Origin of the sequence: Gordonia otitidis NBRC 100426 (assembly GCF_000248075.1) — a bacterium.
GTDB lineage: Bacteria > Actinomycetota > Actinomycetes > Mycobacteriales > Mycobacteriaceae > Gordonia > Gordonia otitidis.
The window spans coordinates 1-56,913 of the sequence record NZ_BAFB01000087.1; the positions used below are offsets into that span (position 1 = coordinate 1).

The following is a 56,913-nucleotide window of genomic DNA, read 5'->3' on the forward strand; positions in this document are numbered from 1 at the left end:
TCCGTCTCGCTCGTGGTGCCTCGCTGTCGGACTTCGCCGACAAGATCGATGCCAACCCGGCGTCGCTGGTCCAGGCGTTGTTCAACCTCGGCGAGATGGTCACGGCCACCGAGTCGGTCAACGACGAGACGCTGGAGCTGCTCGGCTCCGAGATGAACTACACCGTGCAGGTCGTCAGCCCCGAAGATGAGGACCGCGAGCTCCTCGAGAGCTTCGACCTCTCGTACGGCGAGGACGAAGGCGACGAGGAGGATCTCGAACAGCGTCCCCCCGTGGTCACCGTCATGGGTCACGTCGACCACGGCAAGACCCGCCTGCTCGACACGATCCGTAAGGAGAACGTGCGCGAGGGTGAGGCCGGTGGCATCACCCAGCACATCGGTGCCTACCAGGTCAACACGCACCTCAACGGTGAGGACCGCCTGATCACCTTCATCGACACCCCTGGTCACGAGGCGTTCACCGCCATGCGTGCCCGTGGTGCGAAGTCGACCGACATCGCGATCCTGGTGGTGGCTGCCGACGACGGCGTCATGCCGCAGACGGTCGAGGCGATCAACCACGCGCAGGCGGCCGACGTGCCGATCGTCGTGGCGGTCAACAAGATCGACAAGGAAGGCGCTGATCCGTCGAAGATCCGGGGCCAGCTCACCGAGTACGGACTCATCCCCGAGGAGTACGGCGGCGACACCATGTTCGTCGACATCTCGGCCAAGCAGGGCACCAACATCGAGCAGTTGCTCGAAGCGGTGCTGCTGACGGCCGACGCGTCGCTGGATCTGCGCGCCAACCCCGACATGGACGCTCAGGGTGTCGCCATCGAGGCACACCTCGACCGTGGCCGTGGCCCTGTGGCAACGGTGCTCGTCCAGCGCGGAACGCTGCGTGTCGGCGATTCGGTGGTCGCGGGCGACGCCTACGGTCGCGTGCGACGCATGGTCGACGAGCACGGAGACGACGTCAGCGAAGCGCTGCCGTCGCGTCCGGTCCAGGTCATCGGATTCACGTCGGTGCCCGGCGCAGGCGACAACCTGCTCGTCGTCGAAGAGGACCGGACCGCTCGACAGATCGCCGACCGCCGCAATGCGCGCAAGCGCAACGCGTTGGCCGCGCGGAGTCGCAAGCGGATCAGCCTCGAGGATCTCGATTCGGCGCTGAAGGAAACCAGTCAGCTCAATCTGATTCTCAAGGGCGACAACGCCGGTACCGTCGAAGCGCTCGAAGAGGCGTTGCTCGGCATCGACATGGGCGACGAGGTCTCGCTGCGCGTCATCGACCGTGGTGTCGGTGGCGTGACGGAGACCAACGTCAACCTCGCTGCGGCGTCCGACGCGATCATCATCGGGTTCAACGTCCGTGCCGAGGGCAAGGCGACCGAGCTCGCCAACCGCGAGGGCGTCGACATCCGGTACTACTCGGTGATCTACCAGGCCATCGACGAGATCGAGAGCGCGCTCAAGGGCATGCTCAAGCCGATCTACGAAGAGGTGGAACTCGGCCGCGCCGAGATCCGCGCGATCTTCAAGAGCTCGAAGGTCGGCAACATCGCCGGTTGCCTGGTGCAGTCCGGTCTGATCCGTCGTAACGCCAAGGCTCGTCTGCTGCGTGACAACGTCGTCGTCGCCGAGAATCTCACCATCGCATCGCTGCGACGGGAGAAGGACGACGTCACCGAGGTCCGCGAAGGCTACGAATGCGGTCTCACGCTGACGTACAGCGACATCAAGGTCGACGACGTCATCGAGAGCTATGAGCTGCAGGAGAAGCCGCGCGACTGACGCGCGGATCGTCGAACACGCTCCCCTTCCGGGGCCGCAGGGCACCAGTGCCCTGCCGGCCACGGAGGGGGAGTACGTTCCTCACAGCCCGCGGTTCGATTCTCGAGGAAGGACACACCATGGCTGACCCGGCACGGGCACAGCGAATGGCCAAGCGGATCTCGTCGATCGTGGCGTCGTCGATCGCCCACGACATCAAGGACCCGCGGTTGACGTATGTCACGATCACCGACACCAAGGTCACCAATGACCTGCACGACGCCACGGTGTTCTACACCGTGATGGGCGAGTCGATCGACTCCGAACCCGACTACGACGCCGCAGCCGCGGGCCTGGCGAAGGCGACGGGGATTCTGCGGTCGAAGGTCGGGGCCGGGACAGGTGTGCGGTTCACGCCGACGCTGAGCTTCGTCCTCGACACCGTTCCCGACGCCGCGCGCCACATGGAGGAGCTCGTCGCGCGTGCACGCGCCAACGACGAGCTCGTGGCACGTCAGGCGAAGCAAGCGGAGCCGGCCGGTGATGCGGATCCGTATCGGAGCAAGGACTCAGACGTCGAGGACGGTTCACAGGAGTGACCACTGCCTCGACTGCGGAGATCGCAGAGGTTCTCGGTGCGGCGTCGGCGGTCACGATTCTGTGCCACGTGCGGCCCGATGCCGACACCATCGGTAGTGGACTCGCGCTCGGGCTGGCGTTGCACGCTCGGGGTCTCGACGTCGAGGTCGCATTCCCCGGCCCGGAGAGCCTCCCGGTCGCACTCCGCGGGCTGCCGGGTGCACGTCGGCTGCTCGTCGAGCCGGAGGCAGTGAAAGGTCACGACGTCTCCGTGTCGGTCGACGCCGCCGGTCTCGATCGGCTCGGCGGACTGGCGACGGTGTTCGACGGTGCGGCGACGTCGGTCGTCATCGATCACCACGCGTCCAACCGCGGCTTCGGTGATCTCGACTTCGTCGATGCGCAGGCCGACTGCACCGCTGTACTCGTGCTGCGCATCCTCGACGAACTCGGGTCACCACTCGACGCCGACATCGCGACGTGCCTCTACGCGGGGTTGGCCACCGACACCGGCTCGTTCAAGTGGGCACGTCCCGACTCGTTCCGGATCGCGGCCCGGCTACTCGACAGCGGGGTCGACGGTCGCACGTGGAGTCGTACCCTGTTCGACACACATCCCTTCTCGTGGCTCTCGATGGTCTCGGGTGTGCTCGGGTCGGCGATGCTGGTGCGCGAAGCCGCCGACGGCGCGGGCCTGGTGTACGCCGTCGTCGACCATGATGCGATGTCGGGGATGAGCTGGGAAGAGTCCGAGAGCATCATCGACATCGTGCGTACCACCGCCGATGCCGAGATCGCGGCGGTGTTCAAGGAGATCGAACCGTCCAACTGGACGGTGTCCCTGCGCTCCAAGGAGTCGGTCGATCTGATCCCGATCGCGCGTGCCCTCGGCGGCGGCGGACACCGGCATGCCTCCGGGTACAGCGACACAGGTGCCGCGGCGGAGGTCGTCGCACGGCTGGTGGGGTCGCTCTGACGGAGTCCGCGCACGCTGCCGACTCCCAGGCCACCGTCCCGGAGACGGGAGTCCGACGCATCGCCGTGCTCTCGGTGTCGGCGCTGGCCGTGTTGACCGCGCCGCCGCTGTATCTCCTGCTCGACCTCGCCGTGGTCGGTCGCCTTGGTGGCGACGAACTGGCCGCACTCGGTGTCGGCGCGCTGGTGCTGTCGGTCATCAGCACCCAACTCACCTTCCTGTCGTACGGCACGACTGCGCGGTCGGCTCGCCGCTTCGGTGCGGGTGACCGTGCCGGTGCGGTGGCAGAGGGTGTGCAGGCGACATGGATCGCGCTCGGTGTGGGTGCGGTGATCGTCGCCGTGATCTATCCACTCGCGCCGTGGGTGATGCGGCTCATGGTCGGAAGCTCGGGTCCGGACGCGGCTCACGTGGCCGCGGATGCGGCATCGTGGCTGCGTATCGCGTGCTTCGGTGTGCCGCTCATCCTCGTGTCGATGGCGGGCAACGGGTGGATGCGTGGCGTCCAGGAGACTCGACGACCGGTCGTGTACGTCGTGGTCGGGTTGTCGATCGGGGCGGTTTTGTTGGTCGGGTTGGTCCACGGCGTGTGGTTCTTCCCGCGACTCGGCCTGGCGGGCAGCGCGGTTGCCAATGTCGTCGGACAATCGATCACCGGTCTGCTGTTCGCCGCGCGACTCCTGCGTGAGGTTTTGCCGGAGGCCGGAAGCCACGCGCTTCGCCCGCGCCGTGATTCGCGCTCAGCTCGTGATGGCGCGCGATCTCGTGACGCGCAGCCTCTCGTTCCAGGTGTGCTTTCTCTCGGCGGCTGCCGTGGCGGCCCGCTTCGGGGTGGCGGCGGTCGCGGCACACCAGCTGACACTGCAACTCTGGGAGTTCATGTCGCTCTTTCTCGACTCCGTCGCCATCGCAGCGCAGGCGCTCGTCGGGGCGGCGCTGGGTGCAGGGGCTGTTTCTGCCGCACGCACCGTCGCCCGCAGGGTGACGATGGTGTCGGTGATCGCCGCGTCGGTGATGGCGGTGGTGTTCGCGCTGGGCGCGGGCGTGGTGCCGAGACTGTTCACCAGCGACACCCGTGTACTCGACGTGATCGGCACACCCTGGTGGTTCTTCGTGGCGATGTTGCCGATCGCCGGTGTGGTGTTCGCGCTCGACGGCGTGCTGCTCGGCAGCGGCGACGCCGCCTATCTACGGACCGCGACGTTGATCGCCGCGCTCACCGGATTCCTGCCGCTGATCTGGTTGTCGCTGGTCTTCGATTGGGGACTCGCGGGGATCTGGACGGGTCTCGTGGTCTTCATGGTGATCCGCATGCTGACCGTCGTGTGGCGCATCCGCTCGGGACGGTGGCAGCGGGTCGGTCGCGAGAGCCGCTGACTCGGCATCTGGCACGATGGATCCTCGTGGCTACACTCTGGGCGATCAGCGATCTTCACGTCGCGCACCGCGGCAACGAGAGCATCGTGGACCAGATCAGACCGTCGGCATCCGACGACTGGCTGATCGTCGCCGGTGATGTGTCCGAACGCACCGACGACATCATCGACACGTTGCGCCGACTCAAGGCTCGTTTCGACACGGTGATCTGGGTACCGGGCAATCACGAGCTCTACACCACGGCCAAGGATCCGCTGCAGATCTTCGGTGTCGCCCGCTACGACTACCTGGTTCAGGCCTGCCGCGACATCGGCGTCATCACACCCGAGGACATCTACCCGGTGTTCGACGCAGGCGACGGCAGCGAACCTGTCCGTGTGGTGCCGATGTTCCTGCTCTACGACTACACATTCCGGCCGGAGGGAACGACGACGGCCCTGCAGGCGCTGGCAGTAGCCCGGGAGCGCAACGTGGTGGCCACCGACGAGTTCCTGCTCTCCGCCGAGCCGTACCCGACCCGAGACGCGTGGGGCAGAGCACGGATCGATGCCACCCGCCGTCGGCTCGAAGCACTCGACCCGTCCGAGAAGACCATCCTGATCAATCACTGGCCGCTGCGACGCGAACCGACCGACGCGCTGTTCTACCCCGAGTTCGCACTCTGGTGCGGCAGTGAGCTCACCGCCGACTGGCACACCCGTTTCAACGCGGCATGCAGCGTGTACGGGCATCTGCACATCCCGCGCACCACCTGGTACGACGACGTCCGGTTCGAGGAGGTGTCGGTGGGCTACCCGCGGGAGTGGAAACGACGGGGACTTCCCGAGCCGCTGCTCCGTCAGATCGCACCGGATCCCGGTGTCCGCGAGAGGGATCTACCCGACCACGGTGCGCGTTTCACACTGCCGCCCGACTACGCCGAGCGCGCAAGGGAATTCGCCGAACGGGTGGCGCAGCGCCGCGCAGAGCGCTCGGAGTCACAGGTACGGCGCTCGCAGACCCAGGAGGGAAATCAGTGATCGAACGACTCGTCCCGCCCGGTGTGGCCGCAGCCGAGTCCTTCGGCGACCCGCCCGGTCTCGCTCCGATGCCCGCGGAGGAATCGTTGATCGCGCGCGCGGTGGAGAAGCGGCGTCGCGAATTCATCACCGCGCGCCATTGCGCGCGACAAGCACTCGGCCAGCTCGGCATCGAGCCGACACCGATCATGCGCGGCGACAAGGGAATGCCCCTGTGGCCCAAGCAGATCGTCGGCAGCTTGACGCACTGTGACGGCTATCGTGCAGCGATCGTCGCCTACGCCATGGGGGTTCGCTCGCTGGGGATCGACGCGGAACCCCACGACGAACTGCCCGAGGGTGTCCTCGAGCACACCAGCCTGCCCGCCGAGCGTGACGTTCTCGCAACCAGGCCGGCCGGTCTCCACTGGGACCGGCTCCTGTTCTGCGCCAAGGAAGCGACGTACAAGGCGTGGTTCCCGCTGACCCAACGCTGGCTCGGCTTCGAGGACGCGCACATCACGTTCGAGCAGACGGGGGAGAACACGGGGACGTTCCGCTCCGAGATCCTGATCGACGGGTCGGTCATCGACGGCGGTACACCGATCACCGAGTTCTCGGGTCGGTGGCTGGTCGACGACGGCTACATCACCACGACGATCGTGATGAGCTGACGTGGCCGACTCCTCCATCCAGAACGCCGGATTGGTCATCGTCGACAAGAACGAGGGCATCACGAGCCACGACGTGGTGTCGCGGTGTCGAAAGCTGTTCGACACCAGGCGGGTTGGTCACGCGGGCACCCTGGATCCGATGGCGACCGGCGTGCTCGTCGTCGGCGTCGAGCGGGCGACCAAGCTACTCGGCCTGCTGTCACTGAACACCAAGTCCTACACCGCGACGATCCGACTCGGCGCCGCCACGGACACGGACGACCGCATGGGTGAGGTCATCTCGCAGTCGGACGCATCGTCGATCACCGACGAGCAGATCGCCGACACCATCGCCACTCTCACCGGCGACATCGAGCAGGTGCCCGCGAAGGTCAGCGCCATCAAGGTCGACGGTCGGCGGGCGCACGCCCTGGCCAGGACGGGTGAGGAATTCGAGCTCGCCGCACGGCCGGTCACCGTGTCCCGATTCGACGTGTTGGCTCGGCGGGACGAGGGCACGTTCGTCGACCTCGACGTCGTTGTCGACTGTTCCGCGGGGACTTATATCCGTTCGCTGGCACGCGACCTCGGAGACGCACTCGGAACCGGGGGTCACCTGACCGCACTACGTCGAACCGCCGTTGGGCCCTTCACGCTCGAGCATGCGCGGACCCTCGAACAGCTCGCGGAACATCCGGAGCGCAGTCTCACCATCGACGAAGCCGCGCTGATCTCGTTCCCGCACCGCGACATCGACGACGACGAGGCCGAATCCATCAGTCAGGGGCGGTGGCTTACCCCGATCGGCCGCAAAGGCGTCTACGTGGTGGTCGATCCTGCCGGGCAGGCCATCGCTCTCGTGCAGGAAAAAGGTCGCCGCGCGAGTTCGGTGATGGTCGTTCGGCCTGCGACGCTGAGGTAGCGCCGGCCGGGTGCCCGCCGCAGCCGTCAGTGCACGGCGACGAGGAAGATCGCCCGGGCTGCGATGTCGCCGAGCACGATCGGTTCCGCGTCGTCGACCGAGATCGAGATCGTCCCGGCGAACGGACGCTTCTCCGTGACGCGGACAACGCAGTCCAGGGCGACGCCGAGCTGGTCGAAGTACCGGAGTACCTCGGGGTCGGTGTCGGAGATGCGGGCGATCCGGCCGCCTTCGCCGGTGTCGAGGTCGGCGAGCGAAAAGGCCTCGGGTGCAGGGACGGAGCCGTCGATGCGGGGGATGGGGTCGCCGTGCGGGTCGCGGTCGGGGTGACCGAGCTTGGCGTCGAGGCGGGCCATGAACCGATCCGACATGGCGTGCTCGAGGACTTCGGCCTCGTCGTGCACCTCGTCCCAGCCGTAGCCGAGTTCGCGGACGAGGAAGGTCTCGATCAACCGGTGCCTGCGCACCATCAGGATCGCAGCCACCCGGCCTTCGTCGGTGAGCGTCACCGCGCCGTAGCGTTCGTGCGCGACCAGACCCTGGTCGGCGAGCTTGCGGATGGCCTCCGACGCCGTCGACGCCGAGACGCCCATCTTGTCGGCGAGCATCTTGGTCGTGACCTTGACCTCGGCCCACTCCTGGCTGGTCCAGATGACTTTCAGGTAATCCTGGGTGACCGTGGACAAATCGGTCACCGACGTGTCCGGGACAGGAGTTCCGGAGGCGGGAGTCGGGTGTCCGGGGTCGGAGGTCGTGGCACCGGCCGCGCGGGTCTGGGGCATGGATCGAGCTTAGCGCCGCCTACCCACACCGAGAGTGCTCGCCCGCCGTATCGCGACGGTCGTGCGTGCAGACGTCCGGCGCGGCGTATCCGCGTTGCCTCCGCGAACACCGTGATTCATCGTGTCGGTGCGCGCAATTCACCGTCTCGACCCGATCGGTTGCCGGACGGGCGCGGGCGCTGGTCCGGCAGCGTCGGTCATCGTAGGCTTGTCGGCGTGTTGCGATGGCGAGGTCTGGAGGAAGTACCCGCGGACTGGGGCAGGTGTGTGGTCACCATCGGCGTGTTCGACGGTGTCCACCGCGGGCACGCTCAGTTGATCCACGCAGCGACCTCCGCAGCGGCGGAGCGCGGAATCCCGTCCGTGTTGATGACCTTCGATCCGCACCCCGCCGAGGTCGTTCGCCCCGGAACTCACCCGCCGCAGTTGACCACCCTCACGCGACGAGCGGAGCTGGCCGAGGAACTCGGCATCGACGTGTTCTGTGTGATGCCGTTCACGCCCGAGCTCGCCTCACGCTCGCCCAAGGACTTCGCCCACAACGTGCTGGTCGAAAGCCTGCATGCTGCCGAGGTCGTCGTCGGAGCCAACTTCACGTTCGGCAAGAAGGCCGCCGGGAACGTCGAGAAGCTCACCGAACTCGGTGAGCGGTTCGGGTTCGAGGTCCAGGCGATCTCACTGTTCGGCGAGCATGCCGTGACCTATTCGTCGACCTACATCCGTTCGTGTGTGGCGGCAGGCGATGTCGAACGCGCAGCCGAGGCACTCGGGCGGCCGCACCGGGTCGAGGGAGTCGTGGTGCGTGGTGACGGCCGCGGCCGCGAATTGGGTTATCCCACAGCCAATGTCGCGCCACCGATGTACGCGGCGATACCTGCCGACGGGGTGTACGCGGCATGGTTCACGGTGCTCGGGCCCGGTCCGGTCGTCGGTCAGGTGATCCCGGGGGAGAGTTATCAGGCCGCGGTGTCCGTCGGCACCAATCCGACGTTCTCCGGTCGTACACGGACTGTCGAGGCGTTCGTCCTCGACACGGCCGCGGATCTGTACGGGCAGCACGTCGCCGTCGACTTCGTCGATCGGATCCGCGGCATGGAGAACTTCGACAGCATCGACGACCTCCTGACGGCCATGGCGGGCGACGTCGACAAGACGCGCGAGATACTGGCCGTCGGCCACACGGCGTCGTAGGCGCAGGCGAGCCGTCGCGGACCTCGTAGGCGCCGGCGAGCCGTCGCGGGAGGCTGTTCGTGATTTGGGTCCGGACCAGCGGAGTTGGTAGCCTGGTGAGTCGGTGCTGCTGCAGTCCGCGGTGGCGCACCGAACCGGTCGAACCGAATCCGGGTGGATTCGACACCGGTCACAGATGACGCGGGACTGAAACAACCAGGAGTATCTCCATGGCATTGACTGCCGAGCAGAAGAAAGAAATCCTCACCGAGTACGGCCTGCACGAGACCGACACCGGTTCGCCCGAGGCTCAGGTCGCACTGCTGACCAAGCGCATCACCGACCTCACCGAGCACCTCAAGGAGCACAAGCACGATCACCACAGCCGTCGTGGTCTGCTGCTGCTCGTCGGTCGTCGTCGTCGCCTGCTCAAGTACGTCGCCAAGGTCGACATCGCGCGTTACCGCTCGCTGATCGAGCGCCTCGGCCTGCGTCGCTGAGACCGTCCGGCACGGCCGGATACCACGACCTCACGAACCGGTCATCTCCCATGGGGGGATGACCGGTTCGGCGTTTCCTACTGCGCGGGCACGCGATGATAGGCTGATGGGCGGAACGTTGCAGATATGTGCGTCCACAAGCATGACGAAGAGTCAGATCGGTCCTCGGTAGTGGCCGCCGGAATCACCAGCTGATTCCGGCCGCTTCGATCGAAGGCCGTCTGAGCACCACGGATCACATGAGGCTGATCCGGGCATGCAGTGGCCATGTCCCGCGATGTTCTGGGCCGGTAGCGGCGCTACGCGCGCCCCGGTGCGCGGCATCCGCGTCGCGCAGATCATCGGGAGTGCGCGGCGGTATGTCGCTTCCCGGTCCCAATCCGCATATACGGGCCGCTGTCGCGGCCACCATCACGATCGCGTCGAATGCGATCGGCACGAAGGGATTCATAGCCCACATGACAGATGTCACATCCACCGAGGTCGTCGAGGAATTCGACGACGCGATCACCGAGGCGACGGCCGTCATCGACAACGGCAGCTTCGGCACCCGCACCATCCGGTTCGAGACCGGACGTCTCGCGCTGCAGGCCGCCGGTTCGGTGACCGCCTACCTCGACGACGAGACCATGCTGCTGTCGACCACAGCGGCATCGAAGCACCCCAAGGAGCACTTCGACTTCTTCCCGCTCACCGTCGACGTCGAAGAGCGCATGTACGCCGCCGGACGCATCCCCGGCTCGTTCTTCCGCCGCGAGGGTCGCCCGTCGACCGACGCGATCCTCACCTGCCGCCTTATCGACCGCCCGCTGCGCCCGTCGTTCGTCGACGGCCTGCGCAACGAGATCCAGGTCGTCGTCACGGTCCTGAGTCTCGATCCCAAGGATCTCTACGACGTCGTCGCGATCAACGCCGCCTCGGCGTCGACCCAGCTCGCGGGCCTGCCGTTCTCCGGCCCCGTCGGCGGTGTGCGTGTTGCGCTCATCCCCACGGAGGAGAACAAGGCGGGCCAGTGGGTCGCGTTCCCGACCGTCGAGCAGCTCGAAGGTGCCGTGTTCGACATGGTCGTCGCGGGCCGCGTGGTCGAGGGCGGCGACGTCGCGATCATGATGGTCGAGGCCGAGGCCACCGAGAACGTCATCGACATCGTCGCAGGCGGCGCGCAGGCACCGACCGAGACCATCGTCGCGGAGGGGCTCGAGGCCGCAAAGCCGTTCATCGCGCGTCTGTGCGAGGCGCAGAAGTCGCTCGCGGATGCTGCCGCGAAGGAGACCGCCGAGTTCCCGCTGTTCCCGCCGTACGAGTCCGACGTCTACGACGCCGTCTCCGCTGCAGCCACCGAGCGTCTCTCGCAGATCCTCACCATCCCAGGCAAGCAGGAGCGCGACGACAAGACCGACGAGCTCAAGGCCGACATCCTCGCCCAGCTCGGCGAGCAGTTCGAGGGCCGCGAGAAGGAGATCGGCGCGGCATACCGCTCGGTCACCAAGAAGCTCGTGCGCCAGCGCATCCTCACCGACCACTTCCGCATCGACGGCCGCGGCATCACCGACATCCGGTCGCTGTCGGCCGAGGTCGCCGTGATCCCGCGCGCACACGGTTCGGCTCTGTTCGAGCGTGGCGAGACCCAGATCCTCGGTGTCACCACCCTCGACATGGTCAAGATGGCCCAGCAGATCGACTCGCTGGGACCCGAGACCTCCAAGCGGTACATGCACCACTACAACTTCCCGCCGTACTCGACCGGTGAGACCGGTCGCGTGGGATCGCCCAAGCGCCGCGAGATCGGCCACGGAGCGCTCGCCGAGCGGGCTCTCGTGCCGGTCATCCCGAGCGTCGAGGACTTCCCGTACGCCATCCGTCAGGTGTCGGAAGCGTTGGGCTCCAACGGTTCCACCTCGATGGGTTCGGTCTGTGCGTCGACCATGTCGCTGCTCAACGCCGGTGTGCCGCTGCGCGCGCCGGTCGCGGGTATCGCGATGGGTCTCGTTTCCGACACCGTCGACGGCGAGACCCGCTACGTGGCGCTCACCGACATCCTCGGCGCCGAGGATGCCTTCGGCGACATGGACTTCAAGGTCGCGGGCACCAAGGACTTCGTCACCGCGCTGCAGCTCGACACCAAGCTCGACGGCATTCCGTCGAAGGTGCTTGCCGGTGCGTTGAGCCAGGCCAAGGACGCGCGCCTGACCATCCTGGACGTGATGGCCGAGGCCATCGACGAGCCCGACGAGATGAGCCCGTACGCGCCGCGGATCACCACCATCAAGATCCCGATGGACAAGATCGGCGAGCTGATCGGCCCCAAGGGCAAGACGATCAACGGCATCACCGAGGAGACCGGCGCGAACATCTCCATCGAGGACGACGGCACCGTGTTCATCGGCGCTGCGGACGGTGTGTCGGCGCAGGCTGCGATCGACAAGGTCAACGCCATCGCCAACCCGCAGCTGCCCAAGGTGGGCGAGCGCTTCCTGGGCACCGTGGTGAAGACCACTGCCTTCGGCGCGTTCGTGTCGCTGCTTCCGGGCCGCGACGGTCTGGTGCACATCAGCAAGCTCGGTAAGGGCAAGCGCATCAACAAGGTCGAGGATGTCGTGAAGGTCGGCGACAAGCTTCAGGTCGAGATCGCCGACATCGACGAGCGCGGCAAGATCAGCCTCATCCCGGTCGACGACACCAAGAGCGACGCACAGTCCGACGCTCCGGCGGACGACAAGGACAAGGCATCGGCGGACGCCTGATCTGCTGACGTAGCGGCGTGCTCGCCGCGAGAATTCGACGGCCCGTCGTTCACAATGGTGTGGACGACGGGCCGTCGTCGTGGTCGAGGCCGCTGGTGGTGGTCGATGGTCGTGAGAGGAGACGAGGAGATGTCGATGGCGGAGGTCGGTCACGGCGACGTCGTCGTCGACAAACTCACGGTCCCGCACCGTCGGGAGTCGTCGGGCACAGGGGACGCAACGGTCGACAGTCTCATCCGATCCGAGCCACTGGTGGGCACGCCGGACATGTCGGTGCGACAGGCAGCGCAACTGATGACCGAACGTAACCGCGATCATGTGCTGATCCCGTTGCGCGACAATGGTTTCGGCGTGATCACCGATGCACTCATCCGTGAGCGGGTGGTAGCCGAGGGCGTCTCCGCCGATACCGCCGTGACGACGCTCATCGATCGCCGCGCGCCCGTCGTCGCGCCGCACGTCGCGGCGTCGGACGCGTTGACCACGATCCTCGAGAACGACCTGACCGCCCTGCCGGTCGTCGACCCTGGTGGCGCCGTGCGCGGTGTGGTCGCGCCGTCGGACTTCGTCGCCGCCCCCGGTGGCCCGAGTGTGGCTCTGCGCGAGCAGATCTCGCGAGCGCGCGATATCGCCGAACTACAGGAACGCGCGTCGCGGGTGCCCTACCTCGTCGCCGATCTGGTGCGGCGTGAGCAGCCGGCCCATTCGGTGACCACCATGGCCTCACTGGTCACCGATGCCGCGGTGCGACGGGCGCTCGAGTTGGTTCTGGCCTCGCACCCTCAGCTCGATCCGGCACGGTTGACGTGGATGTCGTTGGGCAGCAATGCGCGTCGGGAGACGGTGCTCAGCTCGGACATAGATTCGGCGGTGTCGTTCTCCGACGACGTCACCGACGAAGAGGTCGGTGCGTACCGGGTGGCCTTCGGCGAGGTCGACGACGTGCTGCGCGGCGGCGGTATGGTCGTCGACGACAACGGCGCCGTGGCCTCGATGCCGCTGTTCTCGCGTACACACTCCAGGTGGCGGGCCGCCGCGCGGACGTGGCTGGCGGAGCCGTTGGAGAACAAGGGCATGATTCTCACGTCGTTGATGATCGATGCCCGCCCCATCTGGGGTGACGAAGGGCTTCCCGCTGTCGGTGAGGTGTTCGGCGACCTCCGTGGTCATCGCGGGACACTCAATCTCCTGCTCGCAGAAGCGCTTGCCACCAAGGCGAAGATGCGGTCGGTGCGCGACATGCTGACGCGGCGCGGGGACGAGTTCGACATCAAACAGCACGCGATCGGTCCACTGGTCAACTTCGCCAGATGGGCAGCTCTGTCGGTCGGATCGACACAGCTCGACACCCGGGGTCGGCTGCGTGCTGCCTCGGGCAGTGAACTGCTGCCCGACGATCAGGCAGAGACACTCGTGGAGGTGTTCGAGGTCTTGCAGCGGATACGCCTGAACTATCAGGTCGCGCAGTTCGACAGGGGCGAACCGGTGAGCGACGTGATGGAGATGAAGCGTCTGTCGCCGCTTGACCGAAGTATGGTGGCGCAGGCAGTCCGCGAGATCGCAGGGGTGCAGCGTCGAGCAGCCAATCGTGCACATTATCTGCCTGTAGGGTCGCCGGACTGACTGACAACTTCTGGAGGTGTGGCGCGGAGTGTGCCTGATCCTGTTCGCGGTCGACGTCGATCCGCGGTACCCGCTGTTGCTTGCGGCCAACCGTGACGAGATGTACTCGAGGCCTACCGAGGGCATCCACCGCTGGGGTGATCTCCCGATCCTCGGTGGCCGCGACCTGACCGCCGGTGGTACCTGGATGGGTGTGTCGACCACGTCGCCGCAGCGGATGGCGGCCGTGACGAATGTGCGCCTTGGTGAACCGAAGGTATTGCCCGACAAGCGATCACGTGGCGATCTTCCCGTCGACTTCCTCGTCGGCGACGTCACCCCGCGGCAGGCGGCCGAGAGCCTCGTCGAGCATGCGGACGAGTACGCGCCGGTCAATCTCCTGGTGGCCGACGGCGTCGACGTCTGGTGGGCGACCAACGCACCTGAACCGCAGGTCAAGGTGGTGCCGCCGGGGTGGCACGGTCTGTCCAATGGTGTCCTCGACAGCAACTGGCCCAAGGTGACCGACGGGGTCCGACGATTCGAGCGGGTCGCCACAGAGCCGGATGCAGTACCGGACGACTATCTCGCGATGCTCGACGATCGGCGGTTGGCCGATCCCGCTCGGCTGCCCGACACCGGCATCGATCCCGAGCGTGAGCACCAACTCTCAGCGATGTTCGTCGATATGGATGGCTATGGCACCCGAGCGTCGTCGGTGCTGCGCATGCGACGCGACCGCCATGGCGACCTCACCGAGCGACGCTTCCGCGACGGCGAAGCCGTGGCAACCACGACACTGAACTGGTGAGCCACACGCGACCGCCGGGCTCGGGATGTCCCGGGCCCGGCGGTGTCGCGGTGAAGTCGTGATCAGTTGGTGCTGAATGGGTTGCGCTCGGCGGGGATGTCGAGTGCCGTGCCGACCTCGGCGTTGAACAGCTTTCCGGCGTGCGTGCTGAGACCACCGGCGAGGGCTGCATTCTCCGACAGGGCCTTCTCCCACCCCTTGTCGGCGAGTTGCAGCACGTAGGGCAGGGTCGCTCCGGTGAGCGCCTGCGTCGACGTACGGGCGACCGTGCCGGGCATGTTGGCGACGCAGTAGAACACGCTGTCGTGCACGGTGAACGTCGGGTCGTCGTGCGTGGTGGGGCGTGAATCCTCGAAGCAGCCGCCCTGGTCGATTGCGATATCGACGAGCACCGAGCCCGACTTCATCTGCGCGACGAGACTGTTGGGGACGAGCACGGGTGCCTTGGCGCCGGGGACGAGGACTGCGCCGATCACGAGGTCGGCCTGCTTGACGGCCTCGGCGAGTGCGAGTGACGTCGAGTAGCGGGTGTGGACGCGTCCGCCGAAACGGGCGTCGACGGCGCGCAGCTTGGTGATGTCGAGGTCGAAGACGGTGACCTGTGCGCCCATGCCGACGGCGATGGTTGCGGCGTTGACACCGCTGACACCTGCGCCGATGACGACGACGTCGGCGGGTTCTGTGCCCGGGACCCCGCCCATGAGCACGCCGCGTCCGCCCTCGGAACGCATGAGGTGGTATGCCCCGACCTGGGGGGCGAGTCGGCCCGCGACCTCACTCATCGGCGCCAGCAGCGGCAGCGAGCCGTCGGCCGCGCGCACCGTTTCGTAGGCGATCGAGGTGGTGCGCGATGCCAACAAGGCGTCGGTGCAGGGGCGGCTGGCCGCGAGGTGCAGGTAGGTGAAGAGGGTTTGGCCCTCGCGCATCAGGTCGTACTCGGCCTCGATCGGTTCCTTCACCTTCAGGAGGAGGTCGGCCTGCTCCCAGATGGCGGCAGCGGTGTCGAGGATCTGTGCCCCCGCGGCCTTGAAGTCGGTGTCGTCGATGGCCGAGCCGAGCCCGGCGCCCGCCTGGATGACGACGTCGTGGCCGCGCTTGGTCAACTCGGCCACTCCGGCGGGCGTGATCGCGACGCGATACTCGTTGTTCTTGATCTCTGTGGGGATGCCGATACGCATCAGGTGCTCCTTGACGTTCGTATAAGAGGGTGATGTCGGTGCGCTTCGGGAGCGCGGGTGGTGGTTCGAATGGGGGCGCTACTCTGCGCTGAACGCCTTCAAGCGTGAAGGAACGTCGGAGAGTGCACAATATGGATGAGGAAAGTTCTGTAGGAGTGTGATTACGATGAATAATCGTCGAGAGAGAGGGTTGTGATGGCTGCCACGCCGAAGGATGTTCGGGCGCTCGAGCTCGACGCCACCGATCGTGAACTCCTGCGAGTGCTGCAACTCGACGCACGCATTCCGAACAGTGAGCTCGCGGCGAGGGTGGGGATCGCGGCGTCGACAGCGCACGGCCGTCTTCGACGCCTCGTCGACGCCGGCGTCATTCGGGGCTTCTTCGCCGACGTCGACCCGGCAGCGGTCGGACGTCCGTTGCGTGCGATGGTCGCGGTGAGCCTGCAGTCGGACGCGCGTGGTCAGATCCGGCAGTTCGTCGGCGAGATCGCGCGCCGCGACGAGGTGATCGACGTGTTCTTCCTCGCCGGTGCCGACGACTACCTGTTGCACGTCGCGACCGCCGACACCGAGGCCCTGCGGACCTTCGTCGAGATGCTCAACGCGCGGCGCGAGGTCGCGGGAACGACAACCTCTCTGGTCTTCGACCACCAACGCGGCGATGCGCCGATCTACTGAGGTCTCGTTGTCTGTGCCGTAGTCAGGTGCCGCCACGTGGCACTGGACTACGGCACACGGGTGCGCGTGAGGCATGACCGGTCGGGAACGTACCTTCTCGAGCACTAGACTCGGACGGGAATGTTCGACCGAGGGCGCGAGGAGAGGCACCGATGAGTGACGAGATCAGAGTGGGCGTGTTCGGCAGTGGGGGCAAGGTCGGGCAGGCCATGGTCGACGCCGTCGAGGCAGCCGACGACCTGGTCTTCACCACGGGCGTCGACAAGGGCGACGACCCGACGGCCTTCGTCGCCGCCGGCACCTCCGTCGTCATCGACTTCACGCATCCGGGCGTGGTGATGGACAACCTGAAGTTCTTGATCGACAACGGCATTCACGCCGTCGTCGGAACCACGGGCTTCACAGCCGAACGTCTTGATCAGGTACGCGCGTGGCTGTCGGAGGCGCCCGGGGTCGGCGTGCTCATCGCTCCCAACTTCGCGATCGGCGCGGTCCTGTCGATGCGTTTCGCGCAGCAGGCGGCTCGGTTCTTCGAGTCGGTCGAGGTCATCGAGTTGCACCATCCGCACAAGGCCGACGCGCCATCGGGCACGGCGTACCGAACCGCGGCGCTGATCGCCGAGTCCCGTGCGCAGGCGGGTGTCGGACCGAGCCCTGACGCCACGACCGACGAACTCCCCGGGGCGCGAGGTGCCGTCGTCGACGGTGTCCATGTGCACTCGGTGCGCCTCGCGGGGCTCGTAGCGCACCAGGAGGTGCTGCTCGGCACGCAGGGGGAGACCCTGACCATTCGCCACGACTCGATCGACCGCAGTTCGTTCGCGCCCGGAGTGCTGCTCGGTGTGCGGCAGATCGGCAGTCGGCCGGGCCTGACCGTCGGCCTCGACGAATTGATGGACCTGTAGTCGCCATGTCTGCCGACCCGAGCAAGCCCAAGAAGGACCCGACACAGCGTGACGCCCGACCGATCGTGTGGATGATCGGGTTTCTCGTCGTCGCGATGATCGTGTACTTCGTGCTGCTCGGTCGGACCGGCGTGCAACTGATCGCGCACGGCGGGGTGGTCGCCGTCGGGCTCGGCATCGGCGTGCTGATCTTGCCGTTCCTGGGTGCGTGGCTTATCTACTCGACGCTGCGTGCGGGACTCGAACACCAGCGACTCGCGCGGATCATGGCGGAGGAGGGTCGTGAACTCGACGTCTCGGAACTGCCGCGTCGACCGTCCGGACGCATCGAGCGCGACGCCGCGGACGAGTTGTTCGCGCAGGTCAAACAGGAGTGGGAAGCGAACCCCTCCGACTGGCGAAGCACCTACCGCATAGCCCGTGCCTACGATTACGCGGGCGATCGGTCACGCGCGCGGGAGATGATGAAACGCGCCGTGGCCCAGTTCCACGGACGTGAACAGCGGAACAGCGCATGAGCGAGACCCTCCGCGCGCTGCTGGACGCCGAGCAGTTGTGGGCCGATGCGCTCGCGCAGGTCGGTCCCGCAGTTCTCGATCGACGCAGCGGTGCTGAAGCGTGGACCAATCGCGAACTGATCAATCACGTCATCGGCGGCGGCCATCGATACGCGATGCTGCTGGCCGGCGCGAGTGCTGCAGACGTCGACACAACCAGGGACGCCGACTACATCCTGGACGACCCCGTCGGGGAGTTCTGGAGCTACGAGACCATGCTGCGCGAATCCGCTGCCGTCGCCGACCTCGGCGCGCTCGTGGTTCATCGCGCGGGGCCCCGCACGGGAGAGGAACTGCTGATCCTGCGTGCGATGGACCTCACCGTGCACACCTACGACCTGAGCGTGGGCATCGGCATCCGGTGGGAACCGTCGGAGGCCCTGGCAGAGCACGTCCTCGCCGACGCAGCGTCGATCGTCGAGCAACTCCGCGGACTCGGTCTGTTCGGACCGGCCGTCGAGTACGCGGCCGTCGACGTCGGCTCGTCGAACGCGGCCGACCGGCTGTTGGCGTTCACGGGACGGTCGCGATGACCCGACTGTTGATCGTCCACCACACTCCGTCGCCGCACTGCCAGGCGATGTTCGAGGCCGTGGTCTCCGGTGCGACCGACCCCGAGATCGAGGGTGTCGAGGTCGTTCGCAAAGCGGCACTGGAGGTTTCGCCCTCGGACATGCTTGCAGCCGACGGCTATCTGCTCGGCAGCCCGGCCAATCTCGGCTACATCTCCGGGGCACTCAAACACGCCTTCGACGTCTGTTACTACCCGATTCTCGACTCCACCAGGGGACGACCGTTCGGGATGTACCTGCACGGCAACGAGGGAACCGAGGGTGCGGAGAACGCCGTCGACCGCATCGCCGCAGGGCTCGGCTGGGGGAAGGCCGCCGAGTATGTGGTCGTGTCCGGTCCGCCGTCGAAGCCTGATCTCGAGGCCTGCTGGGAGCTGGGGGCGAGCGTCGCGGCACAGCTGATGTGAGCCGCTGAGTCCGGCATGGTTCGATCTGTGCCATATCGGATGACTCGAGTGTCGACTCCGTCGGTGCGGTGCAAAAATTCAACTTTCCGCATCAGGAGCGCGCCCCGATCAGGCGAGCACACACCTGATCGATTGTTGGGAGGCGCTGTGTCGAGGTCTGCATCGTGATCGCCCACGCGATCGGGGATGTGCTGCCGATCGCCGTTGCCGTGGCGATCAGTCCGGTGGCGATCATCACCGGCGTCGTGCTCCTGTTGTCGGAGCATGGTCGTGGCAAGGCCGCACTGTTCGCCATCGGGTGGGTCGTCACACTCTTGATCGTCACGGGCGTCGCGGTCGCCATCACCGACGTCGCCGAGGAGGACGAGCCCACTGCCACCGAACACGGTGTGCAGGTCTTCACCCTCGTGCTCGGGCTGTTCTTCCTTTTTCTCGCGGTGATGTCCTGGCGCAACCGACCTGCGCCGGGAGAGCCGGCGAAGGAGGCCAAGCTCCTCGCGCGCGTCACCGCGATGTCGGGACTGGCGGTCCTGGCTCTCGGCCTGATCGAGGGCATCGCGATCGTCAAGAACGTACCGCTCAGTCTCGGCGCCGGTGCACGGATCGCCGAGGACACCCAGCGTGGTGCGTCGGCATGGGTGGTGCTCGTGATCTACGTGCTGATCGCCAGTATCGGCATACTGCTTCCGCTACTGATCGCCGTCGTCGGCGGACACCGTCTCGATCCGGCTCTGAGCAACTTCCGGCAGTGGCTCGAGGACAACATCTCGCCGATCACGATCATCACGCTTCTCGTGGTGGGTGCCTACTTCGTCGGGAAAGGTCTGGCGATCTTCTCGTGATCGCCGATCACCGTTGCGCCCTCGAACCGCTCGGCGAGCAACGCACTGATCTGCACCTGGCGGGTCAGGAATTCGCGCTCGTCGAGCTTCTTGCGGCGCATCCACGTGGTGACCTCGGTGTTGCATTTGCTGGCATTGCACGATCGGCAACAGGGGACGACGTTCGTCAGGGTGTAGCGCCCGCCGCGGGAGATCGCCAGCATGCAATCACGCTGCAGCGCAGCGCCTTCGGAGCCGCAGTACGCACACCCGCCCCAGGCCTCGCGCAGCGCGATCCACTGGTCGGGCGTGAGATCGTTGGACTGCGCAGCCACTCGGGCTCGACGCCGCCGTGCATAGCGATTGGCGCGGGTGCGTGGGCGGGGTGGCATGAGCTCAGACTAGCCTCGACGCCTCACGTGTCACTTCCGCCACACCGCGGACGACGCGGTGTGTGCGGTGAGGGCGCGGTCGTCGGCGCGCATACCTGGCCCGTGGTCGCTTCGTCCTAGACTGGCAGCCGTGAGTACGGCCATTCGCGACCTCCGACCGACCGAGCCCATCCCGACCCCATACGAGGATCTTCTGCGTCTGGTGATGGACACCGGCACGCCCAAGGCCGACCGCACCGGCACGGGAACGCGCAGTCTGTTCGGGCACCAACTCCGCTACGACCTCAGCCAGGGTTTCCCCTTGATCACCACCAAGAAGGTGCATCTGAAGTCGATCATCTATGAGTTGTTGTGGTTCCTCAGGGGCGACTCCAACGTGCGCTGGCTGCAGGACCGTGGCGTGACGATCTGGGACGAGTGGGCCGACGAGAACGGTGAGCTCGGCCCCGTCTACGGCGTCCAGTGGCGGAGCTGGCCGACGCCGACCGGTGACCACATCGACCAGATCACTGCCGCACTCGAGACCCTGCGGACCGATCCGGATTCGCGCCGCAACATCGTGTCGGCATGGAACGTGGGGGAGATCCCGCAGATGGCGCTACCGCCGTGTCACGCGTTCTTCCAGTTCTACGTCGCCGACGGCACGTTGTCGTGTCAGCTCTATCAGCGCAGTGCCGACCTGTTTCTCGGTGTTCCGTTCAACATCGCGTCGTACGCCCTGCTGACGCACATGATGGCTCAGCAGGCGGGTCTCGAGGTCGGCGAGTTCGTGTGGACCGGCGGTGACTGCCACATCTACGACAACCACGTCGACCAGGTGGAGCTGCAACTCTCGCGCGACCCCTATCCGTATCCCACCCTGCGGCTCCGTGAGCGCGAGTCGATCTTCGACTACGAGTACGACGACGTCGAGGTCTTCGACTACCGGTCACACCCGGGGATCAAGGCGCCCGTCGCAGTCTGATTCCCGGTCGTCACGGACGCGGTCGGGGCGAGCGGGCCTGTCGGACCGCGGCGGTACTCTCACTGCATGGCCACCGTCATCACACTCGTCTGGGCGCAGGATCGGGTCGGCGCCATCGGGCGTGACAACTCGATTCCCTGGCGCGTACCCGAGGACATGCGACGCTTCCGCGAACTGACGGGCTCCGACCCGGTGGTGATGGGGCGGAAGACCTGGGAGTCGCTACCCGAGCGGTTCCGCCCGCTACCCGAGCGTCGCAACATCGTCATCACCCGCAACCATGACTACATCGCGTCGGGCGCAGAGATCGCAGATTCGCTGCGTGAGGCTCTCGACCGGATCGTCGGAGCTGTCACCGTCATGGGTGGCGGAGCGATCTACGAGGCAGCCATGGAACATGCCTCGCAGTTGCGCATCACCGAGATCGACCTGCTCGTCGACGGTGCCGACGCGTTCGCACCCGAGATAGACCCGTACGCCTGGGAGGTTGCGGAGACCACCGCGTGGCAGACGTCGTCGGGCGGTCTGCGCTACCGCTTCGTCGACTATCTCCGACATGGCGCGGCGGCCGACATACGCCGAGGAGCCTGACCGTCGCCACGATGACACCTCCGCAGATCTCGGCCGCGCAGGCGGCTCGAATCGCGCTCGACGCACAGTGTTTCGGGCGACGGGCACCGGCCGCCGAGGTGACGCGCAGACAAGTGTCGCGGGTGATCGAACGCACGCGCCTGATCCAGATGGATTCGGTGAACATCGCCGTGCGCGCTCACTATCTACCGCTGTTCTCGCGACTCGGTCCGTACGACCGCACACTCCTCGACCGCGCGGCCTGGCATCCGGGACGGGCCAGGCGAATGCTCGTCGAGTACTGGGCACATGAGGCCGCGCTGATCCCGCTCGATGATTGGCCGCTGTTCGGTTGGCGGATGGAGGAGTACCGCGACGGACGGTACCGCCATACGCGGGAACTGATGCGGGACAACCGGGCGCTCGCTGCCGACATCCGTGCACTGATCGCCGACATCGGACCGGCGACGCCGCGTCTCATCGAGAACCACCTGGGAATCGAACGCGAACCCAGTGCGCCGGGCGGCTGGTGGAATCGGGGCGACGTGAAGCATCTCTGCGAGGCGATGTTCGCCTCGGGCGAGTTGTCTGCGGTGCGCGACGCGAATTTCGGCAGGCACTACGACCTCACCGAACGTGTGGTCGGCGACGTCGCGCAGCGTCGAATCGGCAGGGCCGATGCACACCGCGCACTGGTGACGCGCGCGGCCCGTGCGCTTGGAGTCGCGACGGTCCCCGACCTCGCCGACTACTACCGTCTCAAGAACGACGATGTGCGCAGAGCAGTTGCAGAACTCACCGAAGACGGTGCGCTGCAACAGTTGTCGGTGCACGGGTGGAAAGAGTCGGCGTACGTGCACGAGTCGACTCCGATCCCGCGTGGGATCGCACGGGCCGACGAACGGTCGACGCTGCTGTCGCCCTTCGACCCGTTGGTGTTCTTCCGACCGCGCGCCGAGCGGCTGTTCGGCTTCCGCTACCGCATCGAGATCTACGTGCCGGAGCACAAACGGGTGCACGGCTACTACGTCCATCCCTATCTACTCGGCGACGAGATCGTCGCCCGCGTGGATCTCAAAGCCGACCGTGGTGCGGGCGTGCTCCGGGTGCCCGCGGCCCACCTCGAAGCGGGGCAGGACGCCGATCGGGTCGCTGACAGGCTCGCCGCCGACCTGGAGGTCACCGCGCACTGGCTCGGTCTCGACGACGTCGAGATCGGTGACCGGGGAGATCTCGCCAGTCGGTTGGCAGGTGCGGCGTCGGCCACAACAACATGACATGCTGTGTCCGGCTTTGGGACAATCCACCGAGCATTCACCACGGCACACATTCACCGCACTGCAGAGTTCACGAGGGGTACCGATGACGGTCACGCACGACGGGCGCACTTACCAACTGGTCATGTTCGACCTCGACGACACGCTGGCACCATCGAAGAGCCCGATGGACGACTCCATGGTCGAGGTGTTCGGCCGACTACTCGAGCGCAGTATGGCCTGCATCATCTCGGGTGGGCGGTTCGAGCAGTTCCAGGTCCAGGTGCTCGATCGGCTCGGGGACACCGTGAATCGCGCCAACCTCCACCTCATGCCCACGAACGGCACACAGTACGTCCGTTGGGACGGCTCCGAGTGGACGACTGTGTACGCCGAATACCTCACCGACGACGAGAAACAGCGCACCCTGACCACGCTGGAGACCGGCGCAAAACAACTCGGCCTCTGGGAGACCGAGACCTGGGGTCCGGTGCTGGAGGATCGAGGAAGTCAGATCACGTTCAGCGCGTTGGGGCAGGCCGCGCCGGTCGACGCCAAGAAGGCATGGGATCCCGACGGCCGCAAGAAGGAATCGCTACGCGCCTACGCGGCGGAGCGTCTTCCCGACCTGGAGGTTCGTAGCGGTGGGTCGACGTCGGTCGACGTCACTCGGAAGGGCATCGACAAGTCGTACGGTGCGCGGCGACTGATGGAAATCCTCGACCTCACCGTCGATGACATCCTCTTCTACGGTGATCGACTCGACGAGGGCGGCAACGACCGTCCGGTGATGGAATTGGGCATCACCTCGATCGGGGTGACCGACTGGCACGACACGCTGGGCAAACTCAACGCACTACTCGACGAGTAGGACGTCGGCTCATGCGCCGGTGGACGGGTACGTCGACGCAGCGGGCCGATGCTTTCCGAACTCGACGAGCCCCTCGATCTCCGCAGCCAGCGATACCAGCAACAGCTCGCTGTCGGCGGGCCCGACGAGCTGGGCACTCTGCGGTAGGCCCGACCCGTCCAGACCGATGGGAATCGCAGCCGCAGGATTGCCGAGGACGTTCCACGGCGACGTGAACGACGACGTCGCCGACGCCGCTCGGAGCACCCCCACGAAGCCGTGCCGGTCGAGTTGGCCCACCTCGACCGCGGTGGTCGGTGTGGTCGGGGTGAGCAGGACGTCGAAGTCGGCGAACAGTTCGTGGAGGAACGTCAAGGCAATGCGATCGGCCTGCCGCTCTGCCCGTTGAACCCCGCGCCGAGCGACACGGCCCACGCGTGCGATGCGTCGCGTGTGTTGTTCGAGCAGTGTCGGATGCTCCACCCTGTCCGCCTCCTCGGCGACACCGGTGGCGACCTGCACCGAGAACGGGACGGAGAGGAGCGGGTAGTCGGGATCGGATTCGGTGACAGTGTGTCCCGCGTCGCGCAGACGATCGGCGAGAAGGTGAAGCGCCGCAACCGATTCGGAGTCGGCGGCTGGGCCGCCCAGTGGTCCGTCGCCCGCCGGGTTCTGCGTCGACATGCGAATTCTGAGGCGCTCGGGTGGGCGCGTCGCCGCGTCGAGGAACGAGCCCGACAGTGGTTCTGCGTGGAATCTGTCGACCGCGGTCGTGCCGGAGATCACGTCGTAGATGAGCGCGCTGTCGGCAACGGTGCGCGTCAGCGGGCCGAGCGTGCCCAGCGCGCGCCACAGATCGCGGTTGGGTGACGTGCTGACTCTGCCTCGCTGCGGCTTGAGTCCGAACAGGCCACACCAACTCGACGGCAGCCGGATCGAACCACCCCCGTCGCCGCCGATACCGGCAGCGACCATGCCCGACGCGACTGCGGCCGCCGTACCGCCACTCGATCCGGCAGGGGAGCGCTGCGGGTCCCACGGGTTGCGGGTCCACCCGTGCGCGGCGGTTTCGGTGTAGGGCCAGATACCGAATTCGGGCATCCGGGTCTTGCCGATGATCACGGCGCCCGAGGTGCGCAGACGCCGGACCACCTCGGAGTCGGCCGTCGCCGGTGTGGTCACCGACGCGCCGCCGTAGGCGGTCGGTACACCGCGGACGTCGTTCTCGTCCTTCACCGCGATCGGGACCCCGTGCAGGGGGCCGGGTTGCGTGCCGTCCCGAAGCGCGGCGTCGAGCCGGTCTGCCTCCGACCGGGCCTCGTCGTGCAGGACCGCGGAGAACGCATTGAGTGTCGGATCGAGGCGGGCGATCTGTGCCAGACAGTGCTCGACGAGCTCACGGGAGGTGATCTCGCCCCGGGCAACCCAGGAGCGCTGGTCGTGGACGGAACTGAAATTCAGGTCGGGCATTCGACCATCGTCCCCGTTCCGAGAGCACGCCGTACGGTGAAACTCCGTACGACCTGTGTTGTGTGACGGGGTCGGTGGGGTGGGCGGGCCGAGGTGATCACGCTGGTGGACAATCGTTGATGCCCGACAGGTGAGAGGAGGCGACATGGCGGACATGGTGCCGTTGAAGGTGCAGATGGTGGCCGCGACCGCTTTCAACCCGCCCGAAGACGTCCCGTGGAGCACCGACGCCGACGGTGGTGAGGCGCTCGTCGAGTTCGCCGGCCGTGCCTGCTATCAGAGCTGGGACAAACCCAATCCACGCACCGCGACCAACGCCGGATACCTGCGACACATCCTCGAGGTGGGGCACCTGTCCCTGCTCGAGCACGCGAACGTCACGTTCTACATCACCGGCATCTCGCGGTCGTGCACGCACGAATTGATCAGGCACCGCCACTTCTCGTACTCGCAGCTCTCGCAGCGCTTCGTGCCCGAGCACGATTCCAACGTGGTCGCGCCGCCCGCGATCAAGGGAGATGCACACCTCGAGGCGTTGTTCACCGCGGCGACCGATGCCAGCCGCAAGGCATACGGTGAGTTGCTCGATGCCCTCGAGGCGAAGTTCGCCGACGTCCCCAACGCGATCCTGCGTCGCAAACAGGCACGGCAGGCCGCACGCTCGGTTCTACCCAACGCGACCGAGACGAAGATCGTCGTCACCGGTAACTACCGGGCGTGGCGACATTTCGTCGGAATGCGTGCCACTGAGCACGCCGACGTCGAGATCCGCCAACTCGCCGTCGAATGCCTGCGTCAACTCATGGACGTCGCACCGACCGTGTTCGGCGACTTCGAGATCGGCACCCTCGCCGACGGAACCGAGGTGGCGACGTCACCGTTCGTGCTCGAAGGCTGAGCACAAGGCGCGCGTGAGGCCCCCGGTGTCCGGTGGCGCCGATGTCACGGCGTGGCCAGTTCGTTCACCGACGAATGGCCACGGTAGCCTTGACCACCATGAACGCAGGAGCTGAGCAGCTGCCCACGCATCCCTTCGGGACCAATGTGGTGGCCATGGTGACCCCCTTCCGCACCGACGGCTCGCTCGATCTGGACAAGGCCGCTGAGCTGGCGGATCACCTCGTATCCAAGGGATGCGACGGACTCGTCGTGTCGGGGACGACCGGCGAATCCCCGACGACCACCCCCCAGGAGAAGCTCGACCTCCTGCGCGTCGTGCTCGACGTGGTCGGCGACCGCGCCCGCATCACCCAGGGAGCGGGAAGCTACGACACCGCGGAGAGCATCCGCTTCGCCCAGGCATCCGAGCGTGCAGGCGCGCATGCGCTCCTCGTCGTCACCCCCTACTACTCCAAACCGCCGCAGGCCGGACTGCTCGCCCATTTCCGGGCTGTCGCCGACTCGACGTCGCTTCCGGTTCTGCTCTACGACATTCCGCCGCGCTCTGTGGTCCCGATCGCCAACGAGACACTGATCGCACTCGCCGAGCACCCGCGAATCAGGGGCGTGAAAGACGCCAAGGGGGATCTGCACTCTGCGGCGGGCATCATCGCCACGACCGGATTGGAGTATCTCTCCGGTGAGGATGCGCTGAACCTGCCATGGCTCTCGGTGGGTGCGAGCGGCTTCGTCAGCGTCATCGGACATCTGGTTCCCGACCGGCTGCGCGACATGCAGATCGCCGTCGAAAAGGGTGATCTCCCCACGGCACGGGCGATCAACACCTCGATGCTGCCGTTGGTCAACGCGATGGGACGACTCGGAGGCGTGACCATGGTCAAGGCGTCGCTCCGGGTCCTCGGACTCGACGTCGGGGATCCGCGTCTGCCGCAGGTGCCCGCCACCGGTCCTCAGATCGAAGCGTTGATCACCGACCTCCGTGCGGCAGGGGTGTTGTCCTGATGGCCGCACCGCGTCGACGCAGCGCCTCCCGCAAGGCCGGACCGCCCACTCCCGTCGAGGAGCGTCCGGTACAGACATCGGCTCCCGCCCAGTCGGCTCCGGCCCAGTCGGCCCCCAGCCAGCCCGCTGCCACCCAGTCGGCTCCCAGCCAGCCCGCTGCCACCCAGTCGGCTCCGGCACAGCAGAGCGGCCGGGCGTCCGGGGACCAGAACCAGGGCCGCGGACGGCGTCGCGGTCGCCACGAGCGCAAAGACGACACGCAGGGTGCCGCGGGCAAGCAGTCCGGATCGCAAGCACAGCCGGCGCGGCGTGAGTCCGTTCCCGTCGACCCGGCCGTCGATCGGCTCGGCACCCCGCGCAAGCTCCCACGAGGTGGACTGCGGGTCGTCGCGCTCGGCGGTATCGGCGAGATCGGCCGGAACATGACCGTTTTCGAATACAACGGCCGGCTTCTCATCGTCGACGCCGGAGTCCTGTTCCCCGAGGACGCGCAGCCCGGTGTCGACCTGATCCTGCCCGACTTCCGTTACATCGAGGACCGCATCGACGACGTCGAGGCCGTTGTCCTGACGCACGGTCACGAGGACCATATCGGCGCAGTCCCGTTCCTGCTGCGCCTGCGCAGCGACATTCCGGTCGTCGGCGCGAAATTCACGCTCGCGCTGGTCGATGCCAAGTGCAAAGAACATCGCCTGCGGCCCAAGCTCGTCGAGGTACGTGAGGGGGATCGGCTCGACTACGGACCGTTCGACCTCGAGTTCTTCGCGGTCAACCATTCGATCCCCGACGCGTTGGCTGTCGCGATCCGGACACCGGCAGGCCTGGTGCTGCACACCGGCGACATCAAACTCGATCAGCTGCCACTCGACCACCGACTCACCGACCTCGCCGGATTCAGCCGGCTCGGTGACGAGGGTGTCGACCTGTTCCTCGTCGACTCCACCAATGCCGAGGTGCCCGGTTTCGTCACACCCGAACGTGAGATCGGCTCCGTTCTCGACCAGGTGATCGGCAAAGCGAAACAACGCGTGATCGTCGCCTCCTTCGCCAGCCACGTGCACCGAATCCAGCAGATCATCGACGTCGCGCACGCGCACAACAGGCGTGTCACGTTCGTCGGACGGTCGATGGTGCGCAACATGCAGATCGCACAGGATCTCGGCTATCTCCACGTGCCCGACGGCGTCGTCGTCGACATGGACACCGCCGCAACGCTTCCGGATCACCGGCTCGTACTGATCTCCACGGGTTCGCAGGGTGAGCCGCTGTCTGCGCTGTCGCGGATGGCGCGTGGCGAGCACCGACAGATCAACATCCGGGCCGACGATCTCGTGGTGTTGGCGTCGTCGCTGATCCCGGGCAACGAGAACTCGGTGTTCGCCGTGGTCAACGGTCTCGCGAAGCGCGGCGCCACGGTCATCACGCAGCAGAACGCCAAGGTTCACGTGTCCGGACACGCGTCGGCGGGGGAACTCCTCTACCTCTACAACGCGGTGCGTCCGACGAATGCGATGCCCGTCCACGGTGAGTGGCGCCACCTGCGTGCCAATGCCGCGCTCGCGGTCGCGACTGGCGTGCACCCCGATCGCGTCATGCTGGCCGAGGACGGTGTCGTCGTCGATCTCGTCGACGGTCGGGCCGAGATCGTCGGGCGCGTGCCCGTCGGTCACGTGTACGTCGACGGTCTGTCGGTCGGAGATGTGGGGGAGTCGACCCTGTCGGAACGTCTCGTGCTCGGCGAGGGTGGATTCATCGCGATCACCGTCGCGGTCGACACCGCAACGGGACGGCCGGTCAGCCCACCCGAGGTGTCCGGACGCGGATTCTCCGACGATCCGGAGGCGCTCAAGGAAGCCGCCGGGCTCGTCGATCAGGCGCTCGATTCGCTTGCGGCAGAGGGTGTCACCGATACGCATCGGATCGCACAGACAATTCGCCGCGTCGTCGGCCGGTGGGTGGCCGACACCTACCGTCGACGCCCGATGATCGTGCCGACCGTGCTGGCCGTCGGGTCCTGACGACAACTCGGCCGGTCCCGGCTGCCGCAGGCATAGGTGTGCCGATATGCTCTGTGCGGCCCGCGAATTCGTGGGAGGCGACGGGGCACAGGCCCTGCCGGGACGTGACAGAAAGCCCGAAAGGCCACCAGTGACTTCTCGCTCGACTGCCGGCTTCTTCTCCCGTGGAACCTCGTCGCGGACGATCGGCCGCAGAGTTGCGGTCGCCGCCACCGTGGTGACCACCGCGATCCTCCCACTGGGGGCCGTCACGGCAGCCCGGGTGCAGGCCGCGCCGACCGTCATGCCCGCGCACACCATTCCGGCGCCGCTCGCCATCTCGGTGCCAGACGTCGCCAACGCGCGCACCTTTGCCAACTACACGACCGAGACCGGAATGCGCATCTCCGACAAGGTCATTCGCAGCGCCAACCTCTCGACCCTGACCCCCGCGGGCATCACGGCCCTGCAGCGCCACGGTGTGCGCTCGATCATCGACCTACGCACTCAGCTCGAGGCTGCGGTCCAGCCGGACAAACCCGTGCCCGGTGCCACCCGCCGGAACCTCGACGTCCTCGGTGCGGTGCCTGCGTCGTATCTGGTGGATCTGCCGAACGCGTACAGCGCTTTCGTCACCGACCCCCACGCGCGCGAGGCATTTCGTGCGTCGCTGCTCGACATCAAGGACACCGTGACAGCGGGCGGGAGCGTGCTGTTCCACTGCAGCGCGGGCAAGGACCGCACCGGCTGGCTCGCCGCCGTCCTGCTGACGATTCTCGGCGTCGATCGACAGGTCGTCGATGCCGATTACCTCGCGAGCAACAGCTTCCGTCATGCGTCACCGAATGATCCGCTCAACGGAGTCAACATCGGTTGGCTGAACGCATCGTTCGCAGCAGCGGACAAGACCTACGGCAGCTTCGACGGCTACGTCCGCACGGGACTGCGGCTGTCGGATGCCGACATCGCCGGACTCGAGAAGGCGCTGCTGCGTCCCTCGATCTGAGGGGGTCACGACGGCGACGTGGTTAGGCTTGAAGCGTGACCCTCGCTCAGTCTGAACGCGCTGCCCTCGTCGACACCCTGCGGAAGGTGGGCCCCGACGCGCCCACCCTGTGCGGAGACTGGGATGCGCGCGCTCTCGCAGCTCATCTCGTCATTCGCGAACGCAGGCCCGACGCCGCCCTCGGCATCATGGTGAGTCCGCTGGCGGGGCACACCGAGAAGGTCCAAGCCGACACCGCGGCGCAGCCGTGGCCCGACCTGGTCGAAAAGGTCGCCGAGGGTCCGCCGTGGTACTCGATGTTCAGTCTCGTCGACCGATGGGTCAATCTCGCCGAGATGTTCATTCATCACGAGGACCTGTTGCGTGGCGGCGCCGATCCCGACGGTCCGTGGACTCCGCGGTCTCTTCCCGACGACATGACGCACGCGCTGGGGACAACGCTCAAGGGCATGGGACGTATGACTCTTCGCTCGTTGCCTGCGCGGGTGACCTTCGTGACACCCGACGGTGCCACCGCCCTCGTCGCCGGTTCCGGACCGCCGGTGACAGCCACCGGTGCGGTCGGCGAACTGTTGTTGTTCGCCTATGGTCGTGCCCCCGTCGTCATCGACTGGGAGGGTGACCCGGACGCCATCGCAGCGGTCAAGGCGACGACCCGCTCGGTCTGAACACCCGGCGCCTGTGGGCGCGAAGTCCGGCAAGGGTTACGAATTCGACACACAGTTGTGTTGCCTGTGTTGTGCATGTGACTCAGGAGATAGGTGACCACTAGTCTGTCCCTATGGCTTCAAAGGCAGGCACGGGAACCCGCGCGGCCGCGTCACGCGCGACCAGCGGACAGCGTGCGTCGGGGGGACGGGCGTCGGCTCGCGGACAGGGCACGGACACACGTAGTTCACGCACCCCGACCAGCGGTTCGGGTAACGGACGCCGCGCACAGGGATCGCGCTCGTCGGCGACGGGCACGTCCCGCCGTTCAGCGCAGTCGACCTCGCGCCGCGAGTCCGCAGACATCAGTCGGCGGTCCGCAGGCGCGGTGGTCGGCAGGGGAGTGGGCCGTGGAGTCGGCGGTGCGTGGTCGCTTCTCGCGCGTGGGGTGGGCTCCGTTGCCCGTGCGGGAAGTGGAGGTGCCGCCCGTGGTGGCGCCGCAGCCGTGGTCGACGAGGACGTCGTCGACACCGACGGCGACTATCTGACCTCTGACGACGTCAGTGAATCGCGTGCGCGCACGTCGGTCACCTCGGGCGGTCACACGCACCGACGAGACGGTGTCGGGTTGGCGCTCCTCGCGCTGGCTCTGCTCGTCTCGGTGGGAGTCTGGGTCGGTGCCGGTGGCCCGGTGGGTGCCTTCATCGACGCCCTGATCCGTGCTGTCGTCGGCACCGCGGCTCTGCTGGTTCCCGTGGCGCTCGCCGCCTCGGCGATCGTCCTGATGCGGCGCGGCCCCAATCCGGACAAGCGCGCCCGTTACATCGGGGGCGCGCTGCTCATCGTCCTGCCGCTACTGGGTCTGATGCATCTCGTCGCCGGCGCACCGGAAGACCTTCCCGGCCGATCCCGTGCCGGCGGATTCGTCGGGTATGTGGTGGGAACCCCGCTCACCGCCGGTGTGACGGCCTGGGTGTCTGTGCCGATTCTGGTGCTGTGTATGGCTTTCGGCGTCCTCATCCTGTCCGGGCGTACGGTTCGTGAGGTCGTCGACGGAGCACTGGGTTGGCTGGGGCTCGGTGGCAGCCACTACGACGACGATGGTCTCCCGTGGGATGACGAATTCGACGACGCGGAATTCGACGACGCGGCGTTCGACGATCCCGACAGCGACGACGACCTCGACGATCCGTCACGTGGCTGGTCGTCGAGCGCTTGGTCGGCGTCGGCGCCCCGCTCGACCGATCCCTACGACAACTATCCGCCCGATGACGGGTCGGCCCCGCGCTCGCGCCGACGAGGCGCGCGCTCGGACAGGCGTAGCGCCCCGATCGAGGTGCCCGCGTCGACCACCGACACCAGCGACGCGCCCACGGACAATTTCGACGACATGCTCACCGAGCCCGTCGTCGACGAGGTCACCGAGCAACTCGCGCGACCTGCTGCGGCTACAGCCCGTAAGCGCGGAGGCGAGGTCACCAAGACGCGGGCACGGCAGACCTCACGGCCCGCCGAGCCCGCAGCGCCGGAGGCCGATAGCGCAGCGGATCCGGACGCTCTCGTCGTCACCGACGTCGAGGGTGACTACCGCCTGCCACCAGCCACGCTGCTCGTCGACGGTGACCCGCCCAAACGCGGCAGCCAGACCAACGACGACATGATCGACCGCATCACAGGCGTTCTCGAGCAGTTCAAGATCGACGCCGCGGTGACCGGTTACACCCGCGGCCCAACTGTGACCCGATACGAGGTCGAGCTCGGCCCCGGGGTGAAGGTGGAGAAGATCACGGCACTGCAGCGCAACATCGCCTACGCGGTCGCCACCGACAACGTGCGCCTGCTGGCGCCGATCCCGGGTAAGTCCGCGGTGGGTATCGAGGTGCCCAATTCCGATCGCGAGATGGTCCGCCTCGCCGATGTATTGAAGTCGCCGTCGACTCGCAAGGATTCGCATCCGCTGGTGATCGGACTCGGCAAGGACATCGAGGGCGACTTCGTCAGCGCCAATCTGGCGAAGATGCCACACCTGTTGGTCGCGGGCTCCACGGGTTCGGGTAAGTCGAGCTTCGTGAACTCGATGCTCGTTTCGTTGCTCACGCGGGCCACACCCGAGCAGGTGCGGATGATTCTCATCGACCCGAAGATGGTGGAGCTCACGCCGTACGAGGGCATCCCGCACCTGATCACACCGATCATCACCCAGCCGAAGAAGGCAGCAGCCGCGCTCGCCTGGCTCGTCGAGGAGATGGAGCAGCGCTATCAGGACATGAAGTCCTCGCGGGTGCGTCACATCGACGACTTCAACGCCAAGGTGCGTTCGGGTGAGATCACGACGCCGCTCGGGTCCGAGCGCGTCTACAAGCCCTATCCCTACATTCTGGCCATCGTCGACGAGCTCGCCGACCTCATGATGACCGCGCCCCGCGACGTCGAGGACGCCATCGTGCGCATCACCCAGAAGGCGCGTGCCGCGGGTATCCACCTGGTGTTGGCTACGCAGCGACCGTCCGTTGACGTCGTCACCGGTCTCATCAAGACGAACGTTCCCTCGCGACTCGCGTTCGCGACCTCGTCGCTCACCGATTCGCGCGTCATCCTGGACCAGCCGGGAGCCGAGAAGCTCATCGGCATGGGTGACGGTCTCTTCCTGCCGATGGGTGCCAACAAGCCGATCCGCATGCAGGGCGCGTTCATCACCGACGAGGAGATCGCAGCCGTCGTCGACTACACCCGTGAGCAGGCGGATCCGGAATACACCGAGGGTGTCACCACTGCCAAGGCCGGTGACAAGAAGGAGATCGACGGCGACATCGGCAACGATCTCGACGATCTACTGCAGGCGATCGAACTGGTCGTGTCCAGTCAGTTCGGCTCGACGTCGATGCTGCAGCGCAAACTGCGGGTCGGATTCGCCAAGGCCGGTCGTCTGATGGATCTGATGGAAACCCGCGGCGTCGTCGGTCCGAGTGAGGGCTCGAAGGCGCGCGAGGTGCTCGTCAAGCCCGACGACCTCGCCGGGGTGATCGCATCGATCACCGGCGGGGGCGGCGACGAGGCCGAGGGCGAGTAGTCGACAGGCATGTCCGGCAAGTCGGATATGCCTGTGCGGGTGCTCCTGTTAAGGTGGTCGGCAGATCGAAGAGGGGAGTATCCCCATCTCGCAGCCCTTCCGTCAATACGGTCGAGAGGTCACACGATGCCGATCATCGTGCGGCGCTCCCGATCCGGATCGGCTGGTGCGGACATCGTCCGTACGGGAGAGACCTCTGGCATCGCAACCGTTGTGTGCTGCGCGCTGGAGGTAGATCGCTTTCATGAATGTTTCGCCCACCGTCTGGGCCATCACCTGTGTGGTGATCCTCGGACTCTTCGTCTTCGACTTCTTCGCCCACGTTCGGGTTCCACACGCACCGTCGCTCCGTGAATCGGGGACGTGGTCGGCGATCTACATCTCGATCGCCGTCCTCTTCGGACTGTTCGTGTGGTGGCAGTGGGGCGGCACCTACGGCGGCGAGTACTTCGCGGGCTATGTGACGGAGAAAGCGCTCTCCGTCGACAACTTGTTCGTGTTCGTGATCATCATGAGCAAGTTCGCGGTCCCGCGGGAGTATCAGCAGAAGGTGCTGCTGCTCGGCATCGTGATGGCGTTGGTCATGCGCGGCGCGTTCATCGCGGTCGGTGCCGCAGCCATCAACGCATACAGCTGGGTGTTCTACCTGTTCGGCGCGTTCCTCATCTTCACTGCGGTCAAGCTGCTCCGCGAGAGCGACGATCCCGTCGAGCACGAGGAGGAGCGGGAGACCCGGCTCGAGCGCTTCCTCAAGAAGCGCCTTCGGACGAGCGACGAATACGACAGCGACAAGCTCTTCACCAGGATCGACGGCAAGCGGTGGGCCACGCCGATGCTGATGGTCCTCATCGTGATCGGGTTCACCGACGTGCTGTTCGCGCTCGACTCGATCCCAGCGATCTACGGGCTGACCCAGGAGCCGTACCTGGTGTTCACGGCCAACGCATTCGCGTTGATGGGCCTGCGTCAGCTCTACTTCCTACTCGGTGGTCTGCTCGACCGGCTGGTGTTCCTGTCCTACGGACTCTCGTTCATCCTCGGCTTCATCGGCGTGAAGCTCGTTCTGCACGCCCTGCACGAGAACACGCTGCCGTTCATCAACGGCGGGGAACACGTCGCGGTACCCGAGATCTCCACAGTGGTGTCGTTGTCGGTCATCATCGTGACTCTCGTCGTCACCACCGTCGCGAGCCTGCTGTGGTCCAGGCGTAAGGGTGCCTCGACGGACGAACCGGCGACCTGACGCGCGGTGCCGGTGGTTGCGTCGCGGGGCCTACTCCGTGAACGGACCGAAGATCTGGGTGACCTCGACGACACGAACGCCGTCGATGGCCTGGTGCGCGTTGAACGGGTCATTCGCGATGAAGGCCTCGGCCTCGTCGAGGTTGCTGCCGCGCACAAGGATCAGGGCGCCCGAACCGTCGGGATACGGACCGGAGAACAGGACGTTTCCCGCGGAGAACTCCTCGGAGAGCCACTGGCGATGCAACGGCCTGTGCGCGTCGCGTGCAGCGGCCTTTCCGGGACCGTAGGTGTAGTGGATCGCGAAGATCGCCATGATGTCGCTTCCTCGTCTCTCGTCTGTCGTCGGTCGAAGTGTGATCGGCTGACGTCTCAGGCCGGGGTCTCGTCGGTTCGGATCCCGTCGGTCGGGGTCTGGTCGAGATGGGCCAGCATGCGGGTGTTGCCGAGTGTGTTGGGCTTGACGTAGCTGAGGTCCAGGAACTCGGCGACGCCGGTGTCGTACGAACGGCACATCTCTTCGTACACCTCGCGTGTGACGGGCGTTCCCTGGATCTCGCGGAACCCGTGTCGGCCGAAGAACGCCGTCTCGAAGGTGAGGACGAATACGCGGGACAGTTGCAGTTCGCGCGCCACGGACATCAGCTGCGCCACCAGCAGGTGGCCGAAACCCCGTCCCGCGTAGCGTGTGTCGACCGCGACCGTGCGGACCTCACCGAGGTCGGCCCAGAGAACATGCAGCGCACCGCATCCCACCACGAGGTCGTCGACCTGTGCGACCCAGAACTCCTGGACGGATTCGTACAGGGTGACGAGATTCTTCTCGAGCAGAATTCTGCCCGCGTAGAGGTCGATGAGTTCCTTGATGCGCGGTACGTCGGACGTGCGGGCGCGTCGTATCAGGGGCACCGTTTCCTGTTCGGCAGTGGGCACGGCATCTCAGCCTAGTCGGGACAGATACCCTGGAGGGGTGCGGAGCCCCGATCACATCACCGACCCGGTCGATCCGGTACCGGTGGTCAACATCGCCAACGCGCTGACGGTGTTCCGCATCCTGTTGGTCCCGGTGTTCATCGTGGTGCTGTTCATCGACGGCGGACACGACACGCTGTGGCGGATTGTCGCGGCTCTCATCTTCGCGGGGGCCGCCTTCACCGACAGGGTCGACGGCCGGCTGGCGCGCGAACGCGGCTTGGTGACCGATTTCGGGAAGATGGCCGACCCGATCGCCGACAAGGCGCTGATCGGCGCGGCTCTGATCGGATTGTCGATCCTGGGCGACCTGAGCTGGTGGGTGACCGGCATCATCCTCGCGCGCGAGCTCTGGGTGACACTGCTGAGATTCTGGGTGATCCGGTATGCGGTGATACCGGCCAGTCGTGGCGGCAAGCTCAAGACACTGTTGCAGTCGGTCGGCATAGGTCTACTCGTCCTGCCGCTGAGCGGACCGTGGCACACGATCGCGATGGTGATCATGTGGGCAGCGGTGGTGGTGACGGTCGTGACCGGCATCGACTACACCTGGCAGGCGTTACGCGTCCGGGTGCAGGCGGCACGATCGGACTCGACCAAGGGATCACTGCGCAAGGTGGTTTCCGAACCCGCGCGGCCGGATACCGGCTCACTCGACGGCGAGCCGCAGCGACGACGGCATTCCGACACCGTCTGACATCCCCCGACGTCGACGCACCTTGCGCCGGTTGACCGGCTCACCGTGGCGAGCGTTCGCGACGCGCGGACAGGCGGCGTACGGCGACCGTCGGGACTTTGGACTAGTGTCGTGCAGACACGCGGGGACCGAATGTATGTCGTCGGGGAACGTATCGACCGCTTCGGGCGTTGACAACGAACGGACAACTCGAACCGAACCGACGACAGTCACCTGAGACCGACACCGAGAGGAGACTCGATGGCGATGCTCTTGCGCGAGGCGCTGGGCGACAGCCTGCGCCGGGTGCGTACCCAGCAGGGCCGAACGCTGCGCGAGGTATCCACCAACGCACGGGTCAGTCTGGGATACCTGTCCGAGGTGGAACGCGGTCAGAAGGAGGCGTCGAGCGAACTGCTCGCCGCGATCTGCGACGCACTCGACGTGGAGATCGCTGATCTGTTGCTCGACGTGGGCAGCGCCATGCGGCCCGCAACGGCCGACGCCGACGCGATGGCACTCGCGGGCGATGCCGGACTCGCGTCCACCAAGGTGGTCATCCCATCACCCGACTCGCACCATGCCACCGCACTCGCTGCTGCTTGACGCCTGATCACGGTCCCGCCTGCCGTGTCGGCCCGCACCCCTTCGGCCGGTTTCGAGGGACTGCGTCGTCGGACGGTGGAAGGATCGTCTGTGGCGTCGGGGGACAGGTCATCGCCGCTCGTCGTCGTTTGGCCGACATGCCCGGTTGCCGCGGGTGGATAACCGCTAGATTGGGTGCCAACACCTCAACAGACCCGTCGAATGACAACATCCGTCGAACCGAGGTTTCGACGACCGCTGAATGGAGTTGACGAAGAGCATGGCGAATCCGTTCGTGAAGCTGTGGCGCTACCTGATGGCAGCGGGCAACGCGAAGATCGACGAGAACGCGGACCCCAAGATCCAGATCCAGCAGGCGATCGAAGACGCGCAGCGTCAGCACCAGGCGCTGTCGCAGCAGGCGGCGTCGGTGATCGGTAACCAGCGCCAGCTCGAGATGAAGCTCAACCGGCAACTCGAGGAGATCGAGAAACTCCAGGCCAACACGCGACAGGCGCTGACGCTCGCCGATCAGGCAAGCGCAGCCGGCGACACCCAGAAGGCCGCCGAGTACACCAACGCCGCGGAGGCGTTCGCCGCGCAGCTCGTGACGGCGGAGCAGAGTGTCGAAGACCTCAAGAGCCTGCACGATCAGTCGCTACAAGCCGCAGAGCAGGCCAAGCAGGCCGTCGAACGCAACGCCATGATCCTGCAGCAGAAGCTCGCCGAGCGCTCCAAGCTGCTCAGTCAGCTCGAGCAGGCAAAGATGCAGGAGCAGGTCTCGGCCTCGCTCAACCAGATGAGCGAACTGTCGGTGCCCGGCAACACACCGAGCCTCGATCAGGTGCGCGACAAGATCGAGCGTCGTTACGCCGACGCCCTCGGCTCCGCCGAGCTCGCGAAGAACACGGTTCAGGGTCGGATGCAGGAAGTGCAGCAGGCCAGCGTGCAGATGGCGGGACACTCGCGTCTCGAGCAGATCCGGGCGAGCATGAACGGGGGCGCGCTCCCGTCCGGCGGTGCCGCCGCACAGCCGTCACAGAACGCCACCCCGGCGCAGCAGCCCACGCAACCGGCTGCGGAGCCGCCTCAGACCGGCAACTGACCGTCCGGCAACCGACGGACCGGCAACTGACAAGCACCCCGCCCCGCGTCGGTATCGTCGCGGGATCCGATGCAGGACATGCCTTCCCGGCGTTCGCGCTTGCCGAACGGTGCCGCGAAGCCGGCTGGCAACCCACGGTGTTCACCGGGACGCAGTGGTACGACACCGCAGGCGGTCGTGGCCTCGACATCGCAGAACTCCCCGAACTGCGCGCCGACTGGGCCGACGATGATCTCGACGCAGGTGAGAAGCTGAGCGGCCGGGCGGCGCGCATGGCGGTGCGGTTGGCGCCGGTGCTGGCCACCCGAGGCATTGACCTCGTGGTCTCCGACGTCATCACCGTCGCCGGAGCCTGGGCGGCCGAGCTCTCCGGTTTGCCGTTCGTCGAATTGTCGCCGCATCCGCTGTATCTGCCGTCGAAGGGATTGCCCCCGGTGGGCGCGGGCCTGTCACCGGGTCGCGGCTTCCGCGGCAGGATGCGGGACGCGGCGATGCGCGCCGCGAGTGGTCGCTCGGTAGCTCTCGGGGTTCGGCAGCGCGCTGCGGCGCGTGCGGGCATCGGACTTCCCGGGCACGCACCGGCACCCGCGGCACGCTTGATCGCAACCCTGCCCGCACTCGAGGTCTGGCGACCGGATTGGCCCCGCGACACCCATCTGATCGGGCCGCTGTTGTGGGAGCCGACGCGGCGACTCTTCGAACGTCCCGCCGGCGACGGGCCCCTCATCGTCGTTGCCCCGTCGACCGCGGTCACCGGAAGTCAAGGGCTGCTCGACGAGACACTCACCGCGTTCGGCGAGCTGTCCTCGCGTAGGCCACTGCGCGTGGTCATCTCATCGCTCGTTCCTCCGACGCCGGAATCGGTGGCACTCGCCGGGGCGTCGTACGTGGTCCACGGACTCGGTCGTCAGGACGAGGTGCTCCGCCACGCCGACCTCGTGGTGTGTGGGGGCGGGCACGGCATGCTCGCCAAGTCACTGCTTGCCGCGGTTCCCGTCGTGGTGATCCCGGGCGGAGGGGACCAATGGGAGCTCGCCAATCGTGTCAGCAGGCAGGGTAGTGGGGTGCTGGTCAGGCCGGCTTCGGCGGCGGCGATCGGCAGTGCCGTCGATGCCGTGCTCTCCGACCCCGGGTACGCCGACGCTGCGGCAGCCGCGGGGAGATCGGCGGGCGCGGTGGTCGATCCGATCGACGTACTGCGCCGTGTCCTCGACAGCGCGGAAACGTAGGCTGGCCGGGTGCGTCTCACGGAGTTCACAGATCTGATGACAACCGAGTTCGGGGTGTCGTCGGCGGACGCGATCCTCGCCGACCACGTCCTCATCGACCTCGGCGGTCGGACAGGTGCCCAGGCCATCGAGGACGGTGTCGACCCGCGCGATGTGTGGGTCGCGATCTGTCGGGACTTCGACGTCCCGCGGGCCCGATGGTGAGTGACGCAGCGAATAGATCCTGCCTGCCCCCCTTAGCCGCCTCACCTCGACCAATCGACACGGTCAGCCATGTCGAGTAGTCGACGTCTGCGTTCGTGGCCGGTGGCGCCGACCCATGCGATGAGTCCGTAGACGTGATCGCGAAAATTGTTGTGGCCCTGCAGGTTCTGTGATCGTGCGCCGGATCTGGCGGCGTTGTGCAGCAGTGCGCGCAGGTTGTCGTAGTCCTCACGTGACACCTCCGGCCGGTCGTTGACCACGAGTCCCGCGAGGCGTTGCTGCTGATGGCGGTGCATGACGCGCACCTTGTCGGGATGGACGACGAAGCCGCAGTCGGAGACGATCCGCCTGACGGTCCACAGCGCGCGGCCGTGATCGATGTCGTCGCCCGAGAGTGCCAGGTCGTCGCCGTATCGCGTGTAGTTCAACCTGTTGGCGCGCGCATACCCGTCGATACGTCGATCCAACCGCGCGAGTGCGAGATTGGCGAGATGGGGCGACGTCGGTGCGCCCTGCGGCAGGTGTCGCCGGCGGAGCAGTGCCGCGTGGGTGAGGTCGATGCCACCGAGTTGGTCGGCGGGTGTCGACGTCGTGCAGAGTTCTGCGAGAAGGCGGGCGATGTGCGCGGGGTAGCCGACATCGTCGAAGATCCGGCGGACACGGCCCGCGCCGATCGACTCGAAGCAGTGCTCGAGGTCGAGGCGCAGCACGGTCGGCCGGTCGCTGTGGGGCCAGGCGAACGCAGCGGTCGACGAACCGGGTTCGAATCCGCGCGCGGCAGGATGGGCCGGGATACGGGAGACGAGTCGGCGCAGTAGCCGGCGCTGTGTCTCGCGCATCCGTGGCTTGGGCGCCTCGATGACGCGGACACCCTGTCGCTTCTCGCGACGGAACACCCGATAGTGCCGCAGACGCGGGTTCGCGGTGCGCAACCAGGTGCCGCGGTCGGCGAACCATTCGAGTTCTGCGGGCGTGAAGTCGAGCCACGCGGCGAACTGTGCGACGTCGTGGAGCGGCGGCAGCCCGTATGGCAGGTCGGTCACCGGCGTCGGTCCCGGGAGTTCGACGGCGCGTGGGATGGGCGGTTCGGGAAGTGTCCAGCGTGACAGGGCGAGTCGGAACACCTCGGCGAGGTGTGGGGGCTCGTGCGGAGCGACGGCGAACGCTTCCTGTGCGACGTCGACGCAGATCTCCTCGGGCAGTTCTGCAGCGACCGCGCGCATCACGGCAGGCCAGGTCCAGTCGATGATCCGGTCGGCGACGGCCGCCGCGACAGTGCGTACCTGGTCGGTGGTGAAGCCCGGGTCCGGTCGGGTCACGGCGCCACCCCGCACAGTCGACTCACGGCGTCACCGCGGCCGGTCGGGGAAGGGATGAGGGCGGTCGGGGCGACCACGAGCCGAACACTCGTCGCCGTCTGGCACGCGCAGCGTGCGGAGCGGCGTCGGACGCAGGAACCAACTGTGACATGTACCCAGGGGTTGCCCCTGAGACGGATCTCTCGATCCACACTCACCCCGACCACCCACGCCGATGAGCCTAATGGTTTCCTCGACGAAAGACCGACGATTACGCATAGCGCGCATATCGCCACGGCGGGGCGGCGATTCCGCTCCCACCCGCGTGTCACGCTTGCCGTCGAACAGGTGTTCGCTGCATGCTGTGTTCAGTGGAACCACAGCGACCGCGGCCGCGTCTGAGTTCTTGCCAGACCAGTTCTTGTCAGACCCACCGGCTAGCGTCCAACGCAACATGAAACGAACAACCGCCTCGAAGACACCGCGTTCAGCTCAGACATCTCGTTCAGCGCGCAGCACGCCGGACGGTACACACATACCTCAACCATCCCGAACAAGGAGAGATCCCATGGCAGCAGCTCCCCAGGACCGCGAGAAGGCACTCGACCTCGCGCTGGCACAGATCGACAAGAACTTCGGCAAGGGTTCTGTGATGCGACTCGGCGAGGAGAGCAGGCAGCCGATCGAGGTGATCCCCACCGGTTCGATCGCACTCGATGTCGCGCTCGGGATCGGCGGACTGCCGCGTGGCCGCGTCGTCGAGATCTACGGACCGGAATCCTCGGGTAAGACCACCGTGGCACTGCACGCAGTCGCCAACGCGCAGGCCGCGGGCGGCATCGCTGCATTCATCGATGCCGAGCATGCTCTCGATCCCGACTACGCCACCAAACTCGGTGTCGACACCGACGCGCTGCTGGTCTCGCAACCCGATACCGGTGAGCAGGCTCTCGAGATCGCCGACATGCTGATCCGCTCCGGCGCGCTCGACATCCTGGTCATCGACTCCGTGGCCGCACTGGTGCCTCGCGCAGAGATCGAGGGTGAGATGGGCGACAGCCACGTCGGCCTGCAGGCGCGTCTGATGAGCCAGGCACTGCGCAAGATGACCTCGGCATTGAGCAGTTCCAAGACCACCGCCATCTTCATCAACCAGCTCCGCGAGAAGATCGGCGTGATGTTCGGTTCGCCCGAGACCACCACGGGCGGCAAGGCGCTGAAGTTCTACTCGTCTGTGCGGCTCGACGTGCGTCGTATCGAAACCCTCAAGGACGGCACCGAGGCCGTGGGTAACCGCACCCGCGTCAAGGTCGTCAAGAACAAGGTCGCCCCGCCGTTCAAGCAGGCCGAGTTCGACATCCTCTACGGTCAGGGCATCTCCAAGGAGGGGTCACTCATCGACATGGGTGTGGCAGAAGGGTTCATCCGCAAGTCCGGCTCGTGGTTCACCTACGAGGGCGATCAGCTCGGACAGGGCAAGGAGAACGCTCGGAAGTTCTTGCTGGAGAACACCGATATCCGTGACGAGGTCGAGAAAAAGATCAAGGAGAAGCTCGGCATCGGTGCTGTCGTCGACGCCGACGACATCGCGCCGGCGCCAGTGGAATTCTGATCCACTCATCGCGCATGAGTTCACCCGACGACCCCGGGGAACCGAGTGAGTCCACGACGGAACGGAAAGGTCCGACCGCCTGGGATGTTGCACTCCGGCTCCTCGGGGTCCGTGCTCGTAGCCGCAGCGAGATGGCACAACGTCTGGCACGCAGGGGGTTCGACGCCGACACCATCGCCGAGGTGATGGCCCGGCTCGACGCCCACAAGTTGCTCGACGACGAGGAGTTCGCTGCAGAATGGGTGCACTCGCGCCACACTTACTCCGGTCGTGGGCGCGTCGCGCTACGGCACGAACTCGCTGCCAAGGGGGTCGATGCCACGATCGTCGCGCGGGCGCTCGACGAGATCGATCCGGAGGACGAACGTGCCACCGCACGCGGTCTGGTCGACAGAAAGCTCACTCCGACGGTGACCGAACAACTCGTCCGTGCGCTCGACGACAACGACCGGTCGGTGCGTGACAAGCACTTTCGACGCCTCGTCGGCATGCTCGTACGCCGCGGGTACCCGCAGGCGATGGCGATCGACGTCGTCGGCGGTGCGATCGACGAGATCACCACCGCCGACTGACGTCGGTCTCCGACTGCAGATGACCCTCAGGGTCGGGGTTTGGGCGAGGGCACGGGCATGTTCTCCATGGCAGCCTGATCGACCTGATCGGCGTGCGGCACGTCCTCGGCACTACTACCACGGCCCTGCCGCAGCCTGCGCTCGATGTAGGTCGCGAGCGACGAGAGGCCGAAGTTGATGATGATCAGGATCACCGCGATCACGACCAGCACCGGGATGTAGTTGCCGTACCGCGCGGCCGACAACTGCGCCATGTGGATGATCTCGGAGTAGCCGATGACATAACCGAGTGCGGTGTCCTTGAGGGCCACGACCATCTGGGAGATGATCGCCGGCATCATCGCCGTGACCGCCTGCGGCAGCAGAACCGACAGCATCATCTGCGTCTTGCGTAGACCGAGGGCCTTGGCGGCTTCGGTCTGGCCGGTCGGTAGCGATTTGATACCCGACCGCAGGATCTCCGCCATGACCGAACCGTTGTAGAGGGTCAGGCCACAGACCACGGCGGCGAATGCCAACTGGGACGACGGCACCACCCCGTATTGCGCGAAGAAGAACCACAGGAACAACATCAGGATCAGCACAGGGATCGCCCGGAACACCTCGATGAGGACGGTGCACACACCGCGAACCCAACCGTGATCCGACAGTCGTCCGATCCCGAGTATCGAACCGAGGATCAGTGCCAGGACGATGGAGAGTGCCGCGGCAGCCAGGGTGCGCCACAGGCCGGGGAAGATGTAGCCGGTCCATGTGCTCCACGTGACGAATGGACGCCACTTCTCGGCGGTGAATTGATCATTGCTCGCGAACACCGCGATCACGTAGGCGAGAATCGCGACGAGGACCGCGATGAACACGACTGCCACGAGCGCGTTACGCACGCGAGCGCGCGGGCCGGGAGCGTCGTAGAGAACAGTTGCCTGGTCGCTCATCGTTTGACCGCCCATCGCTTCGCGAGCCAGCCGAAGACGGCTCCCTCGCTGAGTGTGATGATCATGAATCCGGCTGCGATCACCGCGAAGATGACCAGCAGCTGGTCGGCGAACGACTCGATCTCCGTCTTCATCAACGCCGCGGCCTCGGCCACACCGATCACAGAGGCGATCGTGGTGTTCTTGGTGAGGGCGATCAGAACGCTGCCCATCGGACCGATGGTCGCGCGCATGGCCTGCGGAAGCACGATGATGCCGAACACCTGGGTGAACGACAACCCCAGCGAGCGGGCAGCTTCGGCCTGTCCCAGCGGAACGGTGTTGAACCCCGACCGCAGGGTTTCGCAGACGAATGTCGACGTATAGACGATGAACGCGAGGACCGCCAGCCAGAAGTTGTTGGTCTTGATCGTCGACGAGAACGTCAGTCCGAGGTTCTGGTACAGGCCGATGGCCGCGAACAGGACGATCAGGGTCAGCGGTGTGTTGCGCACGATGTTGACGTACGCCGTGCCGAAGCCGCGCATCACGGGTACGGGGGAGACGCGCATTCCCGCCAGGATGGTGCCCCAGATCAGCGAGCCGATCGCCGACCAGAAGGTCAACTGGATGGTCACCCAGAACGCAGGCCACAACTGCGGCCCCATGTCTTCCCAGAGTTCACTCATGTGTGGTCACCTCCTCACTTCAGGTCCGCTGGGCACGGTGTGGACTTCGATTCGAGGAATGCGAGATCGCCCGGGTCGGGCATGAACGCGAATTTCGAGCCGGGCTTCTCGGCACGCTGCGCGATGTCGTTGACGTAGTCGTCGCCGAGGCTGTCGCGTAGTGCGGTGATCCAGGGTGACGGACCGTTGTCGGCGCTGGGCTTCAACATTGCGTCGAGTGCCTCGTTCACCTTGTCCACGGCCGCGGTGTCGTCGCCCTTGGCCAGACCGATGCCGTACCGCTCAGTGGAGAACGGTGTGCCCGCTGCCTTGAGCGCATCCTTGACGCATGCGTCCTTGAGGTAGGTCATCTCCACCAGACGGAATTCTCCCTTCCAGAAGTTGGAGTACCCCGCCAGGATCGATTCGTCGGTGGTCAGCGCGTCGACCTTGCCCCGGCGCAGCGCCTCGACACATGCGGAGTACGAATCGTATTCCTGCAGTTCGATATTCGGGAGCTGCGCTTTGACGTTCTGTGCCGAGGTCGATCCGGTGACCGAACACAGTTTCTTGCCGTTGCCGAGGTCGGGCAGATTCTGGATCGACTCGTCGGACTTGCGCACCATCAGCCCCTGGTACGTGATCAGGTAGGGGCCGCCGAAATCGACCTTCTTCGCGCGGTTCTCGTTGATCGAGTACGTCGCCGCGATCATGTCGACCTCGCCGTGTTCGATCATGGCCTCTCGGCGGGCGGAGGGGGTCTCGCGCCACGAGATCTTCGGGTGGGCGACTCCGAGTGAATCGGCGATGTGATTGACCACGTACTTGGAGACGGCGGGATCGAATCCGCTCATCGAGGTGTCCGGGTTGTAGATTCCCAGCCCCGGCTGGTCGAACTTGGTGCCGAGGACCACCTCGCCGCTACGGATCGAGTCGAGCAGACTCTTGGGTTCGGTGCTTCCGCAACCGGCGAGGAGGGACACGAACAGCGCACAGACGGGGAGGAACACTGCGAGGGCGACAGTCCTGTGCCGCCTTCGCGTCCTCGTCGGAGGTGCGCTCGCGGTTCGCTGCGAAGGCCGATGCGTCGTCGGCGACCTGTCGCTCATATCAGTGGCCCAAGATCTTGCCGAGGAAGTCTCTGGCGCGCTCGGATTGGGGGTTGTCGAAGAAGCTGTCGGGGTCGGTGTCCTCGACGATCGCGCCGTCGGCCATGAAGATCACGCGGTCGGCTGCCTTGCGCGCGAAGCCCATCTCGTGGGTCACGACGAGCATGGTCATGCCCTCCTTGGCCAGTGACACCATGACGTCGAGCACCTCGTTGACCATCTCGGGGTCGAGTGCCGAGGTGGGCTCGTCGAACAGCATGACCTTCGGCTCCATCGCCAGGGCGCGTGCGATGGCGACGCGCTGCTGCTGACCGCCGGACAGTTGCGCGGGATACTTGTCCTTCTGGCTGGCGATGCCGACGCGCTCGAGCAACTCGAGCGCACGCTTTTCCGCGTCGGCCTTGTTCTTCTTGCGCACCTTGGTGGGCGCGAGGGTGACGTTCTGCAGGATCGTCTTGTGCGCGAACAGGTTGAACGACTGGAAGACCATACCCACGTCGGAGCGCAGTGCGGCGAGTTCCTTGCCCTCGGCGGGCAGTGGCCGGCCCTCGACGCTGATCTCGCCGGAGTCGATCGGTTCGAGCCGATTGATCGTGCGGCACAACGTCGACTTGCCCGAGCCCGACGGGCCGAGGACGACGACGACCTGGCCGGCCGGCACCTCGAGGTCGATGTCCTTGAGCACGTGCAGATCGCCGAAGTGCTTCTGCACATCCCTGAGCACGATCATTGGGGTTCCGGAGGTGGGAGCCGGGGTGGCGGGCCCGACCGCCGAACCCCCCGTCGGTGAATCGGTCATAACCGTCGACAGTAATGCGGCGAACCCGTGTCGGCGCGCTGAATGCCAACCTCGGCGTTGCGCGCCGGGTGACCGGGTGAGGCGATTTGCGCCGCACCGTACCCTGGATCCAGTGAGTACGGAGTTGTCGGAGCGGCATGAGCTGCCCCAATCGCGGCGCAGCTATCAGGTGCGCACGTATGGCTGCCAGATGAACGTGCATGATTCCGAGCGCATCGCGGGTCTGCTCGAAGACGCCGGGTATGTGCGCGCGGACGACGACGGCGACGCCGATCTCGTCGTGTTCAACACGTGCGCGATCCGCGAGAACGCCGACAACAAGCTGTACGGGAACCTCTCTCATCTCGCGCCGGTGAAGACCCGCCGACCAGGGATGCAGATCGCTGTCGGCGGATGTCTGGCGCAGAAGGACAAGGACACGGTGTTACGTAAGGCGCCGTGGGTAGACGTGGTGTTCGGCACGCACAACATCGGATCGCTGCCCGCGTTGCTGGACCGGGCGCGCCACAACGAGGAGGCGCAGGTCGAGATCCTCGACGCCCTCGAGGCCTTTCCCTCGACGCTGCCGGCGAAACGCGACTCCGCCTACTCGGGCTGGGTGTCGGTGTCGGTGGGCTGCAACAACACCTGCACCTTCTGCATCGTCCCGTCTCTGCGCGGTAAGGAAGTCGATCGGCGGCCGGGGGACGTGCTCGCCGAGGTCGGGGCGCTCGTGGATCAGGGCGTTCTCGAGGTGACACTGCTCGGTCAGAACGTCAACGCGTACGGCATGTCGTTCGCCGATCCCGACATGCCGCGCAACCGCGGCGCCTTCGCCGAGCTGCTGCGCGCCTGCGGCGACATCGAGGGGCTCGAACGGGTCCGTTTCACTTCTCCGCATCCAGCCGAGTTCACCGACGACGTGATCGACGCGATGGCGCAGACCCCCAACGTGTGCCCGCAACTGCACATGCCGTTGCAGTCGGGCTCCGACCGCATCCTGCGGGCGATGAGACGCAGCTATCGCACCACCAAGTTCCTCGGCATCCTCGACAAGGTGCGCGATGCCATGCCGCACGCGGCGATCACCACCGACATCATCGTCGGGTTCCCCGGCGAGACCGAGGAAGACTTCGCCGCAACACTCGACGTGGTCGAGCGCGCTCGTTTCTCGAGTGCGTTCACCTTCCAGTACTCGCCGCGACCGGGCACTCCGGCAGCATCGATGCCCGATCAGGTTCCGCCCGAGGTGGTCAGTGAGCGTTATCAGCGACTGATCGCACTCCAGGAGCGCATCTGTCTCGCCGAGAACCGCAATCTCGTCGGTTCCGACGCCGAACTGCTGGTCGTCGCCGATTCGGGACGCAAGTCCGCCGATACCGGACGGATGACAGGGCGTTCGCGCGACGGACGACTCGTGCACTTCCGCGCAGGCGACGCTGCCGCGAGCATCCGGCCGGGCGACGTCGTCGTCACGACGATCACCGACGCCGCACCGCATCATCTGATGGCCGATGGCGCAATCGCGTCGCATCGGCGGACACGGGCGGGCGACGCACACGAACTCAGCCGCACGCCGACGACCGCACCGGTCGGTGTCGGTCTCGGGATGCCCGGGATCGGCCCGGTGGCCACACCTGAGGTGACCGCGACGGGGTGCGCTTCGGGTGCGTGTGGTGCATGAGCGGATCACGCATCGTGACCTGCCCCGAGACACTGTGCCCTGCCGCTGCCGAGCAGCGGCGGCGCCTTGACCGACGAGAAATGAGGAGCGCGACATGAGCGATGAACCGCGCGACGACGCCACCGACGATCGGCACGAGCCGACCGAGACCGGATCATCCGGCAGCGAGTCGGCGCAGGCCGATCGGTCTGCGCAACCGGAGAGAGCGCCACAGACGGGGTCGTCCCAGCGCGCCGTCGACGTCGATTTCGCCCAGTACGCCGATGACCTCCGCAAGGCTGAACGCAAGGTCGCCGGTGAGATCGACCCGGGTGCCCGCGCACTGGTGGTCGCTGTCGCCGTGCTCGTCGCCATGGGATCGCTGCTTCTGCCGCACACCGGTTCGGCGAGCGGACTCGACGTGCTGACATCGTCCGCCGACGCCGCTGCCGAACGCGTCGCCGTGGTGTCGAAGGTATTCGTGTGGTTCCTGGTCGTGTTCGGGATCTGCGGGTCGATGCTGGCGCTGGTGACCAGACGCTGGGTCATCGCGTGGATTGCTCTGTGCGGGTGCGCGATTGGCTGTGTGGCGGGGATGTTGGCGTGGTGGTCGCGAAATACGCCGGGTGTCGGGGGAGTGATGCCACCGTCGGGCGTCGGCGCCGGCCTGATCATCGGGTGGTTGGCGTTGCTCGTGTTGACCTTCCATTGGTCGCGCGTCGTGTGGGCGCGCAGCACCTATCATCTGGCCCTCGAGGAGGAGCGTCGTCGAGAAGCGGTGGCCCGCGAGGAGGTCGCACGCAGGTTGCAGCAGCGCCCGCACGAGCGCTGAGTTCCCGCGACAACGTCCGTGGTGAGCGGACCACACGGTAACCCGCTCTCACCGCTCACAGTCGGCAGGGGCTACCGATCGGCGATGGCGCTCTGCGCTGCCTGTGCCCACTCACGCCACTGCGCGGCCTGCTCGCGGAGTTTCTCGGCATCGCGGTTCTTGCCACGCTCCGCGGCCTTGGCCGCCTGCTCCTCGAGTTGTGCTGCGCGGTCGGCGAATTGCGCGGCTCGTGCCTGTGCCTCGGGATCGGTGCGCTGCCACTGGGCGTCCTCGGCGTCGCGAATTCTCTTCTCCAACGCGCGGGCTCGAGCTTCGAGGCTGTGCATCTGATCGCGCGGCACCTTGCCGATCTCGTCCCACTTCTCACGGAACGTGCGGAACTCGCGGCGCGCCCCGTCGAGATCGGACGCGGGGTCGATCGACTTCTCGGCCTCGTCGAGCAGGGCGATCTTGGCTGTCGCGTTGGCGCCGAATTCGGCATCCCGCTCCGACGACGCCGCGTTGCGTGCGGCGAAGAACACGTCCTGCGCCGCCTTGAACCGCTGCCACAGCGCCTCGTCGGCGTCGCGTGGAGCCCGACCTGCCGCTTTCCACTCGGTCAGCAGCTCGCGGAAGGCACCTGCGGTAGGGCCCCAGTCGGTCGACGACGACAATGCCTCGGCTCGCTCGATGAGTTCTTCCTTGCGGGCTTTGGCCCCGGCACGCTCGCGATCGAGTTCGGCGAAGTGGGCGCCGCGTCGGCGGTTGAAGGCGTCCCGCGCCTTCGAATACCGCTTCCAGAGGGCATCGTCGGTCTTGCGGTCGATTCCCTTGATGGTCTTCCACTCGTCGAGAATCGCGCGGAGGCGGTCACCCGCGGCTTTCCACTGGGTCGATTCCGCGCCGATGGATTCGGCCTCGGTGGCCAGTTCTTCCTTGCGGGCGATGGCAGCGGCGCGTGCCTGATCGCGCTCCGCCTTCAGCGAGTCGGCGACATCGTCGGCACTGCCGACGATGACGGTCAGACGTTGCTCGATGGCCGCGACGTCGCCGATGATGCTGGCATCGGGAAGTGTGTCCAGGAGGTGTTTGGCCGCCGCCTGCGACTTGCGCGGATCCCCGGTACGCGCGGCGAGGCGCTCCTCCTGGATCTCCACCTCGGTTGCCAGATCGGTGTAGCGACGTGCGAAGTGGGCGAGGCCTTCCTCTATCGTCCCCGCTTGCCACGACCCGATCTCGCGTTCGCCGGTCGGAGTGATGAGCCACACGACCCCCGCCTCGTCGATCCGGCCGAACTCACGTGGATCGAATGCGTCGTGCTTGGTGGCGGGGACGATGGGGGCAGGCGCCGGTGTGGGCGACGCCGGTTTCGGTCCGGCACCAGGCCGCGGGCCGGGCCGCGGACCCGGTTTGGGCCCGGGCTTGGGCGCACCCGGTTTCGGGTTGGAGGGCGTGTCCTGGTGTGAATCCGCAGCGGGGCCCGACGCAGGTGTGGCCGGTCCGGTGGTCTCGTCGCTCGTCATGGTGTGGTCCCCTCACAGCGTCAGTGGTGCCGCGCGTCACGGCTGCCTGTCACCTCGCCCCGGTCGACTAGAGCCGGAGGCTGCAACCATTCAAGCAGGTCAGGGTTCTCGATGTGCGGCCTGCGCGACATCGCCTGAGCGAGTAGGACGCAGGCGGTGCTCAGCGCAGCGGTCGGTGCGGCGTCGGCTAGCGTCGATGATGTGCTGGCGTGCGTGGTTTTCGTCCCGAGCGCACCGCTGTTGGTTCCCGAACTCGCCGGGCCGGACGCGGTGGACACCTTCGAGGTGCGGTCGGCGGTTCGTGACGCGGGCGCACTGCTCGCCGGCCACTCTCCGCACTGGTTGGGGGTGGGCGTCGACGACGCCTTCGCCCCGGTGAGCGAGGGTGTCGCAACGTCGGGCAGCTTCGGCCGGTTCGGCGTCGACGTTCCGGTCTCGCTCGGCACAGAACCGGCCCAGTCCGCGGGCCATATGCCGCTGTCACTGCTGATCGCCGGCTGGTTACGCGCACAGGTCGGTGCCGAGTCGGTCCGTCCTGTCGTGGTCGACGCCGAGGCGCCACCGGATGTGTGTGACGCGCTCGGCCGTCGACTCGCGGCAGACATCGACGTCGATCCTCACCCGGTCGGTGTGCTCGTCGTCGGCGACGGCGCGACTGCGCTCACGGCGAAGGCGCCGGGTGGCGGGCGACGGCAGAGTGCGGTCGCTCTCCAGGAACTCGTCGTCGACGCGATCGGGTCGGCAGATGTGGATGCCGTGCGACGTCTCGGTGTCGCCGAGTGCGCCGCGGAGGGCGTCTCGGGGCGCGCCGCGTGGCAGGTGGCCGCGGGACTCGTCGGGCACCATCCGGTGCACGCAGAACTGCAGTACGCCGACGCCCCGTTCGGGGTCGGCTACCTCGTCGCGTCCTGGACCCCGGAGAGTGCGCAATGAGTGCGTCGGTGACACCGATCGCCGTCGTCGGCCCCACGGCGACGGGAAAGTCCGACCTCGCGCTCGACCTCGCGGAGCGTCTCGGCGGCGAGATCGTCAACATCGACGCGATGCAGCAGTACCGCGGCATGGACATCGGTACGGCCAAGTTGCCGCGCGAAGAACGTCGAGGCATCCCGCACCATCAACTCGACGTGCTGGACGTCACCGAATCGGCGACGGTGGCGCGGTATCAGAAGGCGGCGTCCGCCGACATCGAAAGGCTGCTCGACGCAGGTCGCACGCCTGTGATCGTCGGCGGCTCGATGATGTACGTCCAGGGTCTGCTCGACGACTGGCGGTTCCCCGCAACCGATCCCGCGGTGCGTTCACGATTCGAAGCGATGCTCGACGACATCGGTGTCGCGGCGCTGCATCGTCATCTGGCCTCGGTCGATCCGGCGGCGGCGGCGTCGATCCTCGACACCGATTCCCGACGCATCGTGCGCGCGTTGGAGGTCGTCGAGCTGACCGGGGAGCCGTTCGCGGCATCGGCGCCCACGATCGGCGAACCACGTTGGGGCACGAAGATACTCGCGTTGGACCGGGATACCGCCGACCTGGATGAGCGCATCGCGCTGCGTACCCGCCTGATGTTCTCGAACGGATTGGTCGACGAGGTCGCCGCACTTGCCGAGGTGGGGCTACGCGACGGAGTGACCGCCCGACGCGCCATCGGCTACGCACAGACCCTCGCAGCACTGGACGGCGAACACGACCTCGCGACCGCAGAGGAACTGACCTTCATCGGAACGCGCCGCTACGTGCGCCGTCAGCGCTCGTGGTTCCGCCGCGACCACCGCATCCACTGGCTCGACGCTGCGGCGCCGGCACTCATCGACGCCGCACTCGCGGCGCTCGACCCCGACGGATGCCACTAACGGGCCACGTATCCTGAACCGGTGACGACGATCAGCGAGGCAGTGACCTACGTCAAGGGACACGGCACACAGAACGACTTCGTGGTGCTCACCGACCCGGCGGTCGACCTCGATCTGACCGTCGATTTCGTCGCTGCGGTCTGCGATCGGCAACGCGGTGTGGGCGCCGACGGCATGCTGCGCGTCGCGCGGGCGGTGGCACTGGTGCGCGCCGGCGTGATCGACGAGCTACCAGCCGACGTCGAACCCGACGACTGGTTCATGGACTATCGCAATGCCGACGGTTCCATCGCGGAGATGTGCGGCAACGGGGTGCGCGTGTTCGCGCACTACCTACGGGCGAGCGGACTGGTCGACTCCGACGAGTTCACCGTCGGCTCACGAGCCGGTGCGCGACCGGTGGTGGTGCATTCGTTCGACGAGCTGCACGCCGACGTCAGTGTGCAGATGGGCCCGGTCACGATGGGTGCCGATGCCACCGTGCGCATCGGTGACGACCTCTACCCGGGAGTCGCCGTCGACGTCGGCAACCCGCATCTGGCCTGCGTGGTCCCCGACATGTCGGTGGACGACCTCGGTGCTGTCGACTTCTCCACAGGTGTCCTGCTGCCCGACGACATGTTCCCGCACGGCGCGAACGTCGAACTGCTCACCGCACCCGACGGCGGTGCGGATCACCTGCACGCGACGATGCGTGTCTTCGAACGCGGCGTCGGGGAGACGAGGAGCTGCGGGACCGGCTTGGTCGCGGCTGCGGCGGCTGCGCTGCGCTCGCTCGACCGTGACGCGGGCGAGATGGTCATCGACGTGCCCGGAGGGCGGGCGTCGATCACTCTCGCGAACGGTCGGGCAACCCTGCGAGGACCTTCTGCTCTCGTCGCCGACGGCCGGCTGCGCGCGGGGTGGTACCGCGTCGACTGAGCATGCGGACAGCCCCGGCAGGTCCACGATCTGCGGTGCGTCGAAATATCCGCGTGCCCGAACAGGGGTGGGCGTGACACCATGGATGGTGTATGACCGAAACATCACCACAGGTAAATGACCTGCACGACACCAGTCCCGTCGGCGCGAGTTCTCCCGCGATCGACCTCTTCCACGATCTGATCGATCCCGATGCCCTCCCGGCCGGTGAGCATCCGGGCGACGAACACGAGCGCGCGAACACCCCCACGGCGGGCGAACTCGCCCTGTCCGACCGCGCATCGCTGCAGCGTGTGGCGGGACTGTCCACCGAACTCACCGACGTCACCGAGGTCGAGTACCGCCAGTTGCGCCTCGAGCGCGTGGTTCTCGTCGGGGTCTGGACCGAGGGCACCGCGGCGGCGGCACGCGCGAACATGGAGGAGTTGGCCGCACTCGCCGAGACCGCCGGTTCAGCGGTCCTCGAAGCGGTGATCCAACGCCGCTCCTCGCCCGACCCCGCGACCTACATCGGTTCCGGCAAGGCTCAGGAACTGCGGGACGTGGTCGCCGACACCGGCGCCGACACCGTCATCTGCGACGGCGAGCTCACACCTGCGCAGTTGACCGCGCTGGAGAAGGTCGTCAAGGTCAAGGTGATCGATCGCACCGCGCTCATCCTCGACATCTTCGCCCAGCATGCGAGTTCCCGGGAGGGCAAGGCCCAGGTGGCCCTCGCCCAGATGGAGTACATGCTGCCGCGACTACGTGGCTGGGGCGAGTCGATGTCACGCCAGGCCGGCGGCCGCGCCGGCAGCAACGGCGGTGTGGGTCTTCGCGGTCCGGGCGAGACGAAGATCGAGACCGATCGACGTCGAATCCGCGAACGAATGGCCAAGCTACGCCGCCAGATTCGCGAGATGCGCACCGCGCGGGTGACCAAGAGATCTGCGCGCCTGCGAGGTTCGGTCCCGCGCATCGCCGTTGCCGGGTACACCAACGCGGGCAAGTCGAGTCTGGTGAACGCGATGACCGGGTCGGGCGTGCTCGTGCAGGATGCGCTGTTCGCGACCCTCGATCCGACGACGCGTCGCGCGACCCTCGACGACGGCCGCGAACTGGTCTTCACCGACACCGTCGGATTCGTCCGGCATCTACCGACACAGCTCGTCGAGGCGTTTCGTTCGACGCTCGAGGAGGTCGTCGACGCTGATCTCGTGCTGCACGTCGTCGACGGCAGTGATCCGTTCCCCGCCGAACAGATCACAGCGGTTCGTCGGGTGATCAACGACGTGGTGGCCGAGGAAGGGGTCGCACCGCCCCCGGAGTTGCTGGTGATCAACAAGATCGACGCGATCGACGCATCGCGACTGACCGAACTGCGCGCCATGCTCGGCGCCGGCGGCAGCACACACGGGCCCAATTCCGCAGGCGTGGTGTTCGTGTCGGCCCGCACAGGCGAGGGCTTGCCGGAGTTGTTCGAGACCGTCCGCGAGTTCGTCGGCCGCGACGACGTCGAACTCGTCGTCGACATTCCGTTCACCCGTGGCGATCTGGTGTCGCGGATCCACCGGGAGGGCGAGGTGCTGTCCACAGACCACAGCACCGAGGGCACTCGGATGCGTGTCCGTGTGCCCTCGGCGCTGGCGGGTGAGTTGGCCTCGCTGGCCGAGTAGTGCTACTCGGCGTCGAGGTCGGCCGCGACGAGCTTCGCGATCGCGTCGAGCGTCGCCTGATCGTCGGATTCGACCACGACAGCAGTGCCCTTCTCGGCGCCGAGCGTCATGATCATCAACGCTGAACCGGCGTCGACAGGTTCGCCGCCGACGATCGAGAGCGTGACGGGTGTACCCGCGTCGGCGACGGCCTCGGCGATGATGGTTGCGGGCCGCGCGTGCAGTCCGACGGCTGATCCGACCTCGACGGTGGTGCTTGGCATGAGGTGCTCCTTTGCAGGTGTTCTCGGGTGATGACTGAGTAGTGGTTGACGAGTGCGGATGAGGATCAGGCTGTGACGGTCTCGAGCTGGGGTGCTGCCGAGCGCTCGGTGTGCGACTTGCCGAACTGCTTGGCGGCCACGACACAGACCGTGCCGAGCACCGTACCCGCAGCAAGCGCTGCGAGGAAGAGCAGCCAGTGGTTCATCGTGAAGAAGACGAAGATGCCGCCGTGCGGGGCACGTTGTGTGACACCGAACGCCATGATCAGTGCGCCCGCGAGTGCGCCACCGGCCATCATCGACGGGATCACGCGGACCGGGTCCTTGGCGGCGAACGGAATGGCTCCCTCGGAGATGAACGCTGCGCCGAGGAACCATGCGGCCTTGCCGTTCTCACGCTCGGGGTCGGTGAACAGACCGGGACGCACGACGGTGGCCAACGCCATCGCCAGCGGCGGGACCATTCCCGCACACATCACGGCAGCCATGATCTCGAGCTGCGGCGTGTCGCCGATCGCGAGGCCCGTGGTGGCGAACAGGTAGGCGGCCTTGTTGACCGGCCCGCCGAGGTCGAAGCACATCATCAGGCCCAGGACGATGCCGAGCACGATCTTGGAGCTGCCGTTCATGCTGTTGAGGCCATCGGTGAGCTGAGTGGTGACCCAGGCCAGCGGCTTACCGAGGAGCATGAACATCAAGCCACCGACGATGAGGCTGCCGAACAACGGGATGATGATCACAGGTTGTAGCCCCTTTGCCCACTGCGGCAACGGAAGTCGCGAGATCGCGAGGCACACTGCGCCGGCGATCAGGCCGCCGATCAGGCCACCGATGAAGCTGGCGCCCACCGCAACCGAGACCAGACCGGCCACGAAACCGGGTGCGATACCGGGACGGTCGGCGATCGCGAAGGAGATGTAACCGGCGAGCACCGGCACCAGCATGCTCATGGCGAGGGCGCCTATCGCGAAACTGACGCCGCCGAGATACTGACCGAGTCCGCCCGCGGGCAGATCCCACAGACTGTTGTGCAGCGCGATGTAGGCGCCGTCGGAGAGCGTCTTGCTCGAATCGAGCGTCTTGTTGGCGATCTGGTAGCCGGCCAGCAGGAACCCGAGCGCGATCAGCAGTCCGCCCGCTGCGACG

General features: G+C 66.5%; 56 protein-coding genes and 1 pseudogene (1 of these 57 only partly in view). 42 read left to right on the forward strand and 15 right to left on the reverse strand.

Translation table 11 applies throughout. From position 1 onward, the window contains the following. The 7 genes and pseudogenes from infB to truB all read left to right on the forward strand — a co-directional run. On the forward strand, positions 1-1,778 hold a 1,778-nt coding region (infB, locus tag GOOTI_RS08270; RefSeq protein WP_007238120.1), incomplete at its 5' end, for a translation initiation factor IF-2. A gap of 119 nt (positions 1,779-1,897) precedes the next feature. Continuing rightward, positions 1,898-2,356, forward strand: a complete 459-nt coding sequence (gene rbfA, locus GOOTI_RS08275) for a 30S ribosome-binding factor RbfA (RefSeq protein ID WP_007238121.1) — start codon at positions 1,898-1,900, stop codon at positions 2,354-2,356. Beyond that, entirely contained in the window at positions 2,353-3,312 is a 960-nt protein-coding gene (locus GOOTI_RS08280; RefSeq protein WP_007238122.1) for a DHH family phosphoesterase, read from the forward strand. Before rbfA ends, GOOTI_RS08280 begins: the two co-directional genes overlap by 4 nt. After that, positions 3,309-4,689, forward strand: a pseudogene (locus tag GOOTI_RS08285) (MATE family efflux transporter). Before GOOTI_RS08280 ends, GOOTI_RS08285 begins: the two are co-directional and overlap by 4 nt. Before the next feature lie 26 nt (positions 4,690-4,715). Beyond that, on the forward strand, positions 4,716-5,708 hold the full coding sequence (locus GOOTI_RS08290) for a metallophosphoesterase family protein (RefSeq protein WP_007238124.1): 993 nt from the start codon (positions 4,716-4,718) through the stop codon (positions 5,706-5,708). Next, complete coding sequence (locus GOOTI_RS08295) at positions 5,705-6,361, forward strand: 4'-phosphopantetheinyl transferase family protein (protein WP_007238125.1); 657 nt, start codon at positions 5,705-5,707, stop codon at positions 6,359-6,361. The genes GOOTI_RS08290 and GOOTI_RS08295 overlap by 4 nt, the downstream gene beginning before the upstream one ends. Before the next feature lies 1 nt (position 6,362). Then, positions 6,363-7,262: a tRNA pseudouridine(55) synthase TruB gene (truB, locus tag GOOTI_RS08300; protein WP_007238126.1), complete on the forward strand. Its 900-nt coding sequence runs from the start codon at positions 6,363-6,365 to the stop codon at positions 7,260-7,262. 26 nt (positions 7,263-7,288) lie between these two features. Here truB and GOOTI_RS08305 read toward each other — a convergent pair whose 3' ends face one another. Continuing rightward, positions 7,289-8,044 carry a metal-dependent transcriptional regulator gene (locus tag GOOTI_RS08305; RefSeq protein WP_007238127.1) on the reverse strand — a complete coding sequence of 252 codons (756 nt, stop codon included), beginning with the start codon at positions 8,042-8,044 and terminating at the stop codon, positions 7,289-7,291. Between the two features lie 216 nt (positions 8,045-8,260). Here GOOTI_RS08305 and GOOTI_RS08310 point away from each other — a divergent pair, with 216 nt between their 5' ends. Both GOOTI_RS08310 and rpsO read left to right on the forward strand, forming a co-directional pair. Continuing rightward, positions 8,261-9,235 (forward strand): bifunctional riboflavin kinase/FAD synthetase, encoded by a 975-nt coding sequence (locus GOOTI_RS08310; protein ID WP_039993771.1) that lies wholly within the window; start codon positions 8,261-8,263, stop codon positions 9,233-9,235. Between the two features lie 209 nt (positions 9,236-9,444). After that, positions 9,445-9,714: a 30S ribosomal protein S15 gene (rpsO, locus tag GOOTI_RS08315; protein ID WP_005204469.1), complete on the forward strand. Its 270-nt coding sequence runs from the start codon at positions 9,445-9,447 to the stop codon at positions 9,712-9,714. A gap of 235 nt (positions 9,715-9,949) precedes the next feature. Here rpsO and GOOTI_RS25675 read toward each other — a convergent pair whose 3' ends face one another. Continuing rightward, entirely contained in the window at positions 9,950-10,165 is a 216-nt protein-coding gene (locus GOOTI_RS25675) for a hypothetical protein (protein WP_138985220.1), read from the reverse strand. 7 nt (positions 10,166-10,172) lie between these two features. Between GOOTI_RS25675 and GOOTI_RS08320 the strand changes: the two genes are divergently transcribed. The 3 genes from GOOTI_RS08320 to GOOTI_RS08330 all read left to right on the forward strand — a co-directional run bounded on the left by GOOTI_RS08320 (position 10,173) and on the right by GOOTI_RS08330 (position 14,871). Further along, positions 10,173-12,458, forward strand: coding sequence for a polyribonucleotide nucleotidyltransferase (locus GOOTI_RS08320; protein ID WP_039993778.1), 2,286 nt, complete (start codon positions 10,173-10,175; stop codon positions 12,456-12,458). A gap of 135 nt (positions 12,459-12,593) precedes the next feature. Next, entirely contained in the window at positions 12,594-14,081 is a 1,488-nt protein-coding gene (locus tag GOOTI_RS08325; RefSeq protein ID WP_007238130.1) for a putative nucleotidyltransferase substrate binding domain-containing protein, read from the forward strand. A gap of 28 nt (positions 14,082-14,109) precedes the next feature. Next, positions 14,110-14,871, forward strand: a complete 762-nt coding sequence (locus GOOTI_RS08330) for an NRDE family protein (protein WP_007238131.1) — start codon at positions 14,110-14,112, stop codon at positions 14,869-14,871. A gap of 62 nt (positions 14,872-14,933) precedes the next feature. Here GOOTI_RS08330 and ald read toward each other — a convergent pair whose 3' ends face one another. Next, positions 14,934-16,049 (reverse strand): alanine dehydrogenase, encoded by a 1,116-nt coding sequence (gene ald / locus GOOTI_RS08335; protein ID WP_007238132.1) that lies wholly within the window; start codon positions 16,047-16,049, stop codon positions 14,934-14,936. A 195-nt stretch (positions 16,050-16,244) separates the two neighbouring features. On the opposite strand from ald, the gene GOOTI_RS08340 reads away from it, so the two are divergent. The 6 genes from GOOTI_RS08340 (at position 16,245) to GOOTI_RS08365 (ending at position 20,010) form a co-directional block, all read left to right on the forward strand. Next, a complete protein-coding gene (locus GOOTI_RS08340; RefSeq protein WP_007238133.1) occupies positions 16,245-16,727 on the forward strand; it encodes an Lrp/AsnC family transcriptional regulator in 483 nt (160 codons plus the stop codon). A 152-nt stretch (positions 16,728-16,879) separates the two neighbouring features. Then, a complete protein-coding gene (gene dapB, locus GOOTI_RS08345; protein ID WP_007238134.1) occupies positions 16,880-17,632 on the forward strand; it encodes a 4-hydroxy-tetrahydrodipicolinate reductase in 753 nt (250 codons plus the stop codon). 5 nt (positions 17,633-17,637) lie between these two features. After that, a complete protein-coding gene (locus GOOTI_RS08350) occupies positions 17,638-18,150 on the forward strand; it encodes a hypothetical protein (protein WP_007238135.1) in 513 nt (170 codons plus the stop codon). Beyond that, positions 18,147-18,722 (forward strand): maleylpyruvate isomerase N-terminal domain-containing protein, encoded by a 576-nt coding sequence (locus tag GOOTI_RS08355; RefSeq protein ID WP_007238136.1) that lies wholly within the window; start codon positions 18,147-18,149, stop codon positions 18,720-18,722. Before GOOTI_RS08350 ends, GOOTI_RS08355 begins: the two co-directional genes overlap by 4 nt. Further along, positions 18,719-19,168, forward strand: coding sequence for a flavodoxin family protein (locus GOOTI_RS08360; RefSeq protein WP_007238137.1), 450 nt, complete (start codon positions 18,719-18,721; stop codon positions 19,166-19,168). Before GOOTI_RS08355 ends, GOOTI_RS08360 begins: the two co-directional genes overlap by 4 nt. A gap of 164 nt (positions 19,169-19,332) precedes the next feature. Continuing rightward, entirely contained in the window at positions 19,333-20,010 is a 678-nt protein-coding gene (locus GOOTI_RS08365) for a GAP family protein (RefSeq protein ID WP_007238138.1), read from the forward strand. Here the strand turns inward: GOOTI_RS08365 and GOOTI_RS08370 are convergent. Next, positions 19,974-20,381 (reverse strand): HNH endonuclease, encoded by a 408-nt coding sequence (locus GOOTI_RS08370; RefSeq protein WP_051997905.1) that lies wholly within the window; start codon positions 20,379-20,381, stop codon positions 19,974-19,976. The genes GOOTI_RS08365 and GOOTI_RS08370 overlap by 37 nt on opposite strands. A 130-nt stretch (positions 20,382-20,511) precedes the next feature. Between GOOTI_RS08370 and GOOTI_RS08375 the strand changes: the two genes are divergently transcribed. From GOOTI_RS08375 to GOOTI_RS08390, 4 genes are all read left to right on the forward strand, one after another. Then, positions 20,512-21,345 (forward strand): thymidylate synthase, encoded by an 834-nt coding sequence (locus GOOTI_RS08375; RefSeq protein ID WP_007238140.1) that lies wholly within the window; start codon positions 20,512-20,514, stop codon positions 21,343-21,345. A 66-nt stretch (positions 21,346-21,411) separates the two neighbouring features. Then, entirely contained in the window at positions 21,412-21,936 is a 525-nt protein-coding gene (locus GOOTI_RS08380) for a dihydrofolate reductase (protein ID WP_007238141.1), read from the forward strand. Between the two features lie 11 nt (positions 21,937-21,947). Continuing rightward, on the forward strand, positions 21,948-23,192 hold the full coding sequence (locus GOOTI_RS08385; protein ID WP_007238142.1) for a winged helix-turn-helix domain-containing protein: 1,245 nt from the start codon (positions 21,948-21,950) through the stop codon (positions 23,190-23,192). Positions 23,193-23,277: 85 nt separating this feature from the next. Further along, positions 23,278-24,042: an HAD-IIB family hydrolase gene (locus GOOTI_RS08390; protein ID WP_007238143.1), complete on the forward strand. Its 765-nt coding sequence runs from the start codon at positions 23,278-23,280 to the stop codon at positions 24,040-24,042. A 9-nt stretch (positions 24,043-24,051) separates the two neighbouring features. Here the strand turns inward: GOOTI_RS08390 and GOOTI_RS08395 are convergent, their stop codons facing one another. Beyond that, positions 24,052-25,491: an amidase gene (locus GOOTI_RS08395; protein ID WP_007238144.1), complete on the reverse strand. Its 1,440-nt coding sequence runs from the start codon at positions 25,489-25,491 to the stop codon at positions 24,052-24,054. Between the two features lie 145 nt (positions 25,492-25,636). Between GOOTI_RS08395 and thyX the strand changes: the two genes are divergently transcribed. From thyX to GOOTI_RS08430, 7 genes are all read left to right on the forward strand, one after another. Then, positions 25,637-26,389 (forward strand): FAD-dependent thymidylate synthase, encoded by a 753-nt coding sequence (gene thyX, locus GOOTI_RS08400; RefSeq protein ID WP_007238145.1) that lies wholly within the window; start codon positions 25,637-25,639, stop codon positions 26,387-26,389. Between the two features lie 98 nt (positions 26,390-26,487). Then, positions 26,488-27,393 carry a 4-hydroxy-tetrahydrodipicolinate synthase gene (gene dapA / locus GOOTI_RS08405; RefSeq protein ID WP_007238146.1) on the forward strand — a complete coding sequence of 302 codons (906 nt, stop codon included), beginning with the start codon at positions 26,488-26,490 and terminating at the stop codon, positions 27,391-27,393. Continuing rightward, a complete protein-coding gene (locus tag GOOTI_RS08410; RefSeq protein WP_007238147.1) occupies positions 27,393-29,411 on the forward strand; it encodes a ribonuclease J in 2,019 nt (672 codons plus the stop codon). The genes dapA and GOOTI_RS08410 overlap by 1 nt, the downstream gene beginning before the upstream one ends. 46 nt (positions 29,412-29,457) lie before the next feature. After that, a complete protein-coding gene (locus GOOTI_RS08415; RefSeq protein WP_007238148.1) occupies positions 29,458-30,396 on the forward strand; it encodes a tyrosine-protein phosphatase in 939 nt (312 codons plus the stop codon). A gap of 35 nt (positions 30,397-30,431) precedes the next feature. Continuing rightward, on the forward strand, positions 30,432-31,064 hold the full coding sequence (locus tag GOOTI_RS08420; protein WP_007238149.1) for a TIGR03085 family metal-binding protein: 633 nt from the start codon (positions 30,432-30,434) through the stop codon (positions 31,062-31,064). Between the two features lie 113 nt (positions 31,065-31,177). After that, positions 31,178-34,114, forward strand: a complete 2,937-nt coding sequence (locus tag GOOTI_RS08425) for an FtsK/SpoIIIE family DNA translocase (protein ID WP_169315798.1) — start codon at positions 31,178-31,180, stop codon at positions 34,112-34,114. Positions 34,115-34,358: 244 nt separating this feature from the next. Then, positions 34,359-35,357 carry a TerC family protein gene (locus GOOTI_RS08430; RefSeq protein ID WP_007238151.1) on the forward strand — a complete coding sequence of 333 codons (999 nt, stop codon included), beginning with the start codon at positions 34,359-34,361 and terminating at the stop codon, positions 35,355-35,357. Between the two features lie 30 nt (positions 35,358-35,387). Here the strand turns inward: GOOTI_RS08430 and GOOTI_RS08435 are convergent, their stop codons facing one another. Together GOOTI_RS08435 and GOOTI_RS08440 are read right to left on the reverse strand one after the other, a co-directional pair. After that, on the reverse strand, positions 35,388-35,672 hold the full coding sequence (locus tag GOOTI_RS08435; protein WP_007238152.1) for a YciI family protein: 285 nt from the start codon (positions 35,670-35,672) through the stop codon (positions 35,388-35,390). A 56-nt stretch (positions 35,673-35,728) separates the two neighbouring features. After that, entirely contained in the window at positions 35,729-36,289 is a 561-nt protein-coding gene (locus GOOTI_RS08440) for an amino-acid N-acetyltransferase (protein ID WP_007238153.1), read from the reverse strand. 37 nt (positions 36,290-36,326) lie between these two features. Between GOOTI_RS08440 and pgsA the strand changes: the two genes are divergently transcribed. From pgsA to GOOTI_RS08465, 5 genes are all read left to right on the forward strand, one after another. Then, positions 36,327-37,025 carry a CDP-diacylglycerol--glycerol-3-phosphate 3-phosphatidyltransferase gene (pgsA, locus tag GOOTI_RS08445; protein ID WP_007238154.1) on the forward strand — a complete coding sequence of 233 codons (699 nt, stop codon included), beginning with the start codon at positions 36,327-36,329 and terminating at the stop codon, positions 37,023-37,025. Positions 37,026-37,265: 240 nt separating this feature from the next. After that, positions 37,266-37,610: a helix-turn-helix domain-containing protein gene (locus GOOTI_RS08450; RefSeq protein WP_007238155.1), complete on the forward strand. Its 345-nt coding sequence runs from the start codon at positions 37,266-37,268 to the stop codon at positions 37,608-37,610. A 259-nt stretch (positions 37,611-37,869) separates the two neighbouring features. Beyond that, positions 37,870-38,694 (forward strand): phage shock protein PspA, encoded by an 825-nt coding sequence (gene pspA, locus GOOTI_RS08455; RefSeq protein WP_039993780.1) that lies wholly within the window; start codon positions 37,870-37,872, stop codon positions 38,692-38,694. 26 nt (positions 38,695-38,720) lie between these two features. Next, complete coding sequence (locus GOOTI_RS08460) at positions 38,721-39,923, forward strand: glycosyltransferase (protein ID WP_138985221.1); 1,203 nt, start codon at positions 38,721-38,723, stop codon at positions 39,921-39,923. Positions 39,924-39,932: 9 nt separating this feature from the next. Continuing rightward, positions 39,933-40,127 carry a DUF3046 domain-containing protein gene (locus GOOTI_RS08465; protein ID WP_007238158.1) on the forward strand — a complete coding sequence of 65 codons (195 nt, stop codon included), beginning with the start codon at positions 39,933-39,935 and terminating at the stop codon, positions 40,125-40,127. A 41-nt stretch (positions 40,128-40,168) separates the two neighbouring features. Here the strand turns inward: GOOTI_RS08465 and GOOTI_RS08470 are convergent, their stop codons facing one another. Further along, positions 40,169-41,446, reverse strand: coding sequence for a reverse transcriptase family protein (locus GOOTI_RS08470; RefSeq protein WP_039993772.1), 1,278 nt, complete (start codon positions 41,444-41,446; stop codon positions 40,169-40,171). 547 nt (positions 41,447-41,993) lie between these two features. Here GOOTI_RS08470 and recA point away from each other — a divergent pair. Both recA and GOOTI_RS08480 read left to right on the forward strand, forming a co-directional pair. Continuing rightward, a complete protein-coding gene (gene recA / locus GOOTI_RS08475) occupies positions 41,994-43,037 on the forward strand; it encodes a recombinase RecA (protein ID WP_007238161.1) in 1,044 nt (347 codons plus the stop codon). Positions 43,038-43,051: 14 nt separating this feature from the next. Next, positions 43,052-43,609, forward strand: coding sequence for a regulatory protein RecX (locus tag GOOTI_RS08480; RefSeq protein ID WP_007238162.1), 558 nt, complete (start codon positions 43,052-43,054; stop codon positions 43,607-43,609). Positions 43,610-43,635: 26 nt separating this feature from the next. Here GOOTI_RS08480 and GOOTI_RS08485 read toward each other — a convergent pair whose 3' ends face one another. Genes GOOTI_RS08485 through GOOTI_RS08500 form a run of 4 tightly spaced genes read right to left on the reverse strand, consistent with a single transcriptional unit; the run spans position 43,636 to position 47,030 of the window. Further along, on the reverse strand, positions 43,636-44,544 hold the full coding sequence (locus tag GOOTI_RS08485; RefSeq protein ID WP_007238163.1) for an amino acid ABC transporter permease: 909 nt from the start codon (positions 44,542-44,544) through the stop codon (positions 43,636-43,638). Beyond that, the gene (locus tag GOOTI_RS08490) at positions 44,541-45,212 is read right to left on the reverse strand and encodes an amino acid ABC transporter permease (protein WP_007238164.1); all 672 of its coding nucleotides are present in this window, start codon (positions 45,210-45,212) and stop codon (positions 44,541-44,543) included. The genes GOOTI_RS08485 and GOOTI_RS08490 overlap by 4 nt, the downstream gene beginning before the upstream one ends. Positions 45,213-45,226: 14 nt before the next feature. Further along, positions 45,227-46,300 (reverse strand): glutamate ABC transporter substrate-binding protein, encoded by a 1,074-nt coding sequence (locus GOOTI_RS08495; RefSeq protein ID WP_233425450.1) that lies wholly within the window; start codon positions 46,298-46,300, stop codon positions 45,227-45,229. 1 nt (position 46,301) lies between these two features. Continuing rightward, positions 46,302-47,030 (reverse strand): amino acid ABC transporter ATP-binding protein, encoded by a 729-nt coding sequence (locus GOOTI_RS08500; protein WP_051997906.1) that lies wholly within the window; start codon positions 47,028-47,030, stop codon positions 46,302-46,304. 181 nt (positions 47,031-47,211) lie between these two features. On the opposite strand from GOOTI_RS08500, the gene miaB reads away from it, so the two are divergent. Both miaB and GOOTI_RS08510 read left to right on the forward strand, forming a co-directional pair. Then, entirely contained in the window at positions 47,212-48,762 is a 1,551-nt protein-coding gene (miaB, locus tag GOOTI_RS08505) for a tRNA (N6-isopentenyl adenosine(37)-C2)-methylthiotransferase MiaB (protein WP_233425451.1), read from the forward strand. 94 nt (positions 48,763-48,856) lie between these two features. Next, a complete protein-coding gene (locus tag GOOTI_RS08510) occupies positions 48,857-49,573 on the forward strand; it encodes an Rv2732c family membrane protein (protein ID WP_007238168.1) in 717 nt (238 codons plus the stop codon). Positions 49,574-49,644: 71 nt separating this feature from the next. Here GOOTI_RS08510 and GOOTI_RS08515 read toward each other — a convergent pair whose 3' ends face one another. Next, positions 49,645-51,075 carry a DUF349 domain-containing protein gene (locus tag GOOTI_RS08515; protein ID WP_007238169.1) on the reverse strand — a complete coding sequence of 477 codons (1,431 nt, stop codon included), beginning with the start codon at positions 51,073-51,075 and terminating at the stop codon, positions 49,645-49,647. Between the two features lie 156 nt (positions 51,076-51,231). Here GOOTI_RS08515 and GOOTI_RS08520 point away from each other — a divergent pair, with 156 nt between their 5' ends. The 4 genes from GOOTI_RS08520 (at position 51,232) to hflX (ending at position 55,504) form a co-directional block, all read left to right on the forward strand. Further along, entirely contained in the window at positions 51,232-52,008 is a 777-nt protein-coding gene (locus GOOTI_RS08520) for a class III extradiol ring-cleavage dioxygenase family protein (protein WP_007238170.1), read from the forward strand. After that, entirely contained in the window at positions 52,005-52,928 is a 924-nt protein-coding gene (gene miaA, locus GOOTI_RS08525; RefSeq protein WP_039993773.1) for a tRNA (adenosine(37)-N6)-dimethylallyltransferase MiaA, read from the forward strand. The genes GOOTI_RS08520 and miaA overlap by 4 nt, the downstream gene beginning before the upstream one ends. A 21-nt stretch (positions 52,929-52,949) precedes the next feature. Beyond that, positions 52,950-53,849, forward strand: coding sequence for a diaminopimelate epimerase (dapF, locus tag GOOTI_RS08530; protein WP_007238172.1), 900 nt, complete (start codon positions 52,950-52,952; stop codon positions 53,847-53,849). 92 nt (positions 53,850-53,941) lie between these two features. Beyond that, positions 53,942-55,504 carry a GTPase HflX gene (hflX, locus tag GOOTI_RS08535; RefSeq protein ID WP_007238173.1) on the forward strand — a complete coding sequence of 521 codons (1,563 nt, stop codon included), beginning with the start codon at positions 53,942-53,944 and terminating at the stop codon, positions 55,502-55,504. A gap of 2 nt (positions 55,505-55,506) precedes the next feature. Here the strand turns inward: hflX and GOOTI_RS08540 are convergent, their stop codons facing one another. Together GOOTI_RS08540 and GOOTI_RS08545 are read right to left on the reverse strand one after the other, a co-directional pair. Then, positions 55,507-55,767: an HPr family phosphocarrier protein gene (locus GOOTI_RS08540; protein ID WP_007238174.1), complete on the reverse strand. Its 261-nt coding sequence runs from the start codon at positions 55,765-55,767 to the stop codon at positions 55,507-55,509. A gap of 65 nt (positions 55,768-55,832) precedes the next feature. Further along, a protein-coding gene (locus GOOTI_RS08545) for a PTS fructose transporter subunit IIABC (protein WP_007238175.1) crosses the window boundary here: on the reverse strand, positions 55,833-56,913 show its 3' portion. It continues 1,010 nt past the right edge of the window; the window shows 1,081 of its 2,091 coding nt (coding positions 1,011-2,091); its start codon lies beyond the right edge, outside the window — the gene reads right to left on this strand; its stop codon occupies positions 55,833-55,835.

What these genes read in the sequence shown, in the direction of transcription:
- GOOTI_RS25675 (WP_138985220.1), bottom strand. Translation starts at nt 10,165, where the DNA reads ATGAATCCCTTCGTGCCGATCGCATTCGACGCGATCGTGATGGTGGCC.
- GOOTI_RS08380 (WP_007238141.1), top strand. Translation starts at nt 21,412, where the DNA reads ATGGCCACCGTCATCACACTCGTCTGGGCGCAGGATCGGGTCGGCGCC.
- GOOTI_RS08395 (WP_007238144.1), bottom strand. Translation starts at nt 25,491, where the DNA reads ATGCCCGACCTGAATTTCAGTTCCGTCCACGACCAGCGCTCCTGGGTT.
- dapB (WP_007238134.1), top strand. Translation starts at nt 16,880, where the DNA reads ATGAGTGACGAGATCAGAGTGGGCGTGTTCGGCAGTGGGGGCAAGGTC.
- miaA (WP_039993773.1), top strand. Translation starts at nt 52,005, where the DNA reads ATGAGTGCGTCGGTGACACCGATCGCCGTCGTCGGCCCCACGGCGACG.
- dapA (WP_007238146.1), top strand. Translation starts at nt 26,488, where the DNA reads ATGAACGCAGGAGCTGAGCAGCTGCCCACGCATCCCTTCGGGACCAAT.
- GOOTI_RS08485 (WP_007238163.1), bottom strand. Translation starts at nt 44,544, where the DNA reads ATGAGCGACCAGGCAACTGTTCTCTACGACGCTCCCGGCCCGCGCGCT.
- GOOTI_RS08495 (WP_233425450.1), bottom strand. Translation starts at nt 46,300, where the DNA reads ATGAGCGACAGGTCGCCGACGACGCATCGGCCTTCGCAGCGAACCGCG.
- rpsO (WP_005204469.1), top strand. Translation starts at nt 9,445, where the DNA reads ATGGCATTGACTGCCGAGCAGAAGAAAGAAATCCTCACCGAGTACGGC.
- recA (WP_007238161.1), top strand. Translation starts at nt 41,994, where the DNA reads ATGGCAGCAGCTCCCCAGGACCGCGAGAAGGCACTCGACCTCGCGCTG.
- thyX (WP_007238145.1), top strand. Translation starts at nt 25,637, where the DNA reads ATGGCGGACATGGTGCCGTTGAAGGTGCAGATGGTGGCCGCGACCGCT.
- GOOTI_RS08385 (WP_007238142.1), top strand. Translation starts at nt 21,948, where the DNA reads ATGACACCTCCGCAGATCTCGGCCGCGCAGGCGGCTCGAATCGCGCTC.
- GOOTI_RS08340 (WP_007238133.1), top strand. Translation starts at nt 16,245, where the DNA reads ATGGCTGCCACGCCGAAGGATGTTCGGGCGCTCGAGCTCGACGCCACC.
- ald (WP_007238132.1), bottom strand. Translation starts at nt 16,049, where the DNA reads ATGCGTATCGGCATCCCCACAGAGATCAAGAACAACGAGTATCGCGTC.
- GOOTI_RS08510 (WP_007238168.1), top strand. Translation starts at nt 48,857, where the DNA reads ATGAGCGATGAACCGCGCGACGACGCCACCGACGATCGGCACGAGCCG.
- GOOTI_RS08515 (WP_007238169.1), bottom strand. Translation starts at nt 51,075, where the DNA reads ATGACGAGCGACGAGACCACCGGACCGGCCACACCTGCGTCGGGCCCC.
- GOOTI_RS08480 (WP_007238162.1), top strand. Translation starts at nt 43,052, where the DNA reads ATGAGTTCACCCGACGACCCCGGGGAACCGAGTGAGTCCACGACGGAA.
- GOOTI_RS08435 (WP_007238152.1), bottom strand. Translation starts at nt 35,672, where the DNA reads ATGGCGATCTTCGCGATCCACTACACCTACGGTCCCGGAAAGGCCGCT.
- GOOTI_RS08540 (WP_007238174.1), bottom strand. Translation starts at nt 55,767, where the DNA reads ATGCCAAGCACCACCGTCGAGGTCGGATCAGCCGTCGGACTGCACGCG.
- hflX (WP_007238173.1), top strand. Translation starts at nt 53,942, where the DNA reads ATGACCGAAACATCACCACAGGTAAATGACCTGCACGACACCAGTCCC.
- GOOTI_RS08450 (WP_007238155.1), top strand. Translation starts at nt 37,266, where the DNA reads ATGGCGATGCTCTTGCGCGAGGCGCTGGGCGACAGCCTGCGCCGGGTG.
- GOOTI_RS08490 (WP_007238164.1), bottom strand. Translation starts at nt 45,212, where the DNA reads ATGAGTGAACTCTGGGAAGACATGGGGCCGCAGTTGTGGCCTGCGTTC.
- GOOTI_RS08360 (WP_007238137.1), top strand. Translation starts at nt 18,719, where the DNA reads ATGACCCGACTGTTGATCGTCCACCACACTCCGTCGCCGCACTGCCAG.
- GOOTI_RS08500 (WP_051997906.1), bottom strand. Translation starts at nt 47,030, where the DNA reads ATGATCGTGCTCAGGGATGTGCAGAAGCACTTCGGCGATCTGCACGTG.
- GOOTI_RS08305 (WP_007238127.1), bottom strand. Translation starts at nt 8,044, where the DNA reads ATGCCCCAGACCCGCGCGGCCGGTGCCACGACCTCCGACCCCGGACAC.
- GOOTI_RS08415 (WP_007238148.1), top strand. Translation starts at nt 29,458, where the DNA reads ATGCTCTGTGCGGCCCGCGAATTCGTGGGAGGCGACGGGGCACAGGCC.
- GOOTI_RS08430 (WP_007238151.1), top strand. Translation starts at nt 34,359, where the DNA reads ATGAATGTTTCGCCCACCGTCTGGGCCATCACCTGTGTGGTGATCCTC.
- GOOTI_RS08410 (WP_007238147.1), top strand. Translation starts at nt 27,393, where the DNA reads ATGGCCGCACCGCGTCGACGCAGCGCCTCCCGCAAGGCCGGACCGCCC.
- rbfA (WP_007238121.1), top strand. Translation starts at nt 1,898, where the DNA reads ATGGCTGACCCGGCACGGGCACAGCGAATGGCCAAGCGGATCTCGTCG.
- GOOTI_RS08425 (WP_169315798.1), top strand. Translation starts at nt 31,178, where the DNA reads ATGGCTTCAAAGGCAGGCACGGGAACCCGCGCGGCCGCGTCACGCGCG.
- GOOTI_RS08325 (WP_007238130.1), top strand. Translation starts at nt 12,594, where the DNA reads ATGGCGGAGGTCGGTCACGGCGACGTCGTCGTCGACAAACTCACGGTC.
- GOOTI_RS08370 (WP_051997905.1), bottom strand. Translation starts at nt 20,381, where the DNA reads ATGCCACCCCGCCCACGCACCCGCGCCAATCGCTATGCACGGCGGCGT.
- GOOTI_RS08390 (WP_007238143.1), top strand. Translation starts at nt 23,278, where the DNA reads ATGACGGTCACGCACGACGGGCGCACTTACCAACTGGTCATGTTCGAC.
- GOOTI_RS08355 (WP_007238136.1), top strand. Translation starts at nt 18,147, where the DNA reads ATGAGCGAGACCCTCCGCGCGCTGCTGGACGCCGAGCAGTTGTGGGCC.
- GOOTI_RS08350 (WP_007238135.1), top strand. Translation starts at nt 17,638, where the DNA reads ATGTCTGCCGACCCGAGCAAGCCCAAGAAGGACCCGACACAGCGTGAC.
- GOOTI_RS08320 (WP_039993778.1), top strand. Translation starts at nt 10,173, where the DNA reads ATGACAGATGTCACATCCACCGAGGTCGTCGAGGAATTCGACGACGCG.
- pspA (WP_039993780.1), top strand. Translation starts at nt 37,870, where the DNA reads ATGGCGAATCCGTTCGTGAAGCTGTGGCGCTACCTGATGGCAGCGGGC.